Source organism: Oryzicola mucosus (assembly GCF_014534685.1).
Lineage (GTDB): Bacteria > Pseudomonadota > Alphaproteobacteria > Rhizobiales > Rhizobiaceae > Oryzicola > Oryzicola mucosus.
Window position 1 is genome coordinate 1 of record NZ_JACVVX010000003.1, and the last position, 57,671, is coordinate 57,671.

Sequence of the window (57,671 nt, forward strand, 5' to 3'; positions counted from 1 at the left end):
CGCGAACGTTCGACGCCCTATGCCATGCAATCGGCGATATCTGTGACCTCTTCGACCCAACACAATGCCGAAACTTTTTCAAGGCTGCCGGATATGAGGCCGATTAAGTGCGACACGCTTTAAAACGCCATTGTGAGCTGACGCGGCATGCCTGTTTCGATAGGCATGCCGCGTATTGATTCACGATGTACAAGCCGTGGGAGCCAAACTTGGTGGCTCGAGAAGGGCGTCACAGGTAATCAAGGTCGGAACTTGTTTCCTGCGCGGCAGTTGTCCCACTCCGCAGGGCTATCGGCCTCGCGACAATCTGGAGACCTCTCATGATGCTACCCAAGGGTACGACAATCGCCGTTGCCGACGGCGAAAAGCTCAATCTGTTCCGCAATACGGGCGACGAGGCAGGATTGAAGCTGATCGCAGTTCCATCCGACGCCGTCGACACAGATCCAGGCACAAGCACGGGCCGACAGGCGAGCGCTGCCAACCCCGATCACGGACAGGCCGAAGAAGACCAGTTTTCTGCCGGCATCGTTCGCGATCTCAATCAAAAGGCGCTCAGCGGAAAGATCGACAAACTGGTTATCGTCGCAGCACCCCGCGCGCTGGGCGAGATGCGTAAACATTATCACAAGGCGCTGTCTGCCGTTCTTCTCGGCGAGATTGCAAAGGACCTTACCGGCCACTCGATTTCGGATGTCGAGAAGGCGCTAGTGGCGGGTTAGCCCAGGTTGTTCGGCTGAATGGTTGCGATGACGAGCATGCCGATCAACATCGGTATGGATAAGATCTCAATGCAGATAATTCTCCGCCCTCCGAAGCCTCATGCGCAGTAGGTCCTCAATTCGTGAAATGGCTAGCCGCTTCCCTCCTGATTACACGCTTTTATCTCATGAAATCGCGTAAAGGTCGGCATATTGCTGCCGAAGTATGTTCTTCTGAACCTTGCCCATGGTGTTGCGCGGCAGGTCATCGGCGAAGATAATTCGCTTGGGCTGCTTGTAGCGCGCAAGACGGTCGTGAAGTGCGACAGCTATGGTTTTTTCGTCCACGGCGGCGTTTGGCTTGCGCACGACGACAGCCGTGACGCCCTCGCCAAAATCGGGATGAGGAATACCGATGACCGCACTTTCGACCACGCCTTCGAGCAGGTCTATCTCGGTTTCGACTTCCTTCGGATAGATGTTGTATCCACCTGAAATCACGAGGTCTTTGCTGCGACCCACGATGTGGAGATAGCCGTCACCATCGATCTTGCCGAGATCGCCGCTGATAAAGAACCCATCCGCGGTAAATTCCGCCGCCGTCTTCTCCGGCATGCGCCAGTAACCCTTGAAGACGTTCGGTCCTTTGATCTCGATCATGCCGGTTTCGTCCTGAGGGAGCACGGCTCCGCTGGCGGGATCGGTGACGCGTACCGTCACCCCCGGCAGCGGAAAGCCGACCGTTCCGGCAAATCGCTTTCCCGCATAAGGGTTGGATGTGTTCATGTTGGTCTCGGTCATGCCGTAGCGTTCGAGGATCGCATGACCGGTTCTTGCCTGGAACTCGGTATGCGTTTCCGCAAGCAGTGGAGCCGAACCGGAAATAAAGAGACGCATGTTGGCGGTCGTCTGCCTGTCGAGCCGCGTGCTCTGCAGCAGGCGAACGTAGAAGGTCGGCACGCCCATCAGCATCGTCGCCTTCGGCATCAGCGACAGAACGACCTCCGGGTCGAATTTCGACAAAAGGAACATTGACGCGCCGGCGAGCAAGGTGACGTTGGTGGCGACGAAGAGCCCGTGGGTGTGGAAAATCGGCAGAGCGTGAATCAACCGATCGTCGCCGGTGACGCGCCAATAGTCTTTCAGCGTCAACGCGTTCGAGAGCAGATTGCCGTGACTGAGCATCGCCCCTTTGGAGCGTCCCGTTGTTCCAGAGGTATAAAGGATTGCCGCTAGATCGTCTTCGGAGCGCTGAGCGTTGCTGAAGTCAGCCGGTTCGTCGCGTGCGAGATCGAGCAGCGAACCCGTACCGTCATCGTCGAGTGTCTCGACCATCGCACCATGAGGCTTTGCTACCGGCTCGACGCCGTCTCGCGCTGCCGGGGAAACCACTACGAGCTTGGGCTCGGCGTCGCCGATGAAATAGTCGAGTTCGGTCAGCGTATAGGCCGTGTTGAGCGGCAGATAAATGGCGCCGCTACGGACACAAGCGAGATAGAGGATCAGCGCCTCCGCACTTTTCTCGACCTGCACCGCAACCCGGTCGCCCGGGCGGACGCCAAGCGTTTCCAATGCACTCGCCATGCGCCCTGACAGGGCCAGCGCATCATCATACGTCCATGTGCGGCTTCCATTGACATGGAGGAATGGCGCGTCACCTGGCGCGGCGGCCCGTATCGCGTCGAAAAGATGGTTGCTCATTGTCTCCCTCCTCCCAATGCTGAGTTCTTTATCTGTGCGAAGGCTCTTGAACCCTGATTGCCGTTGCCGGCGCGGCGGCTTTCATCGGTTTCGTTGAGCAAGTTCTTGACGGAAGGAGAGGCGATTACCTCTCCGCGCTGCGCCATGGCCTCGTGGTTGGCGACGATATCGTCGAGCTTGTAGAGGTAATTGACCATCAAGCCGTGCGCCTGTTTCATCGCCTTGGGTGAGCGGTCACCCAGGAAGTTCAGTTTTTCCAATCGAGCGCCGTTTCCAAGATGGAAGCGAGCCACCGGGTCGACAGGCCGGTTTTCCGCCGTTCGTTCGGTCAGGAAATAGCGCGCCGCGAGTGGCATCAGCACACGCTCCACCTCGGTCCTGTTGCTCTCGCTTTTGACCCAGTTCGGGTCGTCAAGAAGCAATAGTGTTTCCTGCGCCGCGTCCGACAAAAGCGGGTTGACGGTCCCGGCGCGTGCTTGGGCAAGCCACCGGGCAAAACCTGGAACGGGCGAGAGGGTGACGAAATTTCTCAGACCCGTCAGGTCTTTGCGCAGGTCTTCGACCACCTGCTTGATCAGGAAGTTCCCGAACGAGATCCCGCGCAAGCCGTCCTGGCAGTTGGAAATCGAATAGAAGACGGCTGTGGTCGCCTCGTCGGCGGCGATTTGCTCTCTGCCCTCGTCGAGGACGTTCTTGATCGCTCCCGGCACGGATTGGGTAAGCGCTACCTCCACGAACACGAGCGGTTCGTCGGCCAATCGGGGATGGAAGAACGCGAAACAGCGACGGTCCGCCGGTGCCAGGCGACGGCGGAGTTCGTCCCAGCCCGCGATTTCATGCACGGCCTCGTACTGGATGATCTTCTCAAGGATATATGCCGGCGTCGTCCAATCTATCGGCCGGAGTGTGAGAAAGCCGCGGTTGAACCACGAACCGAAAAGATGGACGAAGTCGGCGTCGAGCGCTTCGTATTCGGCGGTCTTTGCTTTGGTGGCAAGCAGCCGTTGACGCATCTGGACAAGCTTGGCCGTCCCATTTGGCGCATAATTCAGCCTGCGCAGGAGTTCTTGTCGTCGTGGTTCAGCTGCCCGGTGAAGGGAAGTGACTGCGGCAGAACTCTTCTCCATCCTGTAGTGATCAATCGCAGCGTCGAGCTGCGTCTCGTCGGGTCCGAAATTCTCATAGAGCATGTGAAGGAATGACTGCGTATCGTCGCTGGAAAGCGCGCTCCAGCGCTCCAATATCTCGGCCGCGAGCGCCATGCCCGATGCCTCGCCGCGGCTTGACAGCAGCATTTCGCAAAGTGTCCGAAGGTCCACTTCGGTTGCGACCTGCGGGCTACGCGAGCCTGAAAAGAGTAGCTGGCGCCCGCGATCCGTTATGCTTTGCAGCATGTCGGTGAAGAAAGAGCTCTCAGCCACGCCATTCTCCTCCTTTCCAGTCCGATGGTTTGGTGAGGTCAGAAATGGCGGCTTCCCATCGGTATCATCAAAAATCCCACGATTTGTACGCGAGCACAATAATATTGTATACATAAGCTCGATTTTTGTAAGATGGAAGTGAGTTGTATGTCTGAGAATGCCGGTCGATGGCTCCGAGACGAGATAGAAAACGCCATTCTTTCTAACGAGCTCGGACCTGGTACCCGTCTTGATGAGACGGCGCTGGCCAATCGCTTCGGCGTGTCGCGCACGCCGGTTCGCGAGGCCTTGATGCAACTGGGCGCTATTGGACTGATAGAGATCCGTCCACGCCGTAGTGCGGTGGTGGTCGACCTGCCGCCGCGCCGGGTCTACGAGATGTTCGAGGTCATGGCGGAACTTGAGGGCATGGCCGGATCGCTAGCCGCTCGACGGCTGGACAGTGACTCTCGGGAAGCAATTGCGACGGCCCACGACCGTTGTGAACGATCGGCCGGCGCCGGTGACAGCGACGCCTACTACTATGACAACGAAGAGTTTCATAAAGCTATCTACGCGGCAAGCCGAAGCGACTACCTTGCCGAGCAGTGCGCCCAATTGCATCAACGCTTACGCCCTTATCGACGCTTGCAACTGCGCGTCCGCAACCGGTTGTCGACGTCCTTTTCGGAACATTGCGCCATTGTCGATGTCATCTTCGCCGGCGACGGGGAAGCGGCCCGCAAATTGCTGCAGGCGCATGTCGGCGTTCAGGGCGAGAGGTTCAGCGACCTCGTCGCAAGCATGGCGGCGCGATGATTTAATACGAACGCGACCGGTAGGGCGGTGGGGTTCGCACGACTATCCCGCAGCGCCCGAAACGAAGGCGTGAACGCGCGCCATGTCCAGCGGCCATTCCGTATCCACGTCCAAGACAGGCCCGATGCGCATGGGTTCGGCGCGGGTTGCGAGTTCCCGCAATTCGTCGGCATATTCGGCGCCGGGGTGGCCGGGGAGGCGGCGTTTGGCGCGCCTGCGGTAACGTGCGGCCACCGCATCCGGATCCGCGTGGCACCAGATTTCGATGACCTCTGCGATGCCGGATTCCGCAATCAAAACTTCGAGCATGTCTTTCGGCTGGAAGCCGAACCATGCGTCGACGATGAAAGTGCCGTTCGCCGGTGCCTCTTCGATCAGCGCAAAGATCGCCTTGTAGCTGGCGCGGCCGAGCACCCGGTTGAACGGGCGGTCGACGGTGCCGATTTCCGCGAGAAATGGATTCTTGACCGTGTCGAGCGCAAAAAGCGGCCAGCCGGTCTCGGCCGAAAGCCGTTTCGCGACCGTGCTCTTGCCGCTGGCGGGGACACCATTGACCATCACCAGCCGCTTGCCGGGACGCAAGGCGTCCAACGCGGCCAAACCGGCCCCGATCACGCCGGCGTCGTCGCCGAGCTCGGCGCCCGCCACGTCGCACCGATACCAGCCTGTCGATACGGGGATAAGCTTCAACGCTTCCGCGGCCTCACGGCCCAACCCGCCACCCAGAACGATGAGCTCTGGGTCGAAGGCTGCGACCAGGGAATCGAGTGCCTGTCGAAGCGGGCCCGCCCAGGCTTCCAGGACAGCGCGCGCCTGGACATCGCCTGCGACGCTTTTGTCGAGCAGGATGCGGGCGGTGGTGTCGTCGGGCCAGCCGGCCTCCTTGATGTGGCGCCGCAAGGCAGTGCCGGAGCTCATCGTTTCGACGCAGCCGCGCCGTCCGCACAGGCACTGCAAGCCGTTCGGATCGACCACGATATGGCCGAGTTGGCCGGCGCTCATGCGTCCGCGCAGCACAGCACCCTTGTCCAGAATCGCGCCGCCAATACCGGTGCCGATGGTCAGCATGACGACGTTTTTTACGCCGCGCGCCGCACCGCAGGCTACCTCGCCGAGCAGGGCCATGGTGGCATCGTTGTCTATGGTGACGGAGCGGGCGAAGCGGGTGGCGAGCGTGGAGGCGAGCGGAACCTTGGACAGGTCGACATACCCGCCCGACACCATTGTCTGCGCGGCGAAATCGACGCGGCCGGGAACGCCGATGCCTATGGCCGCGACATCGGGATGGTCGACCTCGGCGATGAGCGACATGAGCCGCTCCAGAACGTCCTGCGGATCGGACGAGCTGGAGGCGCGGGCACGGGCCAAAATGGCGCCGTCGCTCCCCACGCGCGCCGCGCGCAGGTTGGTGCCGCCGATATCCACGCTGACGGCCATGGGCTGCATGAAATCAGGCTGCCTGCTTACGCGACGAAAGGTGACGGGCAATCACCTCCTGGATTTCTCGCAGACGCGGAACAGCAATCGTCTCGAGCTTTTCGCGGGTGACCGCGCGGTCGAGCGAAATGCAGTCCTTCCACAGCGCGCGGCCGGCAATGACGCCCGATGCGCCATTGGCCATGGCCGTATCGACCTGGCCGAGAAACGTCTTGTGGTCAACGCCCGCCGACAAAACCGCCCAAGGCACCTCGCCCGACATGGCGGTGATCGCCGCGCAGGATTCCGGCGAGCCCGGATAGGGGATCTTGAGCAGTTTGGAGCCGTGGTCGAGGCAGAGGCGCGAGCCGCCCTGGATCAGTTCCGGCAATTTCGCGGCGTAGTCTTCCTTGCTTTCGCCTTCGAGCTGATAGGTCAGAAACTCGACCACCAGAAGCAGGTCTTCCTTGGCGAAATCGGCGATGACCTCGTCGAGAATTGCGAGGTTGGCAGTGTTCGCCGCCGGCGTGTCGGAGCGCAGGTAGATCATGATCTTGCCACCGGTGCCGCCGAGTTCGCGCACACGGCGTGCGGTGACGCCCTCAACCATCTTGGACAGCCGATAGCCCTCCGGCGAGGTGTCCCAGCCGGACGCGTCGAGGCCGATGAGAAGGGCCGTGCTGCGGTCGAGCACGCCGTCGTCGACGAGCTGCGGCACCGCGCAGATCGGGTCTACCAGTACGCAGGTGGCCTTGCTGGCCAGATATTTGGCAATGTCGGCCTTGGTCAGGCCAAGCACGTCGTTGCCGATCTTGGCCTGCTCGGCGGGATCGCTGGCGAGAAGCGTACGCATGCCGCCGCGCTGGTCGCAGGCGATGACCATCATCGCTCCGTTCTCGTCGCAAATCTGCTGGTAACCGCGCAATTCGGCTGTCGTCATCCGTGCCATGATGTTCGTTTCTCCCGATTGTGTTTTCTCCCGCGGGCAATTGCCAAGGCGGGGCCATTCCATGCTAACGTCGCGTCTTGCCGTTGACTGTAGCATATTGCAGAAAGGAATTTCAAGCTGCCGCTGCCGCCTTCTTCCGATCAAGGCGCGACCCGCGCCTTGTTGCATAGCGTCGCCAAGATGCACTACGAGGCCGAGATGAGCCAGGTCGACATCGCCAAGCGCATCGGCGTGTCGACGGCGACGATCTCGCGCCTGCTGCAACGGGCGAGGGCGGATGGCATTGTGCGGATCGAAATTCCCGATCTCGTCGCGCCGGATGCTTTGGGTGCAGAACTGGTTTCGCAGCTTGGGTTGAAACGCGCTGCGGTCGTCGAAGCGCCGGCCGCCAATGCGCTCGCAACGCTCGCCGCGCCGGTTGGGGAGTTCCTGTTGCAGGCCGGCCTTCATGCAGGATCGGTGCTGGCGATCGGCTGGGGCAGGGCGGTGCGCGCGGTGGTCGAGGCCGGACTGCCGTCGATACCCGGCATCCTGACGGTTCCGGCCACTGGCGGGATGCAGCAGCATGCGGCGCATTTCCAGGTCAACGAGTTCGTCCGCCGCGCCGCCGAGCAGATGGGCGGGACGCCGCATTTCGTGCACGCGCCCTATCTGCCGTCCGCCGCGACGCGCGATGCTTTCCTTTCCGATCCCACCATTGCCGACAGTGTGGCGCTGTGGGACCGGATCGACGCGGCGGTCGTCGGCGTTGGGCTGCCGCATGCCATGAACTCGCCAGAAGCGAGTGCTGCGACGCCAAGCGAGCAGGCGCTGGTCAGTGCGGTGGGCGATGTGATCCGCCACTATTTCGATGCCGAGGGAAAGCTGATCCATTGGGACGGTGAAAACCACATGATATGCGCATCGCCGGAGCAACTGCGGCGCGCGCCTCTCGTCATCGCCGTCGCAATCGGACCTGAAAAGGCAAAAGCGATTATCAACGCCGCGAGGGCAGGGTTCATCAGCGCTCTGGTGACCGACGCACGTACTGCGAAGGCAATCATCGAGGCTGTCTGAGCCATCCTGCATCGCCTGAGGACTGCCGCTTCCCGCGGCCAAATGTTTCTTCGCGTAAAATTTCATATTTCCGCGCATTAAACGATTGACAGCCTGCGTATCCTGCACGCTAATCAGCACAACGCCTCTGCGCTGTTGCGCGGTGGGAACCGCGATTGGAGGGCCGCGGGTCTGTGAGGAGAGCGTCACCCCGGACTTCAGCTGACGTCAGACACCAAGCAGCTCTGTTGTTATTTATTGCTTGCAATGCGTTGAAATGCGTTTCAGTAATAAATTGCACTTGACGTTATGCCTGCGATAAAACGATGATACGTCAACTGAGCGAACAAATTCGACGTTCAGCTGACGCGTAGTAGAAACGCTCATTCAGGGAGGAAACCATGGAGCGTCGTACTATTCTCAAGGCTGCCACTGCGACTGCGCTGGCCGCCGCTATCGGCTTCACCGGCATGACCGGAGCTTTTGCCCAAGACAAGAAATACACCGTCGCCCTCGTGCCGGGCCTCACCACAGACGCCTTCTACATCACGATGCGCAAGGGCGCGCAGGCCGCCGCCGATGCGCTTGGCGTAGAACTGGTGTTCCAGGGCGCGCCGGACTTCAACCCGGTGCTCCAGGTGCCGGTGCTCGACGCTGTCATCGCCCGCCAGCCATCGGCCATCCTGATTGCGCCGACAGACACCACCCAGCTGGTCGAGCCGCTGCGCAAGGCGCATGATGCCGGCATTCCGGTGATCACCGTCGATACGTTCATCGGCACCGGCAAGTACCAGACCGGCGACGGCAACGCGGACTTCCCGCTGTCCTACATCGCATCCGACAACGTGCTCGGCGGCCGCATGGCGGCGCGTGCACTTGCCAATGCCATTGGCGGCGAAGGCAAGGTCTACGTCTCCAACGTCAAGCCCGGCATCTCCACGACCGACCAGCGCGAAGAGGGCTTCAAGGCGGAAATGAAGGAAGCGTTCCCGAACGTCACCGTTCTGGAAACACAGTTCAACGACAATGATGCGAACAAGGCGGCCAGCCAGCTTCAGGCGGTTTTTGCCCGTAACTCCGACCTCAAGGGCGTGTTCGGCGCCAACCTGTTCTCCGCTCTCGGCGCCGGCAACGGCGTGCAGCAGGCCGGCCAGACCGGTAAGGTCAGGGTCGTCGCCTTCGACGCACCGACCTCGATCGTGGACAACATCAATGCCGGTCTCGTCGACGTGGCCATCGCCCAGCACCCCGCCGAAATCGGCTATTACGGCGTCGTGTCGGCCTATGCCCACCTGACCGGCCAGTCCATTCCGGTTTCAATCGGCACCGGCTTCACCGTGATCGACAAGGCCAATGTGGCTGATCCGGAAGTCGCCAAGTACATCTACTCGGACTAACCGACCAAGCGGCCTTTCGGTTCTGCCGAAAGGCCGCTTTGCCTTTTCCTTCTCCAAGCGCGGCGTCGATGATGCGCGCCTGCAAGGTAAAATCATGACGTCATCACAAGTCAACGCGCCGGCGGAAGGCGAGCATGTGAAGCCTCAGGCGGACCATGCCGATCGCGCCAAGACCGTCGTACAGCGCATCGCTGATCTGCGGGCATGGCTGTTCCTCGCCGTGCTGATCATCGGCTTCGAAAGCTGGTCCCGTCTGAGCTTCGGCGGAACCTTCATCTTCAACGGCTTCAACCTGCAGTCGATCGCGATCTTCGCAGTCGCGCCGTTGCTTCTTGCCACCGGCCAGACCTTCGTCATCATCTCTGGCGGCATCGACCTGTCGATGGGCTTCATCATGGGGCTCGCAGCGGTCGTCGCAGCGCATGCCATCAACACATTCACCCCTGGCCTGGGTCTGCCGCTGGCGGTTCTACTCGGCGCAATCGTTGCCGTCGCGGTCGCCTGCATTCCCGGGGTCATCAATGGCCTTCTTGTTTCACGGCTCAAGGTTCCACCCTTTATCGGTACGCTCGGCATGTTCGGCGTGGCGCGAGGCGTGGCCTTTCTGCTGGCCGGCGGCACGACAGTTCCGGTCAGCAATTCCTTCTTTGCCACCATCGGCAACGGCCGCATCTTCAACGTGCCCTATATTGTCATCATCACGGCGATCTTCGTGCTGGGCATGCACTATTTGCTGGGACAGACCCGCTTCGGCCAGCACAACTACGCCATCGGCGCCAATGTGAAGGCCGCGTCGCGCTGCGGCATCAACATCAAATCGCATCTGCTGCGCCTTTATATTCTCTCGGCAGCCTGCGCGGGCCTCGCCGGCGTGCTTTACGCTGCTCGTTTCAATGCGGGCGCGGCGCAAGCGGGCGAGCCGCTGCTGCTCGACTCGGTGGCTGCTGTCGTCATCGGCGGCGCCAGCCTGTTCGGTGGTTCGGGCACCATCATCGGAACGGTCGCGGGCGCGTTCGTTATCGCCGTGATCCAGTACGGCCTGGTTTTCGTCAACGTCGAGCCGTTCTGGCAGTTCATAAGCGTGGGCGTCGTCATCATCATCTCGGTGCTTATCGATCAGGCCCAGCGCCGGTTCAGCGGAGGTCGCCAGGATGAATAGCGGGACCCAGCCTCTTCTCGAGGTCAACAATCTGTCCAAGCATTTCGGCGCGGTGCGCGCACTGGACGATTTCTCGATGGTCATCCAGCCGGGCGAGGTGGTAGCCCTTGCCGGCGATAATGGAGCGGGCAAGACGACGCTGATCAAGACGATCTCCGGCGTGTTCCGCCCGTCATCGGGCGAGGTCAAGCTCAAGGGCGAGCCCGTCAGCTTCGCGACGCCGCAGGAGGCGCGCGACAAGGGCATCGAGACCATCTACCAGGATCTCGCGCTTGCCGACAATCTGTCGATCGGCGCCAACATCTTCCTGGGCCGCGAGCCAATGACCCGGAAACTCGGCTTCATTCCGGTTCTCGATCGAAAGAAGATGGCGGATGCGGCGCGCGACACCATGGCGCTGCTCGATTTCCACGTCTCGCGCATGGAAGCGCCGGTCAGCAACTTTTCCGGCGGGCAGCGCCAGGCCGTTGCCATCGGTCGGGCGGTCTACTGGAATGCGCAAATCCTGATCATGGACGAGCCGACGGCAGCCCTTGGCGTGCCCGAACAGCGCAAGGTGATCTCGCTGATCCATCAGCTCAAGAAGCAGGGCCGCGGCATCATCTTCATCTCGCACAATCTGCAGGATATCTTCGCCGTTTCAGATCGGATCATCGTCCTGCGCCGCGGCGTGATGGCCGGCGAACGCAAGATTTCCGAGACCACGCATGACGAGGTCGTCAAGCTCATGGTGGGCGGCTGAAACCTGATTTTCGCCGCTCAAGCGGACGAACGCAGCACCAGATCGGCGTTGACGAGTATGTGCTCGGCGCGCCGCTGGCCCTTGGCGCCCTCCGGAGCTTCAAGCCGGGAGAGCAGGAGTTTCATGGCGAGCCTTCCCATCTCGGTGACGTTCTGCTGGACGGTGGTAAGCGGCGGCCAGATATATTCGGACAGGGGTTGATTGTCGTGGCCGGCGACGCGCAAATCGCAATCGGGAGTAATGCCGACTTTCTTGCCCGCCTGCTGCAGGGCAGCGAGAAGGCCGAAGGCTACTCGGTCGTTGCCGCACAGGATGATCTTGGTGGGAAAGCCGCCCTCGCGCAGGAAGCGGCTGGCTTCATCGAATGCGAAGCGCTCGAAATCCCAGACGGTGGAACTCTGGATCGGCACCAGAATGGGCTCCAGCCCGCGCCGCAGCATCGTAGCGGTGTAGGCGTCGCGGCGCTCCTTGGCGTTGGAGTTCACCGCCGGCATGTCGAAATAGCAGGGCCGATCGCCGAACCGGGTGAGATAGTCGGTGATCAGCGCCATGGATTGGGCGTTGTTGGTACCGACAAAGGCTTCTTCCGCGTCGAACGGCGCGTCGATGAAGACGATGGGATTGCGCTTGGCGATCGCCTTGACCTTCTCGCGATGCGCGGTGTTGCCCCCCACAGGCACCATGATCACGCCGGCGGCGTTGAGCGAACTGAGCGTTTCCAACGCCTCGGCCTCCAATTCCGCGCGACCGTCGGACGAAAACACGAAAGGCAAATAGCCGGCCGACGTCGCCTCGACTTCGAGTTGCCGGCGCCAACCCATGTAGAACGGGTCCATAGAGTTCGGAAAGATCAGCCCGACGATCTTGGAACGGCGGCGATTGAGGTTGACGGCAAACAGGTTCGGCCTGAAACCGGTGTCCTTCAATCCGACCTCGATCTTTTCCCGCACACGCTGGCGCACCGAAGACGGATCCTGGAAGTATTTCGACACAGTCGGGCGCGACAAGCCGACGGCAGCCGCAAATTCCTCCATCGTGCGCACGCGTTTGCGCGTCATATCCTACCTTCCGTTCGGGCCTCCGGTACGCAATTGTCGCAGAGAGGCAATCGTCTCAATAGCTGTCATCGGCACAGGCCAATGTCAAATAATCTTTGCAGCGCGAAAAGAATAAAATTTACCTGCGATAATAAATATGGAGCGTCAAAAAAATGTCTGGTGTGATCGGCTCTCTCGGGGAACTTCTGGTAGAGTTCGTCTGCACCGAAAAGGACAGCCGCCACAAGCGCGCATCGACTTACAAAGGGCCTTATCCCAGCGGCGCGCCGGCTATCTTCATTGATCAGGCCGCGCGCATGGGGGCAAGCACGATTTTCGTCGGCGCCGTCGGAGACGATGCGTTCGGCACTGTTTTGCGCGACCGGCTCGTATCCGTTGGCGTGTCACAGGGCATGATCCGGACGGTGCCAGGAATTCCCACTGGTTCGGCCTTTGTTGCCTACAACAGCGATGGCAGCCGCGACTTCGTCTTCAACATGGCGCATTCCGCGGCCGCCCGTTTTGCCCCTGCGCCTGAGGCTATCGAAGGGTTGCTTAAGGCCGGGGTGAGCGTGTTCCACATTTCGGGCTCCAGTCTCGGCAATCCGGCGATGGCGGCGGCAGCGCTCGAAGTCTGCGTAGCGTTGCATGCCAAAGACGTTGCGATTTCCTTCGATCCCAACATCCGCGTCGAACTGATGGAGGATTCGACCTATATCGACACCGTCCGCCGCATCCTGGCGATGGCGAGCTACGCGCTGCCGAGCATCGAGGATACCGATCTGCTCTTCCCGGGCGAGCGCTTCGAGGACTATGCCCCACGCCTTCAAGCCGCCGGCGCCCGCTATGTGGTGCTGAAAAAGGGTGCAAAAGGCTGCCAGGGCATCGGCCCAGCCGGCGCTATGGAAATGCTCGATGCGCATGCGGTCGAGGTCGTCGACCCCACCGGCGCGGGCGACTGCTTCTGCGCGACTTTCGTGGCATTGATCACCTCGGGCCGCTTCGGTTTCCGCGAAGCTCTGGAGCGCGCCAATGCGGCTGGCGCGCTGGCGGTCGGCAAGGTCGGACCGATGGAAGGCAACAGCAGCCTCGACGAAGTCGAAGCCTTTTTGGAGACGCTGGTATGACAGAGCTGTTGCGCGAGATCGTTGCCGACAACCGCGCCGGCAAGCGGCGCGGGATTCCCTCCTATTGCACAGCACATCCCGAGACGCTGTCGGCGATTTTTGCAAGCTACCGCAATGACACCGACCCGATCCTGGTCGAGGCGACCTGCAATCAGGTCAACCAGTTCGGCGGATATACCGGCATGGATCCGAAAGCGTTTCGCGCTTTCGTCGAGGGGCTGGCGCAGCGCGAAGGCGTCGACCCCGCGCGGCTGATACTGGGCGGCGATCATCTCGGTCCCAATCCGTGGAAAGGCGAGCCTGCCGATGTCGCGATGGACAAGGCGCGCGCGATGGTGGCAGCCTATGTCGAGGCTGGTTTCACTAAGATTCATCTCGATGCATCGATGGCCTGTGCCGATGACGGCGTTTTGGGCGAAGACGCCATGGCGGAGCGCGCCGCCGCGCTTTGCGCCATTTCCGAGGCGGCCGGGGGCGAGGATCTCTGCTACGTCATCGGCACCGAGGTGCCCATTCCCGGCGGCGAAACGGAGGTGCTGGACACGCTCGCCGTCACCCGACCAGAAGCAGTGAAACGCACCTACGATCTGCACCGAGAGGCCTTTGCCGCGCACAATCTCGATGCTGCTTTCGGCCGCGTGATCGCGATGGTGGTGCAGCCGGGCGTGGATTTCGGCAACGATCAGGTTTTTGCCTTCGATCCGGAGCCGACCCGCGCGCTGAGCGCGACCGCGCTGGATTTCGATGACCTGGCCTTCGAGGCGCACTCCACCGATTATCAGTCCCTTGGTGGCTTGGCCGGGCTGGTGGCCGCACATTTCCCGATCCTCAAGGTCGGGCCTGAACTGACCTTCGCGTTTCGCCAAGCAGTGGTGGCCCTGGCGCATATCGAGGCCGAACTGCGGCCGGCCAAGCCGTCGCGGCTCGTCGAGACGATCCGCGCTGAGATGCAGGCTAATCCGCGCGATTGGCGTGCCTATATCGCAGCCGGGCCCCGAGAGGAGGCGATGATGCTGTATGGGCTGTCCGACCGCGTCCGCTATTACTGGCCGCGCGCGGCGCTTCAAGCGGCATTGAAAAGCCTCTACGCCAACATCGCTGAAGGCAGGCCGGAACCCGGCATCATCGCACAGTTCACCGGCGGTCTGGCGACCGGCGAGGGAGCGCCCGACACTTTACCCCGCCGTATCGTTGACGCCATGGTCGGGGCGGTGGTCGGCAAATATCGAGCCGCGGTCAGGTCTTGAGGTCGAGAACGAAACCACGTTTGCAAACTTAACAGATTAATTGGTGTGTTATGCCGAAGAAACAGGCTCATTTGTTGCGTGTAGGGGTACTGGGCTGCGGTCCCATTGCCCAGGCGGCGCATTTTGAAAGTTGCACCAAGGCGCGCAATGCCGAGCTCTATGCCATTTGCGATGTCGCCGACGATCTTCGCGAACGCATGGCGGCGACGCATGCGCCGCGCACCACCTACGCCGACTACGACGCCATGCTCGCAGACCCCGACCTGGACGCGGTTATCGTCGCCACCTCCGACGCCTTCCATGTACCTGCTGCGATCCGCGCGTTGGAAGCCGGCAAGCATGTGCTGTGCGAGAAGCCGCTGGGCACATCGGTCGAGGCGGTGGAGAGCCTGCGGCAGGCGGTGCGCAGGAGCGGCAAGGTGTTGCAAGTCGGCCATATGAAGCGCTTCGACGCCGGCCTGGAAGCCGCGCGCGATTTCATTCGCGACGGCATGGGCGACATGGTCGCGCTGAAGGCATGGTATTGCGATTCCACCCACCGTTATGCCGCCACGGACGCTGTGCAGCCTCTCATCGTCACGAGCAAGCAGGCGCGCAAGCCGTCGGGCGACCCCAAGGCCGATCTCGATCGCTATTATATGCTCGCCCATGGCAGCCATCTCGTGGATACGGCGCGCTTCTTCGCCGGCGACATCGTGGAAGTGGAAACGCGCTACAGCCATCGCGGCGGCATGCGCTGCTGGTTTGTCGACGTTGCCTTCGCCAACGGTGTCCTCGGACATCTCGACCTGACGGTCGCCGTCCGCATGGACTGGCACGAGGGTTTCCAGATTTATGGTGAGAACGGGTCGGTTCTCGGCAAGACCTATAACCCCTGGTACTACCGGTCCAGCGAGGTCGACATCTTCCACGAAGCCGAAGGCGGCTCACGCCGCGTGCTGGGCGCCGATGGGCATTTCTACCGCCGCCAGTTGGAAGGCTTCGCCGAGGTCATTCTGGACGGTGGGCCGATGCTGGGCGCCGACATTGAGGACGGCATCGCCTCGGTGCGGGCCATGGTAGCCATCGCCCAATCCGCCAAGACCGGGAAGCCTGTGCGGCTCGACGCGGTTTCGGGAGAGGTCTGATGCGGCTTGGCATTTTCGCAAAGACCTTTCCGGGCACCAACCCGAATGACGTTCTGGCGCAGGTGCGCGCAGCGGGTTTCGCCACCGCGCAATACAACATGGCATGTTCGGGCCTGCCGGCCATGCCAGACGTTATTTCGGCGGAGAAGGCTCAGGCTGTGGCCAGCGCAGCGCAGGCGGCAGGTATCGGTCTTTGTGCTGTCTCCGGCACCTACAACATGGCGCATCCCGATCCGTCCGTCCGGGCGGACGGCTTGCGCCGTCTCGAGGTCATCGCGGCGGCCGCAGGCGCCATGGGCACGACGCTGATTACGCTGTGCACCGGCACCCGCGACCCCGACGATCAATGGCGACACCACCCGGACAATGCGACAGCCGAAGCCTGGGCCGACATGCGGGCGGAGATGGAAAAGGCGGTGCGCATCGCGGAGCGGCATAGCGTTCGGCTCGGAATTGAGCCGGAGCTGGCGAATGTGGTGGATTCGGCCGCCAAGGCACGCCGGCTGATCGACGAACTGCGGAGCCCGGCCCTTGCCGTAGTGCTCGACCCCGCCAACCTTTTTGAGGTGACAACCCTGGAAGACCAACGCCGCGTGGTGTCGTACGCCGTCGACTTGCTGGCCGACCGTATCGTCATGGGCCATGCAAAGGATCGTGCTGCGAATGGCGATTTCGTTACGGCGGGAACCGGCGTGCTGGACTATGCGCATTATCTGGAATGCCTGCGCCGCGTGGGCTTCGACGGCGATCTGGTCACGCATGGGCTGTCAGCGGACGAGGCGCCCGACGTGGCGCGCTTCCTTTCGGAACTCTTGGCATGAAACCCGAACGGCTCCGTCGCCTCGAATTCCGGCGCGATGGCGGCGTTCTCGCTGCCTATGACAGCGGCGGCGACGGTATGCCTGTCGTCTTCCAGCACGGGCTTTGCGGAGACATCCGCCAAGTGGCGGAAGCGGTGCCCGATCTGCCCGCTCTGCGGCTGATAAGCCTGGAATGCCGGGGCCATGGTGCATCCGAGGCCGTGGCGCCCTATAGCATCGCGACCTTCACTGACGATATCGCAGCGCTGATCCAAGCGCTCGGTGTAGCACCTGCTATCGTCGGCGGCATCTCAATGGGAGCGGCAATTGCCACGCGTCTCGCCGTCACGCGCCCAGATCTGGTGCACGGTCTTGTGCTGGTCCGCCCGGCCTGGGTGGTCGGAAACGCTCCTCATAACATGGCGCCCAATGCGGAGGTCGGTGCGCTGCTGCGACGTCTGCCGGTGGGCGAGGCGATTGCAGCATTCCGGACGAGCCCCACTTACGCCCAATTGGTCGAAACGGCGCCTGACAATCTCGCCTCGCTAGACGGTTTTTTCGCGCGCAAGCCGATTGCCGTGACGGCGGAGCTTTTGACCGCGATATCGGCCGACGGTCCCGGTATATCCGAGGTCGATCTGGGCGCACTCGACACGCCGGCGCTGGTGCTCGGCAGTTGGTTCGACGCCATTCATCCGATGGCGCATGCCGAGCGGCTTTCCAGGCTCATCCCTGGAGCACGCTTCAACGAGATCACGCCGAAAGGCGTCGACAAGTCAGCTTATATCTCCGAAATCCACACAGCTTTCAGCGCTTTTCTGAAGGAATTGCACCATGCCTAGCCCCACCTGGCTTGCCGACCTGCCACGCCATCGTCTGCTTGCTGAATACTCGCTCTGGTCCGCCGATCTGATCCGGCTCGCCGACGATCTCGACCGCATCGCGGCCCATGCCGATATCCTGCATATCGACGTCGCCGACGGTCATTTTGCGCCGGCATTGCTGTTCTTCCCCGATCTGGTCGCCAAGGTGCGCGCGCATTCCGCCCTGCCGATCCATGTGCATCTGATGGCCGACGACAAGGTCGTTCTGTCTCAGGTCGACCAGTTCGCCGAAGCCGGCGCCGACCTGATCTCGATCCATGTCGAGAACCGCGGCGTGGCGGATGAGGGGCTTGCCCGCATCCGCGAACACGGCGTGTTGTCGGGCATGGTGTTGCGCGTCGAGACGCCGGTGGCCGAGGCAAAACCCTATCTAGGCCGCGTCGATGCGCTGACGCTGCTCGGCACCGCCATTGGCGTCAAGGGACAGGGGCTTGACCCGACGGCGACCGACCGCCTCGGCGAGGCTAAGGATCTCATCGCCGCGTCTGGACGCCGTATCCTGCTGGCTGCCGATGGCGGCATTCGCGACAACACGGTTCCGCTGCTCTACAAGGCCGGCGCGGAGACTGTGGTGATGGGCTCGCTGGCGTTCGGCGCGCCGGATCTGGCCGAACGCATGGCCTGGCTGCACGCGCTCTGACATGGCCGCGCCGCTCGCCATAGGCATCGATATCGGCGGCACGCGGGTGCGGGCGGCACTGGTCGACCGTAGCGGCGCCCTGCATGCCCGCCACGAGACATTGACGGCGGCGCAGGCGGGACCGCAAGCGGTCGTCACGCAAATCGCCGACCTTGTGGCCATTGTTACAAGCGGCGTTTCTCAGGAGCAGTTGGTCGGTGCCGGCGTCTGCTGCCCGGGCCCGCTCGATACCACACGTGGCTACGCGCTGGGCGTGCCGACGCTTGCCGAGTTCATCGACATCCCCATTGCCGAGATGATCGCCGAGGCGCTCGGCATGCCGCTCAGGCTGGAGAATGACGGAGTTGCCGCCGCCCATGGCGAGTGGCGCTTCGGAGCGGGACGCGGCCACGATAATCTCGTCTATGTCACCGTCAGCACGGGCGTCGGGGGCGGCGTCGTAACCGACGGTCGCTTGTTGCACGGTCGCAAGGGCATGGCGGGCCATGTCGGGCATATGGTGATCGCGCCTGACGGGGAGCGCTGCTCTTGCGGCGCGCGCGGCTGCTGGGAGGCCTATGCTTCGGGCACTGCTTTTGCTAGGCGGATCGCTGCCCGAAGCGGATATGCCGGTCCCGCGGCGGTTTTTGCCGCAGCCGGGGCGGGGGAGGCCGTCGCTCTCGATCTCGTCGCCCAGCAAGCCGATTATCTCGGTATCGGTATTTCCAGCCTGCTGCATCTCTACAGCCCCGACGTCGTCGTGCTGGGGGGCGGGGTTGCAAATGGCCTCGGCCTGATGGTGACTGCGATCCGCACACGCATCGAAGCCAATGCCATGCCAGCCTTCCGCGATGTACCCGTCGTGCCGGCAGGTCTAGGCGAAAATGCCGGTCTCGTGGGCGCAGCCGCGCTCATGTTCTAACCAAGTCAAAAGTTTACGCGAGATAATTTTTTTGTTGACGAGCCGAAGAGAAAATCCTTAGGCTGATAGTAGCGGGACATTCAGATCCTGCAGCGGAGGAGGACAGGTGGGGCAGGATTTGTCAGGAAAGGTCGCTGTTGTGACCGGCGCGAGCTCGGGCATCGGCCGCGCGGTGTCGCTGGCGCTTGCCGAGCGAGGCGTCAAGCTGGCCCTTGTCGGGCGCTCCGCTGAGAGGCTCGAGGCCGTTGCGCAGCACGCCGGCGGCGAGGTGCTGGTGCTTCCCGCCGACCTCGCCGACCCCAGTTCAGTGGCTGAAATCGTGGACGCCGTGACGCAGCGTTTTGGCCGTATCGATATCCTTGTTCCCAATGCCGGGCTCTACATTCCCGGCGACGTGGCGGAAGGGGACCCGGACGCATGGGACGAACTGATTTCCGTCAACGTCAGTTCCGTCTTCCGGCTGGTCCGGGCGGTGCTTCCCGGCATGATTGAGCGCCAGTCCGGCCATGTGCTGATCACATCGTCCGTGGCGGGGCATCAGGCGATCCAATGGGAACCGGTTTATTCGGCGTCCAAACATGCGATCCAGGCCTTCGTCCACGGTCTGCGCCGGCAGGTGATGAAACACAACATCCGCGTCGGCGCCATTGCGCCGGGCGTGGTGCTCAACGAACTCTGGGGCTATTCCGATCCTGCCGCCATCGCCGAGAAGGTCGAGGCGCGCGAGGGACTTCGCTCCGAGGATGTTGCCGACGCCATCCTGTTCATGCTGACGCGGCCTGCCAACGTCACCATCCGCGACCTCGTCATCCTGCCGCAGACCCAGGACATCTGAATCGTGGCCGCCTACGATTACATCATCGTCGGCGCAGGGCCGGCCGGATGCGTGCTCGCCAACCGACTGAGTGCGGACCCCGCCATCCGCGTCTGTCTGGTCGAGGCGGGACGTGACCGGAATGCGAAGAAAGCGCTGGTTCGCATTCCGCTCGCCATGGTCACCTTCATGGCGCCGGCGTTGGCCTTCCTCGGGGGGCCGAAATTCATGTCGTGGTTCGAGTCCGAGCCGGAGCCGGGCCTGCAGGGCCGCTCCATCGCCTTGCCGCGCGGCAAGGGCACCGGCGGCTCGACCAATGTCAACGGCCAGATCTTCATTCGCGGTCAACGCGAGGATTTCGACCACTGGCGCGACCTCGGCAATCCCGGTTGGGGCTATGACGATCTCCTGCCCTATTTCCGCAGGCTGGAGCGGTTTGAAATCCTGGCTGAAAAGGGGTCCTCAGCGTATATACGCTTTGGCAATGCACCTCTCGAACAGCAGATCGACCCTGCCTATCACGGCACCGAAGGTCCGCTGAACATTGCGCCGCTGCGCAGCGTCAATCCTATGGCGGAGGTTTTTCTCCAAGCTGCTCAGCAGGCGGGCTATCCGCTCAATCCAGACTTCAACGGCGCGCGGCAAAACGGTGTTGGGCTTTACACCTTCACGCAAAAAGGTGGCGAGCGTGTCACTGCTGAGGGCGCCTATCTCGACCCGATCCGGAACAGGCCCAACCTGACCATCCTGCCGGAAACCCAGGTCGAGCGTGTGCTGTTCGACGGCAAGCGGGCAACGGGCATTGCTTATCGGCGCGACGGTGAGGCCGGAACGCTCGAAGGACACGAGATCATCCTGTCGGCGGGCGCGTTTGCCTCGCCGCACCTGCTGATGCTGTCGGGTATAGGAAACAGCCGTGACCTGGCGCGCCATGGCATCGCGGTGGTGGCCGATCTGCCCGGTGTCGGCGAAAACCTGCAGGATCACCTCGATGTTACCATCGAATACCGCGCCAGATCGACGGCGCCCTATGGCATCTCCTGGCGGGCTTTGCCGCGCAATGTGGGCCATGTGCTGAACTGGATTTTCCGCAAGCGTGGGTTGTTCGCCTCGACCACCGGCGAAGGCGGCGGCTTCGTGTCCACCGACCCAGCTTCAGACCGTCCGGACATCCAACTGTTCTTCTGCACCGGCCGCGCCAACACCCAGGCCGCGTCCGGCTTCACTGGCCACGGTTTTCTGATGCATGCCTGCGAACTCAGGCCCGGCAGCATCGGCCGGGTCACGCTCAAAAGCGCCAACCCAGAGGAAAAACCGTCGATCATTTACAACTTTTTCCGTGGCGACAGCACTATGGCACCGCTGCGCGAGGGTATCCGCATCGCCCGCCGGATCGTGGCGCAGGCACCGTTCGCGCCGCATCTTGACGTCGAGGTCGATCCCGGACCGGATGTCGACAGCGACGGTGCGCTCGATGCCTTCATCCGCGAGAGGGTCGGAACGCTGTTTCATCCGGTTGGCACATGCGCCATGGGGCAGGGCGAGCGCGCTGTGGTCGACCCGACAAATATGCGCGTCCATGGTGTCGAGGGCTTGCGCGTCGTCGACGCTTCGATCATGCCCAGCATCGTCTCGGCCAATACGGTGGCGGCGACGTATTGCCTTGCCGAAAAAGCCGCAGACCTGATCCGCCAGTCCGACGGTCGGTCATAGGAGAAGAGAATGTCCGATTTCACAGCCAAGGTGGCGCTGGTCACGGGCACGACGGGGATCGCACGCTCGGCCGCCTTGCGTCTCGCGAAAGGCGGGGCACAGGTAATGGCGCTGGGCATCGACCTGAAGGGCAACGCAGCACTTGCTGACGCCGCCCCGTCCATCGTTGTGCGCGAAGCCGATGTCACCTTGCCGGAAACAGTCGCCGCCGCGGTGGCCTATCTGAACGACCACTTCGGCGGGCTCGATATCATCGTCAATTCGGCGGCGGTGCATCCCTATGGCGACGCTGTGACCACAGATCCCGCGACATTCGCCCATTGTCTCGCCGTCAATGTCGGCTCGATCTATCTCACTGCCCATTATGGCGTGCCGCTGATGCGCAAGCGCGGCGGGGGCGCCATCGTCAACCTGTCCAGCGTTCAGGGCCATGCCTGCCAGGCCGGCGTAGCCGCCTATGTCGCTTCCAAGGGCGCAATCCATGCGCTGACGCGGGCCATGGCGCTGGACTTCGCCGGCGACCGCATCCGTGTCAATTCGGTCAGTCCCGGCTCCGTCCGCACGCCGATCCTCGAGCTTGCCGCCCGCACGTTCGACGGGCCGGATGCCGATGTCGACGCCGTATTCGAACGCTTCGGCGCGGCCCATCCCATAGGCCGCATCGGCGAGCCCGAAGAGGTAGCGGAACTGATCGCGTTCCTCGCCTCCGACAAGGCCGGCTTCATTACCGGTTCCGACTATCGCATCGATGGTGGGCTGACCGCCGGCCTCGGCGTACGCTGATCTGAGAAAGGAAACACCCGATGTTGCAGAGCTGGCGCTGGTTCGGACCCGAAGACCCGGTCACCCTCGATCATGTGCGCCAGGCGGGTGCGTCCGGCATCGTCACCGCACTTCACCATATCTATGACGGCCGCGCCTGGACGCCGGAAGATATCGCCGAACGCAAGGCGATGATCGAAAAGGCTGGACTGGTCTGGTCGGTCTGTGAATCCATTCCGGTCCACACCTCGATCAAGCTGCGCAGCGGGCCATATCGGCAGTATATCGATAGCTGGAAAACCAGTCTTGCCAATCTCGGGCGCGGCGGGGTGCCGATGGTCTGCTACAACTTCATGCCGGTGGTGGACTGGACACGTACCGATTTGCTCTACCGGATGCCGACGACCGGCTACGCGCTTCGTTTCGACATGGTGGAGTTCGTCGCCTACGACGCCTTCGTGCTCGAGCGGAAGGGCGCGGAAGAAAACTACGACGCCGATCTGCTCGACAAGGCGCACTCTCGTCTCGCCGGGCTTTCCGAAAGCGATATCGCGACGCTTGAGAAAAACATCATCGCCGGGTTGCCCGGCGGCGAGGACAGCTACGACCGCGAGGGTATCCGGCGCCGCATAGCAATGTTCGACGAGGTCGGTCCCGAGCAGATGCGGGCCAATCTGGTGGAGTTCATCCGCGAGATCACGCCAGTGGCGGAGGATGTTGGCGTGCGGCTCGGTATCCATCCCGACGATCCGCCCTTCTCCCTGTTCGGTCTGCCGCGCGTTGTCTCCACCGCTGAGGATTTTCGCGCCATTCTGGCTGCGTCCAACTCGCTCGCCAATGGTATGACCTTTTGTGCCGGCTCGCTCGGTTCGCGCCTCGATAACGACGTGTCGGCTATGGCGAAGGAGTTTGCCGAGCGCATCAACTTCGTCCATTTGCGCAATGTCAGCGTCGAGCCCGACCGGTCGTTCAACGAGAGCGAACATCTGGGCGGGGATGTCGATATGGTCAACCTGATCGTGACTTTGAGGCGCGAAGAACTGCGCCGCTCGGCGGGGGGACGCGCAGACGCCGTTATCCCGATGCGCCCCGACCATGGCCACCTTCTTGCCGACGACATCGGCAAGAAGACCAACCCCGGATATTCGCTGATCGGACGGCTGAAAGGCTTGGCCGAATTGCGGGGTATCATCACTGCGGTCGATTCCCTGCCGGAGTTTCTTGGTGACGGCCGGCAGACAGGTGGCTAGATCATGATCTCGCCGCCAGTTACGGGGATAATAGCGCCGGTCATGTAACTCCCTGCCTCCGAGGCGAGCAGCACATAGGCGCCTGCCAGTTCGGCAGGCTGTCCTGCGCGCCCTATCAAAGTTTGCTTTCCGAACGAAGTGGTTTTCTCGGGCGGCATCGTTGACGGAATAAGCGGCGTCCAGATCGGGCCGGGAGCCACGGCGTTGACGCGAATTCCCTTGTCCGCAACCATTTCGGCCAGACCGGCGGTGAAGTTCGAGACAGCACCCTTTGTCGAAGCATAGGCCAGTAGGTGGGACGATGGCTGTCTGGACTGGATCGACGTGGTGTTAATGATGGATGCGCCGGCTTTCATGACCGGAATTGCCGCTTTTGACAGGTAGAACGGCGCGTAGATGTTCGTTCGGAACGTCTCATCCCATTCTTCTGCCGTTATGTCGCCAATGGATGCATAAGTTCGCTGGAAAGCTGCATTGTTGACGAGAATATCGAGGCCGCCCAACTGTTTAACGGCCGCATCGACCAAGGCTTGGCAATGGCTTTCGGACTTGATGTCGCCGGGCATCACAACGACGCGACGGCCTGCTTCCTCCACCCACTTCGCCGTTTCCTTGGCGTCTTCATCCTCGTTGAGATATGAAAGCAGGATGTCGGCGCCTTCACGCGCGTAGGCAATTGCCACCGCCCGTCCAATGCCGGAGTCCGCTCCGGTGATCAGGGCGACCTTGCCTTCAAGTTTCCCGCTGCCCTTGTAGCTCTTCTCGCCGTGATCGGGCACCGGCTCCATCAGCCTGGTCAAGCCAGGTGGGCTCTGTTCTTGTTCCGGCTGGGGTGGCTTGGGGTGTTTCGTTTCCGACATATACTTCTCCTCAAACATGTGGATGAGAAACGAGCCGGATTCTGCTTGGTTCCGACCTGCCGCACCTGCGGAATGATGCACTCCCGGGGTAGGGTCGGATTCACCCCAGATCACTCCAAAAAACAAGACATCTCGCTGCCTCGCCAAAGAGGAAAGATTTCCTCGGGAAAAGAAACCGCTTGCACGTGAAAGGATTTCTTGCATTCATATCTTGCATACAAGATTGATTGATTGGGAACCGTGTGGCCGTTGCATCCAGCATAAGCACCCGCATCATCAACGCGGTGCTCAGTCAAAAGCTGAAACCCGGCGCGCGTCTGGGCGAGCAGGAACTGGCAACACTCTTCCAATGCAGCCGAACCATCGTACGCGAAGCCATGGTCGATCTCGCAGCTAGGGGCATCGTGATCGTCAGCCCTCGGCGTGGTTGGTATCTGCCAGAAGTGAACGTAGAGATGGCGCGCGAACTTTACGACGCGCGTGAGATTATCGAGACGGGCCTGTTGAGGGCGTTTGCCCGTCGCAAAGAAACGCTCGATGCAGGGACCCTGGCTCGGCTGCGGGTTCACCTGGCGGAACAGAAGGCGGCGATCGAGAGCGAGGATGTCGAGCGCCGCAGCTATCTTCTAGGCGATTTTCATGTCTGCCTCGCGCAGTGCCTGGGCAACCAGGTGCTTGCCAGCAAACTACGCGATCTGACGGTGCTGACGACATTGTTCACAATGCGCCATCAGACGCCCGGCGATGCGCGCCTCTCTTATGAGGAGCATGTGGCCGTTGTGGATGCGCTCGCCTCCGGCAACGCTTCCGCCGCTGAGCATTGCATGTGCCAGCATTTGGGGACCTGGGAGGCCAAGGTTCACCTCGTCCGCGAGCACGATCCGTTGGAAAAGCTGCGCCAGGCGCTGACCTCGCCAAAGGATTTGCCCGCGCGGGTCTCTCGCCCGGCGGTCGAAGCCAAGGCCGACGAGGGGAACATCTGATGGAAAACCAGAGGGTGTCGGGGCGTGCCGCCCGTCTTTGCCTGACGTTTCGGGATCTTGAGTCGGGTGTTGGCGACCGCTGCGACGCTGGCCGGCCCATGGCAGATGCAGTGGCGGCGCCTCTGCAGGGGACGTTCCGGCCATGTTGACCTTCGCGCTGCGGCGCGCTGTCCTGGGCATTCTCGTCCTGATCACCGTCTCCGTGTTGGTGTTCGTGTCGTTTCGCTTTGTGCCCGGCGATATCGTCAACCAGCAGCTTTCCGAGGCCGGCGCAGTGACGCCCGAACTGCTCGCTCAAAAGCGCGCGCAACTCGGTTTGGATAAGCCGCTGCTGGTGCAGTTCACCGAATGGGCTTCCGGTGTCATAACAGGCGATCTCGGCAAGTCGCTGTGGACGGGAAGGCCGGTCGCCAACCAGATCGCCACGGCACTGGTGCCGACGATGCAGCTTTCGATCGTCGCGATCATCGTCGGCGCCGTGCTTGGCATTGGGGCCGGGGTGGCGGCAGCACTTTGGCGCGGAACACCCGGCGACATGATCCTGCGCATCGTCTCGACGGTGTTCCTGGCCATTCCACAGCTTTGGCTGGGCCTGCTGACGCTGACCGGTCTGGCCATGATCGGTTATTATATCCCGCTGCCCTATCGCAGTTTTTCGGTTAATCCGGCGATCAATTTCCAACAGGTCATTTTCCCGGCCGTGGCGCTATCGCTGGGCGTAGCCGCTGCGCTGTCGCGGTTGACCCGCTCCGCGATGCTCGAAGTGACGGGCGCTGATTTCATCCGCGCCGCGCGAGCGAGGGGCGTTCCTTCCTCCCGGCTCTATATCGGCCACGGGCTGAAGAATGCACTGATCCCGGTAATTACTTTGCTCGGCACGCAGTTCGGCAATCTCCTGTCGGGAACGGTGATCATCGAGCAGATTTTCAACATTCCCGGCCTCGGCAACATGCTGTTCGAGGCGGTGGCGAACCGCGACTATCCGGTCGTGCAGGCAGCGGTGCTCACCTATGGCGTCATCACGATCGTCGTGAACCTTCTGGTCGATCTCTCCTACGGTATCGTCGATCCCCGCATCCGGGAGGCGCGGTCATGAGCCTGGCACCTGCGACACCGGACGCAACACACGAAGCGCAACGGCCGCGCCGCGGCAGCCGGATCATAGCGATCATGCGCGGTCTCCTGCGCGACGAGGTCGGCTGCCTCGCTCTGGTAATCCTTACGATCGTGCTGGTCATGGCACTGTTCGCCCCGCTGATCACGCAATACGATCCGCTGTTTCAGGACCGCCGCGCGGTGCTCAAAGCGCCGTCGCTGGCGCATTGGTTCGGCACAGACGATATCGGCCGCGACGTGTTTTCCCGCGTGCTTTACGGCACCCGCATCTCGCTGTTCGTGGGTTTGACCGTGGTTGTGATCACCATGGTCGTGGGCGGCATGATCGGCATGATCTCGGGCTATTTCGGCGGACTGGTCGATATGGTCATCCAGCGGATCGTGGAAGCGCTGGATACACTGCCGTCTTTGGTGCTGTCGCTGTTCATTGCAGCGATGCTCGGGCCGTCGGTGCGGAACGTCATCATCGCAGTGTCGCTCGCCCAGATCCCGCGCTTCGTCCGCATCATCCGCTCGGAGATGATGAAGATACGCGGTCAGGACTTCATCCTGGCATCGAAAGTGATCGGTTCTTCGCCGCTGCGCATCATGCTGACCCATGGCTTGCCCAACCTGATGCCCACGATGCTGGTGATCGGGTCCCTCGCATTCGGCATCGCCATCATGACGGAAGCCGCGCTCAGCTTCCTCGGGGTGGGTACCCCGCCGCCAAATCCGTCTTTGGGCACGATGCTCTCGCACGGCACTCGTTTTATCGGCATGGCGCCGTGGCTGATCATCTTTCCCGGCCTGATGCTGACCATCAGTGTCTTGGCCCTCAACCTGATAGGCGACGCGCTGCGCGACGTGCTCGATCCACGACAACGCTGATGTCTAGTTTTTCGATACGCATGAAGACCACCGCAACAGAATCCACGAAGGACTGAAACATGTTTGAAGGATTATCGACTTACGGACGGGCACTGACCGTTCTTGCCGCCAGCGCCATGCTGACCCCGGCAGCGCATGCGCAGGAGACACCAAAATACGGCGGCAAGGTCACGATCAACGTTCACGCCGATGCGCCGAACTTCGATCCGCTGGCAAGCACGGAATATGCCGTCCACTCGCGGCTGGGCCTGGCGATGAACCGGCTGGTGGATTGGGCTACCGGCCCGGATATCGACTATGGCGAGTTCGTGCCGAAGCCGGCGCTTGCCGAAAGCTGGGACATTTCCGCAGACAGCCTGACCTACACGTTCAAGCTTCGTAAGGGTGTCGTCTGGCAGGACGTGGCTCCCGTCTCCGGCCGCGCGTTCACCGCGGCGGATGTGCTGGCCACCTATGCGGCAATCCGCGAAAGCGGCGTGCAGAAAGGCCTGCTGGCGACTGTCGACACCATCACTGCGCCCGACGATCATACGGTCGTGATCAAGCTGAAGCGCCCGAACGTGATTCTCCTCCAGAACCTTGCGCACCAGAACATGTGGATACTGCCCAAAGAGGCCTTTGACGGCGGCTATGACCGCAACAGCGTCGTCATCGGCACCGGTCCGTGGCTCCTGACCGACAATCAGGCGGGCGTCGCGACCCACTACAAGAAAAATCCCACCTATTTCGGCAAGAGCGCGGATGGCAAGCAGTTGCCCTACCTCGATGAAGTCGAAATCCTGCCGCTCAAGGACCTCAATGCCCGCATCATGGCGTTCCGCTCTGGTCAGATCGACATCTGGTTCGGACCGCTCAACCTGACGCAGATGGCCGCGATCAAGCAGCAGGTTCCCGATCTGCAGGAAATCAAGACCATCGCGAACACGCAGACGGAACTCTACCTGAACCCTTCGTTCAAGCCGTTTTCCGATCTGCGCGTGCGCCAGGCGCTGAATTTGGCGATAGACCGGCTGGCGCTGGGCGACGTGGTCCGCGGTGGCGGCGGCATCGGCGGCGTTGTCGGCCCGGCCCTGTCCAAGCAGACCTTGCCGGAAGAAGAGCGCATCGCCCTTTATGGCACGCCCGATCATGAGAAGGCCAAAGCCTTGCTGGCCGAAGCCGGCTTCGCCGACGGGTTCTCCTTTGAGCTGACCGTCTTGAACTACGGCGAAGAGTTCGTCCGCGAAGCCGAATGGATCCAGCAGGATCTGGCCGAGATCGGCGTCAAGGCAGAACTCAAGATGGTCGACCTGGCTGCCGGTCAGGCTCTTGCCAAGGAAGGCACCTACCAGGGTTTATTCCTCGTCATGAGCCCGTTCTCGGAAGCCGACGAATATTTCACCACCCACTTCCTCAAGGGTGGAAATCGCAACTACATGGGCGTGGACGATGCTGAGTTGACGGCCATGATTCAGGAACAGCAGGGCATCTCCGATCCTGCCGCCCGGCAACAGAAGATCTGGGAAATCCAGCGCTATACCGCCAAGAACGTGCAGAACCCGTTGCCGATCTGGTCGTCGCTGCTTCTCCATCCGGCGCATGCGCGCGTTCACGGCTGGCGCCCGATGTTGCCGCAGGGCTTCCCAAGCCTGCCAGAGGTGTGGGTCAGCGAATGACACCTGGCTCTGCCACGCCAATGACAGCGATGTCCGCTCCGTCCTACGGTCAAGGCTCTGCCGAGCCACCGGTGCTTGCCGTCCAAGCACTGGCCGTGCGGTACGGAGAGATGGAGGTCTGCTCGGACGTCTCCTTATCGGTACGGCGCGGCGAAGCGCTTGCACTGATCGGGGAATCGGGGTCGGGCAAGTCGGTGACGGTTCTTGCCGTCACCGGGCTGCTGGGCCGTGGCGGGGCAATTTCCCGCGGCAGCGTCGTTCTGGACGGTGAGGAAATCTCCCGCCTCCCCGAGACGGAACGCCGCCGCCGAGGGCTTTTCGGCCGGCGTATCGGGGTGATCTTCCAGAACCCGTCGCGGGCGCTCGACCCGGTGTTTACCATTGGGCAACAGCTCAACGAGGCGCTGTCGCTCACAGGCCTCAAGGGCGGCACCGCATTACGATCCAAGGGCGCGGAATGGCTGCGCCATGTCGGCCTGCCCGATCCCGAGGAAGCACTAGACCGCTATCCCCACCAACTGTCCGGCGGGCAGAGGCAGCGTGCGATGATTGCCATTGCGCTTGCTTCCGAGCCGGAACTGCTGATCGCCGACGAGCCGACGACCGCGCTCGACGTGACGATCCAGGCGCAGGTGCTGAACCTGATCCGCCGACTGCAGAGCGAGCTCAATCTGGCGCTGATCATCGTTACCCACGATTTCGGCGTGGTGGCCGCCATGGCTGACCGGGTCTCTGTGATGTATGCGGGCGAGGTGGTCGAGACCGGAAGCGTCACAGAGATCATCCGCGACCCGCGTCATCCCTATACGCGGGCGCTGCTGGGAAGTTTGCCGACCGGCCAACCCGGCGCACGCATCGAGGCGCTGCCTGGATCGGTGCCTTCGGCAGGGACCATGCCAACCGGCTGCCGCTTCCATCCGCGTTGCCCTGCCGCGGTGGCCGAATGCGCCAGTGAGGAACCGCGTCTCGAAGCTGCGTCCTACGGCCGTATCCTGCGCTGCCTGAGAGCCGAGGAGCTTGCGGCCTATGACGCCTGAGATCGCAATGCCCGATGGCGCCTTGTTTTCGCTGCGCGATGTGTCGGTGCGCTACCCGATCCGCCGGGGCTTCTTCCAACGCGTCGTCGGCCATGTCGGGGCGGTGGAACAGGTCAGTTTCGACCTGATGCGTGGTGAAACGCTGGCTCTGGTCGGCGAATCCGGTTGCGGAAAGTCGACCCTCGGACGTGCCATGCTGCGCCTTGAGGATGTGTCCGAAGGCACCATCACGGCAGACGGCGGCATGTCCCGGCGCGAAATCGCGCGACGCGTGCAGGTGGTGTTTCAGGATCCGCTGGGCTCGCTCGACCCTCGCTGGCGGATCGGAGACCTGATCGGCGAGGGCCTCGACGTTCATGGCATTGTGCGCGGAGCCGCGCGTGACGCCCGGGTGCGCGAATTGTTGTCCCAGGTCGAGCTGCCCACGAGCGCCTTTTACAAATTTCCGCATCAGCTGTCCGGCGGACAGCAACAGCGGGTGGCGATTGCGCGGGCACTTGCCATGCGGCCGGAACTGATTGTGCTGGACGAGGCGACTTCAGCCCTCGACGTGTCGGTCCAGGCGCAGATCCTCAACCTGCTCAAGGATTTGCAGGCCGAATACAATCTGACCTACCTGTTCATCTCGCACGACCTGACGGTGGTCGGCCAGTTCGCCGACCGTGTCGCGGTCATGTATGTCGGCCGCATCATGGAAACGGGCAGCACCACTGAAGTGCTTGCTTCGCCCCGACACCCTTATACGCGCGCGTTGCTGGCCTCGTCGTTGAAGGTCGATCCGGATGCCCGCATCGAAACCATTCCGCTTTTGACGGGCGATGTGCCGAGCCCGAGAAATCCACCCTCCGGCTGCCGCTTCCGCACCCGGTGCCCCCTCGCGCAGCCCGACTGCGCCAGTCTCACCCACCGCATGGTCATGACAGGTAGCCGCGAGACGGCAGCCTGCCGCGCCAATAACGACCACTGACCCATTTTACGCAGAGAGTGCCATGACTGCCACCACCATCGACCCGAACTGGACCTCGCATACCGTCGACCTCGACGGCGTGAAAATTCGCTACCTCGACAATGGCGGCACTGGTCCGGTGGTTATCTGCCTGCATGGCACCTCGATGACTGCGCACGCCTGGGGTCATCTCGCCGCCAGCCTCAAGGACGAAGCCCGGGTCATCGCCGTCGATATGCGCGGTCACGGCGCGTCCGACCGTCCCAACACCACCTACACGATTGCCGAATTGGCGGGAGACATCGCTAAGCTGGCCGAGACGCTGGAACTGACCGCTATCACGCTCATCGGCAGTTCGGTCGGGAATCAGGTCGCGGTGTCTTTCGCGGCTGCCAATCCCGGCCGTGTCGCCGGCTTGATCCTCTCCGACCCCAGCTTCTTCGTCTCCGATACCGAGATCGTCAAATATCTGCGCTCCCATCATACACGCCAGCGCAACTATCCGGCCCGCGCGGAAGCGGAAGCCTATGCGATGGCCCTGCCGCAGCGCTCGGGGCTTAGCCCGGAATTGCACCGGCTCGCCATGCAGGGCGACTTCCGCGAAGAGGCCGATGGCAGTTGGAGCTGGGCCTACGACCTCGGCGCGATCACCAAGGTGTTTCTCAATCTGTCGATGGACCAGTCCGCCGACATCAAGGCGATCACGGCACAGGTGTTCATCCTCAATGCCGACCGGTCCAACGTGCTCTCCGGCAATCAGGCGCAGGATTTGGTGCGCGCCTTCCCCAATGCCCGACTTGAGGTGATTCAGAACAGCAACCACACCATCTGGGGCGATCAGCCCGACCTTCTGGCCGAAAAGACCCGCGCATTCCTGAACGCGCTGCCGCTGACGTGATGCATCCCGTTTTGGACACGACCATGGACAGATATCAGAGCCTGCGGGACAGCTATCGCCTGGACCCGCCGGAAACCTTCAACTTCGGCACCGATGTCGTCGATGCCTGGGCGGCTAATGCTGCTCGCAACGCTGCCGCCCCCGCTCTCATCTGGTGCAATGCCGCCGGGCTGGAGCGCAGCTATAGCTTTGCCGAAATCGCTGGATTGACCGACCGACTGGCTGCCGCATTGTCCCGGCGTGGCGTAGGCAGAGGCGACAGAGTGCTGATCATGCTGCCGCGCATCCCGGCCTGGCAACTGGCCATGGTCGCTGTGCTGAAGCTCGGCGCGATCGCAATACCCTGCGTCACCATGCTGACCGCCAAGGATATCGACTATCGGCTGAGCAATTCCGGCGCACGTGCAGTCATCACCACCTCAGCAGAAATCGCCAAGTTCGCCTCGTCTCGGCCCGATGTTTTGCGGATATCGGTCGATCCGTTGTCGCTCCCCGGCGATAGCAGTGACGAAACATCGGCACCGGAAGCCTGGCAGCCGCTGGGGGCTTTGCTTGCCGAAGACGCGACCGGTTTTGAGCCGGCCATTGTTCAAGCGGAAAACCCGGCGCTCATTTTCTATACCTCCGGCTCGACCGGCCTGCCCAAGGGCGTCACCCATGCGGCGCGCGCGCTTTTTGCCTGGCGGGGCTCGGCCGAGCACTGGCTCGATCTTGGGCCTGACGATGTGATGTTCTGCACCGCCGATACCGGCTGGTCGAAGGCCGGAACGTCGATCCTGTTCGGACCGTGGAGCCGTGGTTCGACGGTGCTGTTCTATGACGGCCCCTTCGACGCCGACTATCGGCTCGAACTGATCGCGCGCTATGGTGTGACGGTCTATTGCGCGGCTGCGACCGAGCTTCGCCGGCTTGTAGCCCTCAATCTCGGCGCAAATCCTGTGCCGTCGTTGCGGCTGACGGTCTCGGCGGGCGAAAGCCTGAATCCTCCAGTTCTGGAAAGCTGGAAGGCCATGACCGGCCGTCCGGTTCTTGAGGCCTACGGGCTCACCGAAACGCTGATGCTGGTCGCCAATTATCGCGATACGGAGGTTCGTCCGGGGGCGATGGGGCGCGCCTTGCCGGGCGTGACGCTGGATCTGATCACGACCGAAGGTGTTCTAGCCGTTCCCGGCGAGACAGGGCAGATCGCCTTGCGCCTGCCGAGCCCGCATCTGATGCTGGGCTATTGGCAGGATCCGGAGCGCACGGCATCGACGATGACGACGGTGGGCGGGCAGGCCTATTTCCTGACCGGGGACAATGCGCGGGCTGATGAAGACGGCTATCTCTACTACGAGGGCAGGGCCGACGACGTCATCAACTCGGCGGGCTACCGCATCGGGCCGCAGGAAGTCGAGAACGCGCTGGTGGAGCATCCGCTTGTTCGCGAGGCGGCGGCGGTGCCCACACCGGACAGCGAGCGCGGCGAGGTGGTGAAGGCCTTCGTCGTTCTCCATGACGGCCACCAGGGCACGGACAGTCTGGCAAAAGAGCTGCAGGATTTCGTCAAGCGCCTGACAGCACCTTATAAATATCCCCGCCGCATCGAGTTCGTGACAGAGCTGCCCAAGAACCCGGTTGGCAAGATCCAGCGCCGCCTTCTGCGTCAGCAGGAGTTCGACGTGTTTCGGGCCCTGACCCAAACCAAAGCATGAAGGAGACTGCCATGGCCGAGCAAAAGGACGAACAGTTTCACGACGTGGTGATATCGCGCTCCGTCAAGGTGGTGGCGCGTGACGGGGTGAAGCTGTCGGTGGACATTTACCGGCCGGCAAAGGACGGCGAGCCGCTGCCCGGCCCGTTCCCGGCCGTGATGACGCGCTCGCCCTACGATACGCGCTCAGGCAAGGGGCCTTCGGGGCAGGCCGGCAATGGCGAGTATTTCGCCAAGCGCGGCTATCTCTATGCGGTGCAGGATTCGCGCGGTCGGTATGAATCGGAGGGCGATTTCGTCCTGCTCGATCAAGACGGCGAAGACGGCTACGACGTCATCGAATGGCTGGCCACAAGGCCGTATTGCAACGGCATGATCGGCACGCAAGGTTCATCGCTGCGTGCCTGGAACCAGAATGCCACGGCCCTCCTTCGGCCGCCGCATCTCAAGGCGATGTGGATCAACCAGGGCGGCTCCAACGGTCTTAAGACGGCGTTGCGGCATCACGGCGCGCTGGAACTGCGCTGGCTCGCCTGGGCCGTCACCAATGGCATTCATGCCCAGGAAGCTCACGCCGATCCCGCGATCCAGACTGCCATGGTGCGCAATGCAGAGAAGATGTACGACTGGTTCCGCCGCCTGCCATGGAGCGAGGGCAACAGCCCGCTGTCGCCCTTGCCGAAGTGGGAGAAATGGGCGCTCGACCTCTACCGCAATGCCGATGACGGTCCATTTTGGCAGAACCCGAGCCGCAACTTCGAGCCGTATCGCGACCAGTCGGCGGACGTTCCGACAGTCTATGCCGGCGCGTGGTACGACAGTTATGCGCGGTCCTCGATCGAGAACTATCTGGCGATGGAGCCCCGCGCCTCCCACCAATATCTGCTGATGGGCGGCGGGGTGCATGGTGGACCGAACTTCGACAACCGCATGATCGGCCAGGTCGACCTCGGCGAGGGAGCCCCGATCAAGGGCAATTTGTCGAAAGACCGCAAATATATGATGCTGCGCTTTTTCGACCGTTTCTTGAAGGGCGACGAGACCGCTTGGGTCGACCAGCCGAAGATCCGCTATTTCCGCATGGGCGGGGATGGCAGCCGCAACGCCGCCGGCCAGCTGGTCCATGGCGGGCACTGGACTGTCGACACGCAATGGCCGCCGTCCGGTGTCGAGGAACAGGACTGGTTCCTGCATGGCGATCTTTCGCTGTCTTCAGCCGAACCGGCTGCTGCCGCGGCAAGCCGCTTCCTCTACGATCCCGAGGATCCCATGCCGACCGTTGCCGGCAACGTCTCGTCGATGACGCAGAACCTTCCGCCGTTCCCGCGCATGATGCGCACCGGCGATCCGATCAGCCTGCGCCAGAGCATCGTGCTGCAGGGCGCTGCGGATCAGGTGACCCATGCCGGCATGTTCGCCGAGCCGCCTTATGGCGACCTCGCTGAACGCGAAGACGTGCTGGTGTTCACCACGGCGCCGTTCGAGACTGAAACGGAGGTGACGGGCAGCCCCGAAGTCGAAATCTTCCTGTCTTCGGATGCGCCAGATACCGACATCTACTGCATGCTGCAGGATATCTATCCTTCATCGGAGACATGGCCGGAAGGCTATCGCATGAACCTGTGCGACAGCTTGTTTCGTGTGCGTTACCGTGAGAGTTATGCCGCGCCCGTGATGATGCAGGAGGGCGAAGTGGTCCGCATCCGCTTCACGCTTTATCCGACCTCGAATGCCTTCCAGCCGGGGCATCGGTTGCGGCTACTTATATCGTCTTCGTCGTTCCCGCGCTTCGATCCAAACCCGAACACGGGCGAGCCGATCGGCCGCCACACCCACACGCGCAAGGCCGTGAACCTGATCCACCACGACCCACAGCACCGTTCGCGCCTGATCCTTCCGATCAAGCGAGAGGGCTGAGCCGTGGCCGACGCAGCCGGTCTGCTTGCCACCGAACTGGAGCGGCTTGCGCCGGACTTCATCCGTCTTGCCGATGCGATCTGGGAAACGCCTGAACTCTGCTTCGAGGAACATCGCTCCGTGGTGGCGCAAATCGCGGTGATGGAGGCGCAGGGTTTCCATATAAGCCGTGGGCTTGGTGGGCTGGATACCGCCTTTTCGTCCGATGCCGGCGAGGAGGGGCCGATTATCGCCTTTCTTGGTGAGTTCGACGCCCTGCCGGGCTTGAGCCAAGAGGCCAGCGTTGCTCAGCCTCGCGCGTTGGAGCCGGGCGGCAATGGGCATGGCTGTGGGCACAATTTGCTGGGCGCGGCCTCGATGCTGGCAGCGACCGCATTGGCCCGCGTGCTGGAAAAGGCGGGCTTCAAAGCGCGGGTGCGATATTACGGCTGTCCGGCGGAAGAGGGCGGCTGGGGTAAGGGCTATATGGTTCGGGACGGAGCGTTCGACGATGCCGCCGTGGCCATCGGTTGGCATCCCGGCGCTTTCAATGGAGTACGCGCGCGCTCGACACTCGCCGTCTCCAACCGCTCCTATCGCTTCAAAGGCCGGGCAGCGCATGCAGCCATGGCGCCGCATATGGGTCGCAGCGCACTGGACGCACTCGAACTGATGAACATCGGTACCAACTTCCTGCGAGAGCACATGCCGTCCGATGCGCGCATTCACTATGCGATCACCGATGCGGGTGGGTCCGCGCCCGCCGTCGTGCAGGCTCAGGCGGAAGCGCTCTACATGATCCGCGCACCGGAACTGGACGAGATGCACGATCTGGTTGCACGCGTCGACGATGTCGCCAGGGGTGCTGCCCTGATGACTGGCACCGAGGTCGACATCCTGCCCAAGGGCGGTGCGTCGAATATTCTGCCCAACGCCGTGCTGTGCGAGGTAATGCATCGCGTGATGATGAGGCTCGGGCCATTGGACATAAGCGATAAGGAGCGCAGTTTCGCCGAAGCTATCCGGGCGACGCTGCATCAGTCTCAAGCGTCCGATTGTAAGGCATTGCTCGAAGCCGATGCGCTGCTGCCTGTCGGGGACGGCAGGCTTCCCGTGCATCTTGGCCTGCGCCTCTATGACGGCCGGATGGCTCAGGGCACCGGATCGACCGATGTCGGTGATGTCAGCTGGATCGTGCCGACGGTAGAATGCGGGACGGCGACATGGGCTGCCGGTACACCGAGCCACACTTGGCAGGCGGTTGCGCAAGGCAAATCGCAGCTTGCACATCGTTCAATGGTACGAGCCGCCGCCGCGATGGCCGGAACCGCACTGGAACTGATAAGCACGCCGGGCCTGCTGGACGAGGCGCGTCGTGATCACGCATTGCGGCGGGGCGGGCGGGATTATCGTTCTCCGCTGGTGTAGCTTCGCCAGATCAGGGAAAGGCGATCAGGAACAGGAAGGCGAAGAAGACCACGAGGTGTACCAGTCCGGTCAGGACTGTCGTACGCCCCGTCGAAAAGCTTACGGTGCTGATCGAAAGCGCCAGGAGCAGTAGAACGGTATCGCCTGCGCCGAGGCCGAGCGTCAGGTCGTTGCCCAGTATAAGGCTTGCCGCGCCTACCACCGGAATGGTCAGACCGATTGTGGCGCAGGCCGAGCCCAGCGCGATGTTCAGGCTGCGCTGCAACTCGTTGCCGCGCGCGGCCTTGATCGCCGACATAGCCTCCGGCAACAAGACGAGGGTGGCGATGAAAGCGCCGACGATGGCGTCCGTCTGGATGATTTCGTATTCATGCAGGGCCTCTTCGATGCCTGCCGCCACCATCTCCGTCAGCAACACGATGCCGACAAGGCCCAGCAAAAGCAGCAAGATACTCAAGACCATCGAGCCATGATGCGCCTCGCCCTCGGAGTGCCTTGCATGCGGATGGTCCTCGATGAAGTCGTCGCGATGGCGTGTCATCTGTGCGAACACGAAGCTCGCGTAAAGCAAGAGAGAGATCGTGCCGACAAAGGTCAACTGCAGTGGCGTAAAGTTACCATACGCCGTACTATCGAGCGTGAAATTGGGGAGCACCAAGGTCAGCACCGCCAGCGCGATCAATACGCCCAGAAACGCGTTGGTGCCTTGCCGCTTGATATCCTGGTGACGATGTCTCCAGCCGCCCAATGTCAGGCAAATGCCAACAATTCCGCAAGACACAATCATCACGGTTGAGAACACGGACTCACGTGCCAGCGTGGGGTTGTTGTTTTCGCCATGCATCATCACCGACACGATGACGGAAGCCTCGATTGCCGTCACAGCCAAGGTCAGGACCAGCGTGCCATAGGGTTCGCCAACGCGATGGGCAATGGTCTCGGCATGGGCGACCACGGCAAAGACCGTGGTGAAGACCAAGGCGACCACGGCTACCGACAAGATGATTTCGACGGGCAAGCTGAAGCTGTGCAGCCGCAAGCCGGCCAGGCGCAATCCCACGGCCAGCACGAAAGCGGTTGCCGGCAGGGCTAACTTCGCCCGAGTGTTCCACTGGACCGCTCTACTCGTCATGCTCACCAAGATTTCTCCGTAGCGAAAGGGATAGAGGCTGTGGCTGCCGCAAAGGAGCGGGCAACTAGTAGAGTCTGAAATTGCTCATGGAGCCGTTGGTGAAGGTGCATTCCACATTGACGATGTGGGAATATTGCCATTGTCCGCCGGGGCCTACCTTGAACACCATCGGAACCCGCTTGCTGTTGCCGGATTCGTAAACCGTCTGGTTCACGCGCTCCAGAATGGGGCCGGGGGCCTCGGCGCGGGCGCGTCTCTCACATTCATCCTTGGCCTGGAAGTCGGAAATCTGGACGACACGCGGTGTGGAGCGATAGGGGTCCTGTCTGTCGTCGTCGCGATCCAGTCTGGCGCGGCAGGCAAAATAGGATTCGGTTCCAGGTGCTGCTCCCCAAGCGCGGCAGTGCGCGTCATCTGAGCCTCTACCCCAGGACTCGGATCCGATGACCCTTTCTTCCGTGACATGCACGCCGTCGGATTGGCACGCAGCGACAGAAAGCGTCGCGATGGCGAGGCCGAGAGCACCGAGATATCGCATCGATCTGTCCGGACAAGAAGTGAAACCTAGACTTCACTAGTCGATGAGGCTGTCTTTGCAAATCGGCCACGCCGGTTTCGGGCATGAATATTTGCAAGCTGTAGTCGGTCCCGTCAGGTCACAGCCCCGAGATAGAAGTCGGAAGTTCACCCCTGCTTTGCCCAAGCATTCTCCGAAACCAGTGCCAAGGGGTCAGTAGGCCGGATGCCGCGGTCGACCGGCTTGCTGGCAATATCGAGAAGACGGGAGGCAAGGTTGTCGAGATAGCCCTTGCGGCCTTCGTCGCCGATACGCGGCGTGCCGTAGGCGATGAACGGTTCCTCGACCGTGTAGCCCATATATTGCAGCGTCAGCCGTTGGGTCTGCCATAGGACGCGGTCGACTTCGCCATAGACGCCTTCGGGACCGAAGCGCGCCGTGGTCCCACCTGTCGTTACCGAGAGAAGCGCGCGGCGTCCCTTGAACAGGCCGGTGTCGAAGCGCGCGCCGTCAACATAGCCGAAACCATAGGCCAGAACCCGCTCGAACCAGCCCTTGAGGATGGCCGGCGGACCGCCCCACCACAGCGGGAACTGCAGAACCAGAAGGTCCGCGGCCAAGACCCGCTCCTGCTCGCGCCTGATCTCGTCGGAGAACGACCCTTTGCTGGCGGCCAGAGCCTGTTCGCTCTGGTAGTGAAACCGGTCGGGGTCTGCGACGGTGGAGAAGTCATGACGACCCGCCACCGGGTTGAAGTCATCTGCATAAAGATCCGAAATCACGACCTCGTGCCCATCGGCGCGCAGGGCTTCCGCGCTATGGTTTGCAAGGGCTGCGTTGAAAGAGGTCGGCTCGGGATGGGCGTAGACGATCAGTACGTTCAAAGGAAAACCTCGCGGCGGGATCAGAACTCGACCCTGTCACCGCCCTTGAGTTGCAGGATGTCGCGGGCTTCCGCGGGGGTGGCGACTTCTAGGCCCAGGCCCTCAATGATGCCGCGCACGCGCGTCACCTGCTCGGCGTTGGATGTTGCGAGCTTGCCCGGCCCGTTCCAGATCGAATCTTCCAGCCCGACGCGGACATTTCCGCCCATGGCAGCTGCCTGCGTGGCAATCGGCATTTGGTGGCGGCCGGCACCCAGCACCGACCAACGGTAGGAGTCGCCGAAGAGACGGTCCGCCGTTCGCTTCATGTGCATGACGTCTTCGGGATGCGTGCCGATGCCGCCGAGAATGCCGAACACACTCTGGACGAAGAACGGCGGCTTGACCAAACCGCGCTCAACAAAATGCGCCAGCGTGTAGAGGTGCCCGATATCGTAGCACTCGATCTCAAAGCGCGTACCGTTCTCTGCGCAAGTGGTCAGGATTTTTTCGATGTCGGCAAAGGTGTTCTTGAAGATACGATCGCGCGAACCTTCGAGATAATCTCGTTCCCACGCGTGCTTAAGGTTTTTGAAACGGTCCAGCATCGGAAACAGGCCGAAATTCATCGACCCCATATTGAGCGAGGCGACCTCCGGCTTGAACGTGGCGACCGGCTTCAACCGCTCCTCGATCGTCATGGTCGCAGCGCCGCCGGTGGTGATGTTCACCACGCAATCCGACCGCTGCTTGATCACCCTGAGAAACGGCGCGAAGCGCTCGACCGACTGGTCAGGCAGCCCGTTTTCGGGGTTCCGGGCATGAAGATGGACGATCGCAGCACCTGCTTCCGCCGCGCCGATGGCGGCTTCGGCGATGTCCTCGGCTGTCACTGGCAGATGCGGGGACATGGAGGGCGTGTGGATCGAACCCGTAATTGCACAGGTAATGATGACTTTCCGGGCTGCCATAACGGCTACTCCTATTCGAGGTCAGGCTGCGAGATCGAGCAGGCGGGCCGCATTGGCGGAGGTGATCTTGCGGATATCCTCCTCCGAAACCTGCAGGTCGAGCAGATTAGACACGATCATGCGGAACCCGTCGACGGGCTTCGGCGCCTGCGTCAGTCCGAGATCGGAGCCAAGAATGGTGCGGTCGGCACCGGCGACTTCCATCAGATGCACCAGGTCGCTCGGCTCGTGCTGCTTGGCGCGGCTTGGCACGAACATGCAGATCGAGTGTTCCATATAAGCGCCGAGGCCAACGAGCGAGCGGATGTCGTCGTCCGAGCAGCCAATGATGTAGGTCGGGTGGTTGACCATCATTTTCTTGACGCCGCGTTTTTTGGCTTCTTCGAACAGGACGAACAATTCGCTGACATGAAGATGGCCCCCGGCCAGAATGATGTCGGCTTCCGCGATAAGGTCGCAGATCTGCTTGGCCTCGTCGATCAGTTCGCCGTTGGCGTCGAGCACCGTCAGCGGGATGGGCGGCAGCATCGGCTTCGCGGTTTTCGGAAAGCTCTTGGCCGCATAGGCCTGGATATGGTTGCTTGCCGCAAAAGTCGGCATCCAGACGATTTTGCCGCCGAGCTTGATCGCGTGATCGACAGCGTGCGGATTGATGCCGCCCGAGGCGTTGTTGAGCGCCACGCCCGAGAACAACTCGACCTTCGAGTCCGGATAGATGTCCTTCAGAACAGCGCAGTGCGGCATGCCGACATAGTAGTGGTCCTTGTAAAGCAGCGCTTTGAAACCGGCGTCCTCAGCTTCCTGGAACGCTTGCGTATGGCCGAGAATGCGCGGCATGGCGGCTGGGCCGGAATGACAGTGGAGATCGACCGCGCCGACGAGAAGCCTGGCGACTTCGGCAGCGCGGGCAGGGTCCATCGGCTCCAGCGGGACGATGGTCGGATAGGTGGTGTTGGCGTCAGCCATTGAGGCGATCCTTTTCCTGGTGTTCGAGAGCGGATTAGCTGCGGCCGACTGCCGCGACATCCGCAAAGGCGCGCATTGCTGCTTGCCGCATGAAGGTCTGGTCGGACGAGACGATAAAGGCGCTGGCGCCCATCTCCCGGAAGCGCGCGGCTTCCTCCGCCGTGCCGACCATGACGGCTACCGGCTTGCCGGCATTCCTGGCGGCCGCGATGATGCGGGTACAGGCATTTTTGATTTCAGGAGCGTCGGTGCTTGCCGCGCCCATGGCCACCGTCAGGTCGCCTCGGCCGATGAAGACGCCGTCGAGCCCTTCCGTGGCCACGATGGCATCGATTTCATCGAGCGCTTCGGGATCCTCGATCATGCCGATCAGGGTGACGTTTTCATCCCCCGCCGCAACATGGTCCCAAAGGCCGACAGCACCGTAACCACCGGCGCGGGTAGTGTTGGAAAAGCCACGCTTTCCGCCGCGATAGCGGCAGGCGGCGGCAATTTCCTGGGCTTTCTTGGCCGAATAGACATGCGGGACCAGTACGCCGGCGGCACCGTCGTCCAGCACCGACAGGATTTTTGACGGTGTGGGTTCTGCGACGCGAACGATGCCCGCCGTCCCCGATGCGCGCGCTGCCAGCAACGCGGCATCGATGGTAACCCGGTCCCAGGGTGCGTGTTCCTCGTCGATGACGACGAAGTCGAAGCCGACAGCGCCGATGATCTCGATCACATGGGTGACGGGCGTCTTGACGAATGTGCCCACCAGATGGTCGCCGCTTCTGAAACGCTGGCGAAATCCGGTCTTGTCTTCTGTCTTTGTCATAATGTGCATCCTTTGAAAGTTCGGCCGGTGCTTTTACGGGGCGGGCATCATCAGATGCGGCAGCCAAAGCGTCACCGCCGGAACCAGGGCGATCAGCGCCAGCAAAGCCAGGCAGATCAGGAACATCGGCAAGACCTCTCTGGAGACCGCTCCGAGCGACTGGCCGGATATGGCGCAAACCACGAACAGGCAGACGCCTACCGGCGGGGTCACCATGCCGATGACGACGTTGAGAGTGACCATCACGCCGAACTGGACGAGGTCCATGTCGATCATGTCTGCGACCTTGAGCAGGATCGGCATGGTGACGATCATCACCGAGATCGGCTCGAGGAACTTGCCAAGGATCAGCAGCATGATGTTGATCATCAAAAGCACGACCAGCTTGTTGTCGCTGATGCTCAGGAGCGTATCGGCAAATTTGGTCGGGACCTGTTCGATGGTCAGGGCGAAGGCGACGATGCTGGCCATGGCCAGGATGAACAACAGGCCGGATGTGGCGATGGCGGTGGTGTAGAGCGCCTGCCAAAGCTTCGCCATGGACAGTTCGCGGTGCATGGCGCCGACGAGGAATGCGTAGCCGACGGCCACCGCCGCGGACTCGGTCACGGTGAAGATGCCGAACTTCACGCCGCCGACGATGATGACAGGCAGCATAAGTGCTGGGATGGCCGCGACGAGCGCTTTGCCACGCTCGTTCCACGGCACGCGCGGCATGCGCGGGTAATCGTTGCGCGCAGCCTTCAACCAGGCATAGCCCAGCAGGCCCAGCGCCAGAAGGATGCCGGGTATGACGCCGGCGATGAACATTTGCGCGATGGATGCGCCGGACAACACGCCGAAAATGATCATGGTGATGCTGGGCGGAATGAGCGGGTCGATCACCGCGCTCATGGCGACGAGTGCTGCGCCATAGGCGGCTGGAATGCCCTGCTTGGCCATGGCGGGGATCATGAAGCTGCCAATGGCCGAAGCCTGGGCGATAGCACTTCCCGAAATGCCTGCGAACAGCGTGCTGGCAAGCACGGTGACCAGCGACAGGCCGCCGCGGAAATGACCGACCAGCGCATTGGCGAAGCCGATCATGCGTCCGCTCAGGCCGCCCAAATTCATGAGGCTGCCGGCCAAGAGGAACAGCGGTATCGTCAACAGCACGAACTGGTCGACGCCGGCAAGCATGCGCTGCGGCAGTGCCATGACCAGCGCACCGTTGCCCGTGAGGTAGAGATAGATCAGGCCGCCCGTGCCGAGCGCCAGCGAGATTGGTATCCCGAGGATGAGAAAGAAGAGAAAGATACCGAGAAAGCCGATCATAGCGGCAGAATCTCCTCTTGCGGAGCCGGTTGATCGTGCGTGTCCTGGCCCGTCGCGACGCGATAGGCGTCCAGCGCAAACCTGACGACGAAATGGATGAGGAGTACCGAACAGCCGACCGGAACGGCGACATAGACCCAGAACACCGGCAGACCGGCGGGAGCGCCGGTCAGCGATGTCCAGATGAAATCGACCGCCGGAATGCTCTGACCGGTGAAGCGGACGGCATTGTTCCAACCGGATACGATGATGAAATAGAGAAAGACGCAGACTGGCGCTGACACGATGAAGCGAATCAGCAGCTTGACGTAGGGGTTTACCCGCTTTCCGAGCATATCGAGCGCCACCAACTCGCCCTGATGGTAGGCAAAGCCGATGAGCAGAAAAGTCTGCCAGATCAGGATGTAGCGGCAGAGTTCCTCTGCCCATATCAGCGACGCGTTGAACAGATAACGCGCTGCGACCTGCACGATCATAATTACCACGATCACCAGCATCGAGCTGCCGGCGATGAATTTGATCGCATTGGCATAGAAATGGAACAGGGGATTGCGGCTTGGCCCAGCCGCAGTGGCGGTCGCCTCCATCGGCGTCTCCTCCATGATGCTTGAAATGCTTGCCCGCCGTGCCTCCTTGCAGAGCGGGCAAGCTTGCGACGCGGATCAGGCTGGAGTCTGGGCGACCTTGACGAATTCGGCGATCAGCGGCGACTTTTCGCTCCACTGGCTGACGATCGGCGCCACCTTTTCACGCATTGAGGTCAAGTCCTCGAGGCCGTGGATTTCCACGCCCTTGGCCTTGAGGTCTTCACGGCCGGTGAGGTCCTGGTTCTTGGTGTAGTCCATCGTAGGCTGAATGCAGTTCTTGCCAGCCTGCTTCATCGCCTGCTGGATTTCGGCGGGCACGCCGTCGAAGAACGCTTTGTTGGCGCAGATGATCGTGTGCCAGGGGTAATGCCCCGTCAGCGTCAGCTTCTTGCCGACTTCCCACAGGTTTTCGCCGACGATCGACGAGACGTTGATTTCCACCGCGTCGAGGACGCCGGTCTCCATCGCGCCATAGACTTCGCCATAAGGCAGGCCAACCGGTGAGGTGCCGACCGTTTCCCAAATCTCTTTGTGCAGGGGCACCGGAACGATGCGGGTTTTCAGGCCGGCGAAGTCGGCGACCGTGCGGACGTCGCGTTTGGTCGACAGGAAATGCCGCTGGCCGATGTCGACCGTTGTAAGGCCGACGATGCCGGCAGGCTCAAGATCGTCAAGCAGCTTCTGCCCGACTTCACTCGTCGCCATCTTGGTCATGTGGTCGTAGTCCCGGATCAGGAATGGCAACTGATAGGCATTGAGTGAGTCACGGCCGGTCACCAATGGGAACAGAACGCCGCTGGCAAGCGCAAGCTGGATGGTGCCGGAAATAGCCGACTCCAGGTTCTGCTTGTCGTCGCCGAGCTGCCTGTTGGAGAAGATCTGGACGTCCGTTGCGCCAGGCAAAAGTGCCTCAAGCGCCTTCTTGAACTCCACAGCCGCAATGTGGCCGGGGTGAACCTCGGCTGTGGCATGTGCAAGGATCATTTTGATGGGGGCGGCACGCGCGATGCTCGGCATTGCGAGTGTGGCTGCCACTGCGCCAGACATGGCAAGAACTTGGCGGCGGGTATGCATTAACGACTCCTCCGTTTCGTAGTGCAGAACGCTGTTCCTATGAATAGCGCATGGCGATTTATTTTTGTCAAGCGCTCGGCTGATCCTCCTGCAATACATTTCTTGCAGGAGGAGCGCTTGACATCCCAATACCGATTGATGTTCAACAACGGTGATGTCGTTCTGTAGAAAGGAACGATTACAACATTTTTGTCATGCGCGGAGGACAAGCATGTACGACAAGAGCGATCCGAGAGCCACGCTGGCAGCAGCCTCGAAATCCACGGCGAGTACATTCGCAGGGGCGGACTTCGGCCTGTTTTACGAAATGCAGCCTCAGCTTTCTAAGTCGGGTGAAAGAACTTGGCTCACGCGCGGACAGAATTTTCTCGTCGCCTATACTGACGCGGAAGCCGGCGCGGTTCTCGAGCGCGTGGGGCAGGTCGATGAGTATGTCCTTCTCGTTCCCGATCGGGAGACACCGGTAACGGTCAGCGCCAACGGCCAGACGGAGACTGTCGAGGGATACACTCTCGTGATCGTCCCCCCGGGAGATAGCAGCATCAACGTCGAGCAAGGCGGCCGTGTCGTGCGCATTTTCTCCACCGCCTCCGCCGACCTTTGTGCGCTATGCTCGAACGTCGAATCCTACGCTGAGGCGCATCCGAACATTCCACCGTTCCAGGCCTGGCCCGAACCCGTTGGCGGCTACAAAATCCGTGCCTATAGCCTCGACGTGCCGCCGGAACCTGGGCGCTTTGGTCGCATTTTCCGCTGCACCACTCTGATGGTGAACTTCCTTGATCCCCAGATGGGACCGCGCGACACCACCAAGCTTTCGCCACATCACCATGATGATTTCGAGCAGGGCTCGCTGTCGCTCGACGGCTCCTTCACCCATCATCTCCGCTGGCCGTGGACGACAGATCTGAGCGTCTGGCGCGAGGACGAGCATGCGCTGTGCGGCTCGCCGTCGCTCACAGTCATTCCGCCGCCCGCTATCCACACGTCGCGCGGCATGGATGCTGGGCTCAACCAGTTGGTCGATATTTTCTCGCCGCCGCGCATGGATTTCTCAAAGCAGCCGAATTGGGTGCTAAATGCAGCGGATTACCCTATACCGAATCAAAACTAGTCTTTGGCTTCGCGATACGGTCAACACACAGGGCATCGCAAGCTTTGAACAGTGGGTAAACGATCTGTGGACGATAAGTCGAAAGGGACCAGTATCCAGGCGGTCGAGTTCGCGCTGAATATTTTGGAATATATTGCGCAGCATCAGGCCTCCGTCGGCATTTCGGAACTATCGCGCGTGTTCGGCACGACGAAGAGCCGTATCCATCGACATATTCAGACACTGGTTAGCGCTGGTTATCTGGTTCGAAACGAAGACACTGAGCGCTACAATGTCAGCGCCCGGCTGATGGCGCTGGGGCAGGCGGTCAGCGAGAGTTTCGAATTGGCCTCCGCCGCCCGCCATACCGCGCGCGAACTGCGCGACAGCCTCGGTCATGCCGTGGCGATAAGCCAGCCCGAGCGCGAAGGCATGCGCATTCTCTTGCTGATGCCGAGCCGTTCCAACATCGAAATTGCGGTCAAGCCGGGTTCCATCCTGCAGTACCATTCCAGCGCGCAAGGGAAGGTCACCCTGGCCTTCGGCGACCAGATGCTTTTGCCGCAACTGACCTCGGCGGGTCTTGAAATGAGTACTCCCTACACAATCACCGACCCAGAACAGATGCGCGATGAAATCGAGATCACCCGCAAACGCCGCTGGGCCGTGGCGCCGAATGAAGCGATGGTCGGGCTGAACGCGCTTGCCGCGCCTATCTTCGACGCGCTGGGCGGTTATGTCGGCGCGATCGCCCTGACTGACTCGGTACAATTTATCGCCAGCACACCGTCGAATGAGCAGGTCCGCCAACTGCTGTCGGCTGCGGAAAAAATATCCGCGAATCTTGGCTATCGGGCCCAGCAGAGCCGGTCCGCCGCGGTGTGAATCAGCCCACCATCATCTTGGCCAAAGGTAGTTTTGATTGAATTGAGGCATAGATCTTTACTGGTAATCATTACATATTTTCTCGAAATTTTTTGAACCTACGTCATTTTTAATAGGTTCTAAGAAAGAAAAACAGGAACGACCGGTTGTTTTGGCAGTTGTCGCTGAGAACATCCCCTAACATGATGGAACCGGTCATATGTTTTTACGTGTCGATAAGCTGCAGATAGAGCTGCCAGCTCCTTTGAGAGCAGACCCCAATGCCGGCGCGGCCCTCCAGGAACTGCTGGGCGGAAAATACGGCGAAATGTCCACGCTCAACAACTATTTGTTTCAGAGCTTCAACTTTCGCAGCAAGTCGAAGCTGAAGCCGTTTTACAGCCTGGTTGCTGCCATCACAGCTGAAGAACTCGGCCATGTCGAACTGGTCAGCAACGGTGTTGCGATGCTGAACAACGGTCCAGACCTCGTCGGAGCTGACGAAGAGGACGGTGGCGACATTTCCGGAGCACCCTATGAGGCGATGAAGGACATTCGGCTTGCCGGCGCCTTCTCATCCAATGCCGGCGGCGCCATGCCTATGAACAGCAATGGCGCGTCTTGGAACATGGATTTCGTGACCACGACGGGCAACGTCATCGTCGATCTCCTCCACAATTTCCACCTCGAATGCGGTGCGCGGCTGCACAAGCTGCGTGTCTACGAGACCTTGACGGATCCGACCGGTCGGGAGGTTTGCGGTTATCTCTTGGTGCGCGGTTCGGTTCACGCCCATGCCTACGCTCTGGCGATCAAGAACCTGACGGGCGTGGAGATCGAGAAGATGCTGCCTACGCCGAACATTCCGCTTGGAAACATTCCCGAGTGTCAGAAATATCTCGACGAGGGCTCGCATCGTCGGCTCTACACCTTCAGCCCCGATGACTACAAAGACATCGCCGGAATCTGGGGACAGGGCGAGATGGCTCTGCCGGATGATCCGGCCGGCGAACTCGAGGTGATTGAAGGTATGCCTGACGGCGGCAAGATTCAGCAGCTGACCGGTGTTCCCTCGGCATTCACGCCGGATTACGCGCCTGAAGAGATGATGGAAATCGCTGCGAAACTGTATAAAGCATCTCGCTGACAGCGGTCGGCGTAAGTGATAAGTGGGTCAGGCAATCGCCTGGCCCTTTTTTCTGCCTCCCTAAGCTATTTCCGCGGCCTCGGCGTGACCATCTGTGATACGGCTCACCCCTACTTTATTCCATCGGCGTCAAATAAGGACGTGAACACGCTCCTGACATTGTTCGCGTCCAGTCGTCTGCAACAACAGCCTACCGGCACCAAGAGGAAATTTCAGATTGACGACCGCTACCCCCGCTTTCAAAGCACAGTCTGGCAATGCGGAGAAAGCATGGCTGAAAATCCTCGCCAGGTATCGCCAGCCGCGGAAAGGCCGTAGCCTCTTCGAACTGGCTGTGACCGCTATACCGTTCGTGGTGTTCTGGATATCGGCCTGGGCCGCTGTGCACTATGGATACTGGATCGGCCTGCTTCTGGTCATCCCGGCTGCCGGCTTTCTTCTTCGCCTGTTCATCATCCAGCACGATTGCGGGCATGGCTCGTTTTTCGGACACCGCCGGTTCGATGACTGGACGGGCCGAGCGATCGGCATTCTGACGCTCACCCCCTATGACTACTGGCGGCGCGCCCATGCCGAGCATCATGCCTCTGCCGGTAATCTCGACGAGCGGGGCGTCGGCGACATCACCACATTGACCATCCTCGAATACCGAGCGCTGTCGCGTTTGGGGCGGATGGGATATCGACTTTATCGGCATCCTCTCGTCATGTTCGGCATCGGTCCGGCATGGCTGTTCCTGTTCAAACAGCGGCTTCCGTTCGGCATGATGCGATCGGGCGCGCTGCCGTGGGTTTCGACAATGGCGACAAATGCCGCTGTCGCACTGGTTGCCGGCCTGCTCATCTGGTCGATCGGACTGCTGCCGTTTCTTACAGTTCACCTTCCGATCCTGCTTTTGGCTGGCGCGGCTGGCGTCTGGCTGTTTTATGTCCAGCATCAGTTTGAGGAAACGCATTGGTCAAAGCCACCGGAATGGCAGTTCGCTCACGCGGCCGTCCATGGTGCCTCACATTACGATCTTCCACCGGTTCTTCGCTGGATAACGGGCAACATCGGCATCCATCACGTCCATCACCTTGCCAGCAAGGTGCCATTTTACCGGCTTCCGGAGGTTCTCAACGACTATCCGGAACTGGGCGAGATGGGGCGCATCACGATTATGGAGAGCCTGCGCTGCGTGAAGCTCGTCCTCTGGGACGAGACCGACCAGAAACTCGTGTCTTTTAAGGAAGCGCGAGGGCTCGCCGCGTAAGGTCGAACCAAGGCTGCGAACGAGGGCGTATTGTCTGCTCAGCGTCGAGGAATAGCTGCCGTAGCACGATGTCAGAAAGAAAACCGCCACCACGCCAGCGCAACGATAATAATCACAGCGATCACGGCGGCGACCGCGATCTTAAGTTCCATCCGCTTACGAGGGTGTCTGTCGGTCATCCGATTAGCATTCGCTTTTAGATTGTCGACGCCGTTCTGGCGGTCGTTCTCATTTGTTGCTGCGTTGCAGCATAAAATCACATAGGCATGACATAATCCATCCGCAAACCCGCGGACGCTCAAACCATTGTGAAGTCGGCTGTGATGCAGAGCAAGCTGAGGATCACCAGTTCTGTCGCTTGACGACATCTCCTAAAATGGAATAAATATTTCACAATATGTCGCGCGTGGTTCGTTTATTCCGCATTTCCCGACGGAACCGTAGCGTGATGATAATAGCAACACAATCTCGGAGTCGACAGGGACCTGCCGCTCCATTGGAGGATAGTTAGAATGACGGTTCGTTTCGGGTTGCTGGGCGCGGGACGCATCGGCAAGGTTCATGCGCGCGCGGTGGGTTCCAACCAAAAGGCAACGCTGGTGGCCGTGGCCGACGCCATGGAAGATGCCGCCAACGCGCTGGCCTCGTCCTATGGCGCTGAGGTCCGCACCATTGAGGCGATCGAGCGAGCATCCGATATCGATGCTGTGGTTATATGCACCCCTACCGACACCCATGCCGACTTGATCGAGCGCTTTGCACGCGCGGGCAAGGCGATTTTCTGCGAAAAGCCGGTCGATCTCGATGTCAAGCGGGCCGAGCAATGCCTTGAGGTGGTGAAGGACACCGGCGCGGTGCTGATGGTCGGCTTCAACCGTCGTTTCGATCCGCACTTCGCCGCCGTCCGCAAGGCAATCGACGACGGTGCCGTCGGCACGGTCGAGATGGTCAGCATCACCTCGCGCGACCCCGGCCCTCCACCAGTCGAGTACATTGCGCGCTCGGGCGGCATTTTCCGCGACATGACGATCCATGATTTCGACATGGCGCGCTTTCTGCTCGGCGAAGAGCCGGTCAAGGTGAGCGCTCATGCCTCGGTGTTGGTCGACAAGGCTATCGGCGCGGCCGGCGACTATGACAGCGTGACGGTTATCCTCGAAACTGCCTCGGGCAAGCAATGCGTCATCTCGAATTCGCGTCGGGCCACCTATGGCTATGATCAGCGCATCGAGGTTCTGGGCTCGGAAGGTATGGTCCAAGCCGAAAATCAGCGAGCGGTCTCCATCGAAATCGCCAATGCTCAAGGCTACACTCGTCCGCCTCTGCACGACTTCTTCATGACGCGCTACGTCGACGCGTTCGCAGCCGAACTCACCGCCTTCATCGAGGCTCGCGCGGCGGGTACGGTGCCATCGCCGAGCGGCGAGGACGGTCTTGCCGCTCTGAAGCTCGCCGATGCGGCGCTGCGTTCGGTCAAGGAAGGAAAAACCATTGTGATGGGCTGACGCCATTGGCGATCAGCGGGGTGGATAGAAGTCGGCTGAATTTCGATGGTTCGAATGGCGGTATCTTCATGAACAGCGACAATGGCGCAGCGATGGATCAAATCCACCCCCAGGATTTCGATCAGCTTCGAGCGCTTATTCTGGAGCGCCGGGAAACGTTGCCAAAGCGCATCGCACAAGTCGCCGCCTATGCGCTCGACAACCCCGATGCCGTCGCCTTCGGCACCGCCGCCAGCATCGCGGCCGAAGCCGGCGTGCAGCCTTCCACGCTTATCCGCTTTGCCCAGCAGCTTGGGTTCGATGGGTTTACCAGCCTGCAGGCGGTGTTTCGGGAACGAATCCGCGAGCGCAACGGCTCTTATGACGAGCGCCTTCGCGCCGTGCGGGCGCGCACCGAACAGGGTGCCGGCAACCGCGCGGTGCTCGAGGGATTTGTGGCCGCGGCCCAGACGTCGCTGAACGACATGCTGCGCGGTGTCGATGAGGCTCAGCTTGAAAAGGCGGTCTCCCTGCTCGCCGCCGCCGAGACGATCCATATCGTCGCACAGCGCCGCTCGTATGCGGTTGCCACCAGCATCGCCTATGCGTTGGGTAAGCTGAAGGTGCGCAGCCAGATCATCGAATCCGCCGCCGGCCTTCAGGCCGAGATGTTGGGTTTCGCGACCGAGCGGGATGTGGTGCTCGCGATCAGTTTCGCGCCCTACGCGCCGACGACGATGGAGTATTTGCGAATGGCAAGGGACCGTGGCGTGCCGGTTGTCGCGATCACCGACAGTGCGTTCTCCCCGCTTGCGCGAAACGCCCTGATTTGGTTCGAGGTGACCGAATCGGATTTTTCCGGGTTCCGGTCCCTGGCTGCAACCATGACATTGAGCATGGCATTGAGCGTGATGGTGGCGGAACGCCGAGGCGAATAATCTCAGATCATATGTAGGCTCCTGAGACGTCTTCAGCAGAAAAAACGCCGTTGTTTCTGCGGGTTCCCTCATGCATCGCAATAAAAACGTCGCGAGCTCATAAAATATAGTGACCTCCGGAAACCCGATGTGACCGCTCTTCCCGAAACATATCGCTATGTAGTGCGTTGCAGCATGGTGACGGTCCGGGCTCGATGCCCCTGTTTTGGGTGCGATTGACTGGTTCCGCCGCGCAGCAGGCAGCCATTGTGCTGTATCGGCAGGAGCATAGACCGAATGAAGCGCTTTGATATTATAGACGGCATGCGGGGATACTTCCTCGTCTTCATGCTGCTGAATCACCTCATTTTCGTAGGCAGCTTCTGGCTGGTCGAAATCAATCACCGGCAATTTGCCTTCGTCGAGGACGCGCAGGGCTTCGTTTTCCTGTCCGGCCTGCTGATCGGCTTGGTCTATGCCAAGAAGATGATGAAGGGCGGCTGGTCGGAGGGACGCGACAAGATCATGGGTCGCGCTTTCGAACTTTACCGCTATGCAATGGGGCTGGTGATCGCTGCTTTGCTGGTGCGGATGGTGCTTCCGGGCGGCTATCAAGCCTGGTGGAACTGGCTTGGCGATACGAGCTTCACCGATCCCAAGCGCCTCGTTGCTATCGCGACCTTCGTCTTCCAGCCCACATTCATGGACATACTGCCGCAATATATCGTCTACATGCTGTTTTCGCCGATCCTTGTGTGGCTCTGCATCAAGGGAAAGTGGCCGCAGGTTCTGATAGGCTCGTTCCTGATCTGGATGGCTGGGCAGCTCGGGCTGCATCGGATTTTCACCGAGCCGCTCAACCATATAGCGATGGGCAAGGACGAACAGGGCATTCGCGTCAGCTTCAACCTCCTGGGCTGGCAGCTGGTGTTCTTCTCGGCGCTGGTGATGGGTGTCTTGACGGCGACGAAGGCTATCGAGTGGAAGAAGGTGTTTTCACCTGAGCGCACCATTCTGGTAAAAGCGGCGCTGGCTATCTGCTTGTTCTTCGTTCCGCTGCGGTTCCTCACGGCGAATGGCCTTCTGCCGGATGTCGTGATGGATCGGTTCGCCAGCATGGAGATTCGTGCCGATTTCGGGCCTGTCTATGTGATCAACTTCGCCGCGGCCGCCTATGGCATCGCATGGTTGTTGATTGCCGGCGACAAGCACCATAACGCTGCCGTGCGCCGGATCGCGGAGGGTATAACCTGGGTGTTCACACTGCGCTTCCTGCAACTTCTCGGCCGCCATTCACTCCAGGTCTATGTCTGGCATGTGGCTATCGTTTATCTCGTCTACTACATCGACGCTCGCACGCCGGAACTGTCGCAGCTGACCAAGACCCTGATTGCAGTGGTCTCGATTGCGGCCCTCGCTCTGCCGGCACTATGGCGAGAGCGCGATAAGTGGATAGGCCAGCCCGCCGTGGCGCAAAACGCCCGATAAGCGGCAGCACTGCACTAAACCGGAAGTGGGCGGCTTTTATCGAAGCCGCCCTTTTTCTGCGTCTGGCTCTGGAGTTGGTAACCAGAATGACAGTCAAACGACAAACGACGTCATGACAAAGGTCGGGCTTGCTCCGAACTCATCCATCAGTTCCACGCGGTCGGGGCCGCCGTATTCCGCCAGAATGCCCGTCTCCACCAGAACCGAATCCAACCCCGCGTCTTTCGCACCGCGAATGTCGTGCTCGATGCTATCGCCGATGCACACCACCCGCGCTGGCGGGGGATTTTCGCATAGCTTGAGTGCGAAATCATAGATCGCGCGGTGCGGCTTACCGAACCAGCGAACACTGCCGCCCAGTGTCTCGTAAAGCTTGGCGATGGCGCCGGCGCCCGGCGCGGTGGCACCGTTGGCGAGCTTGTGGATGTCCGGATTGGTGCAGATGCAGGGGAGACGGCGGATCGCGGCGGGCCGAAGCATCTCGCGGTAGGTTTCCATCGGCACTGTTTCGGCCTCGCTACCGGAAATGATGATGAGATCGGCATCTTCGGCGGAGGTCACGCTTTCCATGCCGAGCCTATCGGCAAGGTTGCGGTCGCCGCCGCTGGAGATGGTCAGGCATTTCGCTCGCGCAGGCAGTTGTGCGTCAGGTCGCGACAAAACGGCGTAGGCCGCGTCTCCTGAGGTGACGAACCGGTCGAAACTGTCGCTGGGAAAGCCGAGCTTGACGAAGCGTTCGGCGTTGTAATCGCCGCTGCGGCCTGAGTTCGACAAAATGACCACGGTTTTGCCGGCCTTTTTCAGCGCGACAAGCGCTTCCGCCGCGCCGGGATAGGCGCCGGCATCGTCGCGCAGCACGCCGAACTGGTCGACAAGAAACACGTCATAGCGCGCGATCAAGTCGTCGAGTATGGTGTGCGGCGGATAGCTCATGTGCGCTCCAGCGAGGCGAGGACCATCGACGCGGTTCCGACGGCAGCCTCGACCGAGCGGGATGGCAGGAAGTCGGCGCCAAGCGCGCGTTGCCGCATTGCCGTCCACACCGGGTTGCGCGAGCCGCCGCCCACGGTGCGCACCGAACGCAGCTTTGGGCCGCCAAGCGCGGTCAGCCTGTCATAGCCGCGCTTTTCGATGTTGGTTATGCCTTCCAGAATAGCCTGAAAAAACAGCGCATCGTCCTCTGGCCGGGGTTCCAGCCGTGGCGGATGGTCGGGGTCGTTGATCGGGAACCGTTCGCCACGCTTCAGCAAGGGATAATAGTCGAGGCCGGTCGGACGGCCAGGATCGAGCCGTGCGGTCAATTCTTCCAGGCGCTCGTCGCCGATCAGCTTGCGGATCACCGCGCCGCCGGTGTTGGAGGCACCGCCGACCAGCCAGAAATTCAGCACACGATGAGCGTAGATACCGTATTCGGCGGCGTTTATAGGCGTGTCGGAGGCGAGTTTGAGCACCAGTGTCGAGCCGAGCGCGGTCACCGCATCGCCGGTCTGTGAAGCGCCTGTAGCCAGGAACGAGGCACAGCCATCGGTGGTGCCGGCATGGATGCGGCAATCTTCCGACAATCCGAACGCGGCGCCGGCCTTGCCCACGGTCCCCACCGGGGCACCGGCGCGCGCCACCCGTGGCAAGCGGGCTGTGTCCAGCCCCGACGCCTCGATCCAGTCGGGCCAGGCTTCCGAAACAAGGTCGTAGCCGGATTTGAGCGCGTTGTTCTCGTCCGAGACTGCTTCCCCCAGGCCGAGTTGCATAGCGATCCAGTCGGCCTGGTGCAGCACACGCGAGCCAGGGGATATGTTGGCAAGATAGATCGCGCGGGCCAGGCCCGAATTCGCTCCGCGTGCCGGACTGTCGGTGGGCACGACGGCTGCGATGCGTTCGATTACGGAATTGTCCGGGCAGGGATCGTTGTACATCAGAACGCCGCCGAGCGGCTTGCCGGCTTCGTCGATGGACAGCACCGTGCCGGAAGTTCCATCGACGGCGAGGCCACGCACCGAGGACAACGACGTTTGCCGTGAAAGGTCGGTCAGGCATTTCTGAACTCGCAGCCACCAGGCCGCGGGCGACCGTGTCTCATCTGCGGTTTCGAATGGCGCCGTGGCGAAGGCTATTGGTGTACCGTCTGCCGAGACAGCCGCTGCCCGGGCGCCCGAAGTGCCGACATCAATGCCTACGGCAATTGCTTCGGCCATGTCCCTCACCGTCCTGCAACCTTGCGGTCGAGCGCCTGGCGATATTGTTCCGCCTCCCAATGGGTCAGTTCGTGCTCTTGCGCGGCGTCGAGATAAGCGACCGTCTCGCCTTCGGGAATACGGGCGACGACCTCGGCAAGACAGCGCGCCATGGCCTCGCCGCCTGGCGTTAGCGCAGTCGAGAGCAGTACGCCCTTGCCGGGTACGAACACCATCTTGGGCATGGGCTCGCCGCTGCGCTGGAACGATGCGGTGAGATCGGCGAGGGCCTGACCATCTTCGAGAAGGCCGATTTTGGTGCCGAGGAAGATGACATGGTCGGGATAGAGCGAACCGCCGAGTGCGAAACGAAGAGACACCGGATCGAGAGCCGGCGCATGGCTGGCAAGGTCGGCAGCGGGCTGGAAGTCTGTGCCTTCGGCCAGCGCCGACAGAACAGCGAGATCGGGCGCCGCGGCTTTGCGTGGTGTAATCTCCAGCGCTGTAGTCACGCGGGCGACGCGCTCCGCCACTTGTTCCACCGTCTCGCCGCAGACGATGATGCCGTGATTGTGCAGAATCAGGATGTCGGGCGCATCGGCGGCGACCTGCTCGATTTCCAGCGCCAGCGGCACGCCAGGCCGGCGATAGGGAACGATCTTCCAGGTCAGGTCGGGAACCTCCGCCAGACGCTCGGCGATGATGACGTCGCGGTTTTCCAGCACGGCGTGTGCGATGGTGTTGACGCAATGATAGTGCGCCACCACGGCGCTAGGCAGAACGGCGTGAAAGCTTGTCTCTATTGACGGTCTCAGCCCGCTGCCGTTGAGGGCATCCACCACGAAGTCGGTGGCCTTCTCAGCGCGAGGGTCGCCTGCGCGCAGCGCGTCGACAAGCGGTGCGACGGAGACCGGCACCATGATGTCCTTGTCCTCTGCCTGGGAAAGCCAGGTTCCGGAAGCCTTCACCCACATCGTGCTGTCCTGCTTGAGGGACGTGTTGCCGCCCGCGCCTTGCGTCTTGAGGATGTCGCGGCCGATTTCGCGCGACAAGCCAAGGAATTCACCGAAGCCGGAAGGCCGGGACGTGATGGGCGCTGACATATGATGTTCCCTCCTCGCAAGTGCGACCTGCAAATGCTGCACTGCATGATCGAACTTTCGCGCCCATGGTAAGAACATGATCAAAAATCGTCAATGATGAAGTTTTTCAATCTTGGAGACTTGCGATTGGCAGGCTGGTGTGATTATTCTTCATCATCAATGCGGAGGAGCATTGTCTAGGAGGAGGCTTCGTGAGCGACCTGGACCGGCACAGGATCATTACCGATCTGTTGCGTGAGCGGCCATTTGCCTCGGTTCGCGACCTCCAGGAGCATCTCGGCGTTTCCGCCGCCACCATTCGCCGCGACATTGACAAGCTTCACGACACCGGCCGCGTCCGGAAGGTGTACGGCGGGATCTCGGCCCATGACGGCCAGGTCACGGATCGGCTTTCGGCGCGGCCATACGACGAGAACCGCGACATCGCCGTCGAGGCAAAGCGCGCCATAGCCCTGAAGGCGTCGGCGCTGATCCGTGATGGCGATTCGGTCATCGTCCATGCCGGCTCCACCTGCTATCAACTCGGCATCGAGATCGCGCGCCGCAATGTGCGGCTCTATACAAATTCCATGCCATTGGCCGCTTATCTGGGCGAGCACGGCACCTGTCATGTGACGGTGGCAGGCGGGGAATTGTATCGCGAGCCGGGCATCATCCACGATCCGAATTCCGGCGGTCCAAACTTCTTCGCCTCACGATTCTTCGTCGGCACGCAGGGCATCAGCAGCGACGGGCTGCTCGAATCCCATCCGCTGCTGATCAAGGCCATCACGGAACTCGCCTCCTGCTCGGATGAGATCGTGCTTCTGGCCGACAGTCGCAAGCTTTCGATTCACCCGCGCAATGTGGTGCTGCCACTGTCGCGCATCGGCACCATCGTCATCGATGACGGCTTGTCGGACGCGGGC

The 57,671-nt window shown here is 61.5% G+C and carries 54 protein-coding genes (1 of these 54 running past the window's edge); 35 read left to right on the top strand and 19 right to left on the bottom strand.

Annotation, left to right across the window (positions count from 1 at the left end):
* Positions 1-320 precede the first annotated feature (320 nt).
* Positions 321-722, top strand: coding sequence for a host attachment family protein (locus ICI42_RS10305; RefSeq protein WP_188164500.1), 402 nt, complete (start codon positions 321-323; stop codon positions 720-722).
* Between the two features lie 165 nt (positions 723-887).
* Here ICI42_RS10305 and ICI42_RS10310 read toward each other — a convergent pair whose 3' ends face one another.
* Entirely contained in the window at positions 888-2,402 is a 1,515-nt protein-coding gene (locus tag ICI42_RS10310; RefSeq protein ID WP_188164501.1) for a malonate--CoA ligase, read from the bottom strand.
* Positions 2,399-3,823, bottom strand: coding sequence for a malonyl-CoA decarboxylase (locus ICI42_RS10315; RefSeq protein ID WP_188165034.1), 1,425 nt, complete (start codon positions 3,821-3,823; stop codon positions 2,399-2,401). Before ICI42_RS10315 ends, ICI42_RS10310 begins: the two co-directional genes overlap by 4 nt.
* A 147-nt stretch (positions 3,824-3,970) precedes the next feature.
* Between ICI42_RS10315 and ICI42_RS10320 the strand changes: the two genes are divergently transcribed.
* Positions 3,971-4,621: a GntR family transcriptional regulator gene (locus ICI42_RS10320; RefSeq protein WP_188164502.1), complete on the top strand. Its 651-nt coding sequence runs from the start codon at positions 3,971-3,973 to the stop codon at positions 4,619-4,621.
* 42 nt (positions 4,622-4,663) lie between these two features.
* Here the strand turns inward: ICI42_RS10320 and ICI42_RS10325 are convergent, their stop codons facing one another.
* Together ICI42_RS10325 and ICI42_RS10330 are read right to left on the bottom strand one after the other, a co-directional pair.
* A complete protein-coding gene (locus ICI42_RS10325) occupies positions 4,664-6,067 on the bottom strand; it encodes an ROK family protein (RefSeq protein ID WP_188164503.1) in 1,404 nt (467 codons plus the stop codon).
* Between the two features lie 4 nt (positions 6,068-6,071).
* Positions 6,072-6,986 (bottom strand): tagatose-bisphosphate aldolase, encoded by a 915-nt coding sequence (locus tag ICI42_RS10330; protein WP_188164504.1) that lies wholly within the window; start codon positions 6,984-6,986, stop codon positions 6,072-6,074.
* Positions 6,987-7,145: 159 nt separating this feature from the next.
* Here ICI42_RS10330 and ICI42_RS10335 point away from each other — a divergent pair, with 159 nt between their 5' ends.
* The 4 genes from ICI42_RS10335 to ICI42_RS10350 all read left to right on the top strand — a co-directional run bounded on the left by ICI42_RS10335 (position 7,146) and on the right by ICI42_RS10350 (position 11,319).
* Complete coding sequence (locus ICI42_RS10335; protein WP_188164505.1) at positions 7,146-8,042, top strand: sugar-binding transcriptional regulator; 897 nt, start codon at positions 7,146-7,148, stop codon at positions 8,040-8,042.
* Positions 8,043-8,422: 380 nt separating this feature from the next.
* A complete protein-coding gene (locus tag ICI42_RS10340) occupies positions 8,423-9,418 on the top strand; it encodes an ABC transporter substrate-binding protein (RefSeq protein WP_188164506.1) in 996 nt (331 codons plus the stop codon).
* A 94-nt stretch (positions 9,419-9,512) separates the two neighbouring features.
* Positions 9,513-10,577 (top strand): ABC transporter permease subunit, encoded by a 1,065-nt coding sequence (locus tag ICI42_RS10345; RefSeq protein WP_188164507.1) that lies wholly within the window; start codon positions 9,513-9,515, stop codon positions 10,575-10,577.
* Positions 10,570-11,319 carry an ATP-binding cassette domain-containing protein gene (locus ICI42_RS10350; RefSeq protein WP_188164508.1) on the top strand — a complete coding sequence of 250 codons (750 nt, stop codon included), beginning with the start codon at positions 10,570-10,572 and terminating at the stop codon, positions 11,317-11,319. The genes ICI42_RS10345 and ICI42_RS10350 overlap by 8 nt, the downstream gene beginning before the upstream one ends.
* Before the next feature lie 17 nt (positions 11,320-11,336).
* Here ICI42_RS10350 and ICI42_RS10355 read toward each other — a convergent pair whose 3' ends face one another.
* Positions 11,337-12,353: a LacI family DNA-binding transcriptional regulator gene (locus ICI42_RS10355; RefSeq protein WP_188165035.1), complete on the bottom strand. Its 1,017-nt coding sequence runs from the start codon at positions 12,351-12,353 to the stop codon at positions 11,337-11,339.
* A 176-nt stretch (positions 12,354-12,529) separates the two neighbouring features.
* On the opposite strand from ICI42_RS10355, the gene ICI42_RS10360 reads away from it, so the two are divergent.
* From ICI42_RS10360 to uxuA, 11 genes are all read left to right on the top strand, one after another.
* Entirely contained in the window at positions 12,530-13,483 is a 954-nt protein-coding gene (locus ICI42_RS10360) for a sugar kinase (RefSeq protein ID WP_188164509.1), read from the top strand.
* Positions 13,480-14,730: a class II D-tagatose-bisphosphate aldolase non-catalytic subunit gene (locus ICI42_RS10365; RefSeq protein WP_188164510.1), complete on the top strand. Its 1,251-nt coding sequence runs from the start codon at positions 13,480-13,482 to the stop codon at positions 14,728-14,730. The genes ICI42_RS10360 and ICI42_RS10365 overlap by 4 nt, the downstream gene beginning before the upstream one ends.
* 50 nt (positions 14,731-14,780) lie before the next feature.
* Positions 14,781-15,857, top strand: a complete 1,077-nt coding sequence (locus ICI42_RS10370) for a Gfo/Idh/MocA family protein (protein WP_188164511.1) — start codon at positions 14,781-14,783, stop codon at positions 15,855-15,857.
* Positions 15,857-16,678 carry a sugar phosphate isomerase/epimerase family protein gene (locus ICI42_RS10375; protein ID WP_188164512.1) on the top strand — a complete coding sequence of 274 codons (822 nt, stop codon included), beginning with the start codon at positions 15,857-15,859 and terminating at the stop codon, positions 16,676-16,678. Before ICI42_RS10370 ends, ICI42_RS10375 begins: the two co-directional genes overlap by 1 nt.
* The gene (locus ICI42_RS10380) at positions 16,675-17,499 is read left to right on the top strand and encodes an alpha/beta fold hydrolase (protein ID WP_188164513.1); all 825 of its coding nucleotides are present in this window, start codon (positions 16,675-16,677) and stop codon (positions 17,497-17,499) included. The genes ICI42_RS10375 and ICI42_RS10380 overlap by 4 nt, the downstream gene beginning before the upstream one ends.
* Positions 17,492-18,181, top strand: a complete 690-nt coding sequence (locus tag ICI42_RS10385) for a ribulose-phosphate 3-epimerase (protein WP_188164514.1) — start codon at positions 17,492-17,494, stop codon at positions 18,179-18,181. The genes ICI42_RS10380 and ICI42_RS10385 overlap by 8 nt, the downstream gene beginning before the upstream one ends.
* 1 nt (position 18,182) lies before the next feature.
* On the top strand, positions 18,183-19,082 hold the full coding sequence (locus tag ICI42_RS10390; protein ID WP_188164515.1) for an ROK family protein: 900 nt from the start codon (positions 18,183-18,185) through the stop codon (positions 19,080-19,082).
* Between the two features lie 106 nt (positions 19,083-19,188).
* Complete coding sequence (locus ICI42_RS10395) at positions 19,189-19,917, top strand: SDR family oxidoreductase (protein WP_188164516.1); 729 nt, start codon at positions 19,189-19,191, stop codon at positions 19,915-19,917.
* 3 nt (positions 19,918-19,920) lie between these two features.
* On the top strand, positions 19,921-21,609 hold the full coding sequence (locus tag ICI42_RS24115; protein WP_188164517.1) for a GMC family oxidoreductase: 1,689 nt from the start codon (positions 19,921-19,923) through the stop codon (positions 21,607-21,609).
* Positions 21,610-21,618: 9 nt separating this feature from the next.
* Entirely contained in the window at positions 21,619-22,392 is a 774-nt protein-coding gene (locus ICI42_RS10405; RefSeq protein ID WP_188164518.1) for an SDR family NAD(P)-dependent oxidoreductase, read from the top strand.
* 20 nt (positions 22,393-22,412) lie between these two features.
* The gene (gene uxuA / locus ICI42_RS10410) at positions 22,413-23,621 is read left to right on the top strand and encodes a mannonate dehydratase (protein WP_188164519.1); all 1,209 of its coding nucleotides are present in this window, start codon (positions 22,413-22,415) and stop codon (positions 23,619-23,621) included.
* Here uxuA and ICI42_RS10415 read toward each other — a convergent pair.
* Entirely contained in the window at positions 23,618-24,481 is an 864-nt protein-coding gene (locus tag ICI42_RS10415; protein ID WP_188164520.1) for an SDR family oxidoreductase, read from the bottom strand. The genes uxuA and ICI42_RS10415 overlap by 4 nt on opposite strands.
* A 242-nt stretch (positions 24,482-24,723) precedes the next feature.
* Here ICI42_RS10415 and ICI42_RS10420 point away from each other — a divergent pair, with 242 nt between their 5' ends.
* From ICI42_RS10420 to ICI42_RS10465, 10 genes are all read left to right on the top strand, one after another.
* A complete protein-coding gene (locus ICI42_RS10420; protein ID WP_188164521.1) occupies positions 24,724-25,464 on the top strand; it encodes a GntR family transcriptional regulator in 741 nt (246 codons plus the stop codon).
* A gap of 142 nt (positions 25,465-25,606) precedes the next feature.
* Positions 25,607-26,560 (top strand): ABC transporter permease, encoded by a 954-nt coding sequence (locus tag ICI42_RS10425; RefSeq protein WP_188164522.1) that lies wholly within the window; start codon positions 25,607-25,609, stop codon positions 26,558-26,560.
* A complete protein-coding gene (locus ICI42_RS10430; protein WP_188164523.1) occupies positions 26,557-27,450 on the top strand; it encodes an ABC transporter permease in 894 nt (297 codons plus the stop codon). The genes ICI42_RS10425 and ICI42_RS10430 overlap by 4 nt, the downstream gene beginning before the upstream one ends.
* A 59-nt stretch (positions 27,451-27,509) precedes the next feature.
* Positions 27,510-29,105 carry an ABC transporter substrate-binding protein gene (locus ICI42_RS10435; protein WP_188164524.1) on the top strand — a complete coding sequence of 532 codons (1,596 nt, stop codon included), beginning with the start codon at positions 27,510-27,512 and terminating at the stop codon, positions 29,103-29,105.
* Positions 29,102-30,142: an ABC transporter ATP-binding protein gene (locus ICI42_RS10440; RefSeq protein WP_210317139.1), complete on the top strand. Its 1,041-nt coding sequence runs from the start codon at positions 29,102-29,104 to the stop codon at positions 30,140-30,142. Before ICI42_RS10435 ends, ICI42_RS10440 begins: the two co-directional genes overlap by 4 nt.
* Positions 30,132-31,109 carry an ABC transporter ATP-binding protein gene (locus tag ICI42_RS10445; RefSeq protein WP_230980273.1) on the top strand — a complete coding sequence of 326 codons (978 nt, stop codon included), beginning with the start codon at positions 30,132-30,134 and terminating at the stop codon, positions 31,107-31,109. The genes ICI42_RS10440 and ICI42_RS10445 overlap by 11 nt, the downstream gene beginning before the upstream one ends.
* 22 nt (positions 31,110-31,131) lie before the next feature.
* Entirely contained in the window at positions 31,132-31,986 is an 855-nt protein-coding gene (locus ICI42_RS10450; protein WP_188164525.1) for an alpha/beta fold hydrolase, read from the top strand.
* Between the two features lie 23 nt (positions 31,987-32,009).
* Positions 32,010-33,680 carry an acyl-CoA synthetase gene (locus tag ICI42_RS10455; protein ID WP_188164526.1) on the top strand — a complete coding sequence of 557 codons (1,671 nt, stop codon included), beginning with the start codon at positions 32,010-32,012 and terminating at the stop codon, positions 33,678-33,680.
* Between the two features lie 11 nt (positions 33,681-33,691).
* On the top strand, positions 33,692-35,596 hold the full coding sequence (locus ICI42_RS10460) for a CocE/NonD family hydrolase (protein WP_188164527.1): 1,905 nt from the start codon (positions 33,692-33,694) through the stop codon (positions 35,594-35,596).
* A gap of 3 nt (positions 35,597-35,599) precedes the next feature.
* Positions 35,600-37,003: an amidohydrolase gene (locus ICI42_RS10465; RefSeq protein WP_330999147.1), complete on the top strand. Its 1,404-nt coding sequence runs from the start codon at positions 35,600-35,602 to the stop codon at positions 37,001-37,003.
* 10 nt (positions 37,004-37,013) lie between these two features.
* Here ICI42_RS10465 and ICI42_RS10470 read toward each other — a convergent pair whose 3' ends face one another.
* The 9 genes from ICI42_RS10470 to ICI42_RS10510 all read right to left on the bottom strand — a co-directional run bounded on the left by ICI42_RS10470 (position 37,014) and on the right by ICI42_RS10510 (position 45,244).
* Positions 37,014-38,135, bottom strand: a complete 1,122-nt coding sequence (locus tag ICI42_RS10470; protein WP_188164528.1) for a calcium:proton antiporter — start codon at positions 38,133-38,135, stop codon at positions 37,014-37,016.
* Between the two features lie 64 nt (positions 38,136-38,199).
* Complete coding sequence (locus tag ICI42_RS10475) at positions 38,200-38,673, bottom strand: hypothetical protein (protein WP_188164529.1); 474 nt, start codon at positions 38,671-38,673, stop codon at positions 38,200-38,202.
* A gap of 146 nt (positions 38,674-38,819) precedes the next feature.
* Complete coding sequence (locus tag ICI42_RS10480; RefSeq protein WP_188164530.1) at positions 38,820-39,536, bottom strand: NAD(P)H-dependent oxidoreductase; 717 nt, start codon at positions 39,534-39,536, stop codon at positions 38,820-38,822.
* Between the two features lie 20 nt (positions 39,537-39,556).
* Positions 39,557-40,486, bottom strand: a complete 930-nt coding sequence (locus tag ICI42_RS10485) for a BKACE family enzyme (protein ID WP_188164531.1) — start codon at positions 40,484-40,486, stop codon at positions 39,557-39,559.
* A gap of 21 nt (positions 40,487-40,507) precedes the next feature.
* On the bottom strand, positions 40,508-41,452 hold the full coding sequence (locus ICI42_RS10490) for a DUF6282 family protein (RefSeq protein WP_230980274.1): 945 nt from the start codon (positions 41,450-41,452) through the stop codon (positions 40,508-40,510).
* Between the two features lie 34 nt (positions 41,453-41,486).
* Positions 41,487-42,269 (bottom strand): HpcH/HpaI aldolase family protein, encoded by a 783-nt coding sequence (locus tag ICI42_RS10495; protein ID WP_210317141.1) that lies wholly within the window; start codon positions 42,267-42,269, stop codon positions 41,487-41,489.
* A 33-nt stretch (positions 42,270-42,302) separates the two neighbouring features.
* Positions 42,303-43,583 (bottom strand): TRAP transporter large permease, encoded by a 1,281-nt coding sequence (locus tag ICI42_RS10500; protein WP_188164533.1) that lies wholly within the window; start codon positions 43,581-43,583, stop codon positions 42,303-42,305.
* Positions 43,580-44,170, bottom strand: coding sequence for a TRAP transporter small permease (locus ICI42_RS10505; protein WP_188164534.1), 591 nt, complete (start codon positions 44,168-44,170; stop codon positions 43,580-43,582). Before ICI42_RS10505 ends, ICI42_RS10500 begins: the two co-directional genes overlap by 4 nt.
* Before the next feature lie 75 nt (positions 44,171-44,245).
* Positions 44,246-45,244, bottom strand: coding sequence for a TRAP transporter substrate-binding protein (locus ICI42_RS10510; protein ID WP_188164535.1), 999 nt, complete (start codon positions 45,242-45,244; stop codon positions 44,246-44,248).
* Positions 45,245-45,455: 211 nt separating this feature from the next.
* On the opposite strand from ICI42_RS10510, the gene ICI42_RS10515 reads away from it, so the two are divergent.
* From ICI42_RS10515 to ICI42_RS10530, 4 genes are all read left to right on the top strand, one after another.
* Positions 45,456-46,358, top strand: coding sequence for a cupin domain-containing protein (locus tag ICI42_RS10515; RefSeq protein WP_188164536.1), 903 nt, complete (start codon positions 45,456-45,458; stop codon positions 46,356-46,358).
* Between the two features lie 66 nt (positions 46,359-46,424).
* On the top strand, positions 46,425-47,222 hold the full coding sequence (locus tag ICI42_RS10520) for an IclR family transcriptional regulator (RefSeq protein WP_188164537.1): 798 nt from the start codon (positions 46,425-46,427) through the stop codon (positions 47,220-47,222).
* Positions 47,223-47,421: 199 nt separating this feature from the next.
* Positions 47,422-48,348 carry a manganese catalase family protein gene (locus tag ICI42_RS10525; protein WP_188164538.1) on the top strand — a complete coding sequence of 309 codons (927 nt, stop codon included), beginning with the start codon at positions 47,422-47,424 and terminating at the stop codon, positions 48,346-48,348.
* Between the two features lie 217 nt (positions 48,349-48,565).
* Entirely contained in the window at positions 48,566-49,600 is a 1,035-nt protein-coding gene (locus ICI42_RS10530) for a fatty acid desaturase (RefSeq protein WP_188164539.1), read from the top strand.
* 71 nt (positions 49,601-49,671) lie between these two features.
* Here the strand turns inward: ICI42_RS10530 and ICI42_RS10535 are convergent, their stop codons facing one another.
* Positions 49,672-49,968 (bottom strand): hypothetical protein, encoded by a 297-nt coding sequence (locus ICI42_RS10535; protein ID WP_188164540.1) that lies wholly within the window; start codon positions 49,966-49,968, stop codon positions 49,672-49,674.
* 144 nt (positions 49,969-50,112) lie between these two features.
* On the opposite strand from ICI42_RS10535, the gene iolG reads away from it, so the two are divergent.
* The 3 genes from iolG (at position 50,113) to ICI42_RS10550 (ending at position 53,489) form a co-directional block, all read left to right on the top strand.
* Positions 50,113-51,105: an inositol 2-dehydrogenase gene (gene iolG, locus ICI42_RS10540; RefSeq protein WP_188164541.1), complete on the top strand. Its 993-nt coding sequence runs from the start codon at positions 50,113-50,115 to the stop codon at positions 51,103-51,105.
* A 92-nt stretch (positions 51,106-51,197) separates the two neighbouring features.
* On the top strand, positions 51,198-52,022 hold the full coding sequence (locus ICI42_RS10545; protein ID WP_188165040.1) for a MurR/RpiR family transcriptional regulator: 825 nt from the start codon (positions 51,198-51,200) through the stop codon (positions 52,020-52,022).
* Positions 52,023-52,298: 276 nt separating this feature from the next.
* Positions 52,299-53,489 (top strand): OpgC family protein, encoded by a 1,191-nt coding sequence (locus ICI42_RS10550; RefSeq protein WP_188164542.1) that lies wholly within the window; start codon positions 52,299-52,301, stop codon positions 53,487-53,489.
* Positions 53,490-53,582: 93 nt separating this feature from the next.
* On the opposite strand, the gene ICI42_RS10555 is transcribed toward ICI42_RS10550, so the two are convergent.
* The 3 genes from ICI42_RS10555 to ICI42_RS10565 are packed head-to-tail and all read right to left on the bottom strand — an operon-like array spanning position 53,583 to position 56,763.
* Positions 53,583-54,422 (bottom strand): TIGR01459 family HAD-type hydrolase, encoded by an 840-nt coding sequence (locus ICI42_RS10555; protein WP_188164543.1) that lies wholly within the window; start codon positions 54,420-54,422, stop codon positions 53,583-53,585.
* The gene (locus ICI42_RS10560) at positions 54,419-55,681 is read right to left on the bottom strand and encodes an FGGY-family carbohydrate kinase (protein WP_188164544.1); all 1,263 of its coding nucleotides are present in this window, start codon (positions 55,679-55,681) and stop codon (positions 54,419-54,421) included. The genes ICI42_RS10555 and ICI42_RS10560 overlap by 4 nt, the downstream gene beginning before the upstream one ends.
* Before the next feature lie 5 nt (positions 55,682-55,686).
* Positions 55,687-56,763: a class II aldolase/adducin family protein gene (locus tag ICI42_RS10565; RefSeq protein ID WP_188164545.1), complete on the bottom strand. Its 1,077-nt coding sequence runs from the start codon at positions 56,761-56,763 to the stop codon at positions 55,687-55,689.
* A gap of 191 nt (positions 56,764-56,954) precedes the next feature.
* Between ICI42_RS10565 and ICI42_RS10570 the strand changes: the two genes are divergently transcribed.
* Positions 56,955-57,671, top strand: the 5' portion of a protein-coding gene (locus ICI42_RS10570; RefSeq protein ID WP_188164546.1) for a DeoR/GlpR family DNA-binding transcription regulator. 63 nt of this gene lie beyond the right edge of the window; 717 of the gene's 780 nt are visible here — the first part of the coding sequence; it begins with the start codon at positions 56,955-56,957; its stop codon lies off the right edge, out of view.

Coding starts and splice junctions, on each gene's coding strand:
- ICI42_RS10305 (WP_188164500.1), top strand. CDS start 321: ATGATGCTACCCAAGGGTACGACAATCGCCGTTGCCGACGGCGAAAAG.
- ICI42_RS10310 (WP_188164501.1), bottom strand. CDS start 2,402: ATGAGCAACCATCTTTTCGACGCGATACGGGCCGCCGCGCCAGGTGAC.
- ICI42_RS10320 (WP_188164502.1), top strand. CDS start 3,971: ATGTCTGAGAATGCCGGTCGATGGCTCCGAGACGAGATAGAAAACGCC.
- ICI42_RS10325 (WP_188164503.1), bottom strand. CDS start 6,067: ATGCAGCCCATGGCCGTCAGCGTGGATATCGGCGGCACCAACCTGCGC.
- ICI42_RS10330 (WP_188164504.1), bottom strand. CDS start 6,986: ATGGCACGGATGACGACAGCCGAATTGCGCGGTTACCAGCAGATTTGC.
- ICI42_RS10340 (WP_188164506.1), top strand. CDS start 8,423: ATGGAGCGTCGTACTATTCTCAAGGCTGCCACTGCGACTGCGCTGGCC.
- ICI42_RS10345 (WP_188164507.1), top strand. CDS start 9,513: ATGACGTCATCACAAGTCAACGCGCCGGCGGAAGGCGAGCATGTGAAG.
- ICI42_RS10350 (WP_188164508.1), top strand. CDS start 10,570: ATGAATAGCGGGACCCAGCCTCTTCTCGAGGTCAACAATCTGTCCAAG.
- ICI42_RS10355 (WP_188165035.1), bottom strand. CDS start 12,353: ATGGAGGAATTTGCGGCTGCCGTCGGCTTGTCGCGCCCGACTGTGTCG.
- ICI42_RS10360 (WP_188164509.1), top strand. CDS start 12,530: ATGTCTGGTGTGATCGGCTCTCTCGGGGAACTTCTGGTAGAGTTCGTC.
- ICI42_RS10365 (WP_188164510.1), top strand. CDS start 13,480: ATGACAGAGCTGTTGCGCGAGATCGTTGCCGACAACCGCGCCGGCAAG.
- ICI42_RS10370 (WP_188164511.1), top strand. CDS start 14,781: ATGCCGAAGAAACAGGCTCATTTGTTGCGTGTAGGGGTACTGGGCTGC.
- ICI42_RS10375 (WP_188164512.1), top strand. CDS start 15,857: ATGCGGCTTGGCATTTTCGCAAAGACCTTTCCGGGCACCAACCCGAAT.
- ICI42_RS10380 (WP_188164513.1), top strand. CDS start 16,675: ATGAAACCCGAACGGCTCCGTCGCCTCGAATTCCGGCGCGATGGCGGC.
- ICI42_RS10385 (WP_188164514.1), top strand. CDS start 17,492: ATGCCTAGCCCCACCTGGCTTGCCGACCTGCCACGCCATCGTCTGCTT.
- ICI42_RS10390 (WP_188164515.1), top strand. CDS start 18,183: ATGGCCGCGCCGCTCGCCATAGGCATCGATATCGGCGGCACGCGGGTG.
- ICI42_RS10405 (WP_188164518.1), top strand. CDS start 21,619: ATGTCCGATTTCACAGCCAAGGTGGCGCTGGTCACGGGCACGACGGGG.
- uxuA (WP_188164519.1), top strand. CDS start 22,413: ATGTTGCAGAGCTGGCGCTGGTTCGGACCCGAAGACCCGGTCACCCTC.
- ICI42_RS10415 (WP_188164520.1), bottom strand. CDS start 24,481: ATGTCGGAAACGAAACACCCCAAGCCACCCCAGCCGGAACAAGAACAG.
- ICI42_RS10425 (WP_188164522.1), top strand. CDS start 25,607: ATGTTGACCTTCGCGCTGCGGCGCGCTGTCCTGGGCATTCTCGTCCTG.
- ICI42_RS10430 (WP_188164523.1), top strand. CDS start 26,557: ATGAGCCTGGCACCTGCGACACCGGACGCAACACACGAAGCGCAACGG.
- ICI42_RS10435 (WP_188164524.1), top strand. CDS start 27,510: ATGTTTGAAGGATTATCGACTTACGGACGGGCACTGACCGTTCTTGCC.
- ICI42_RS10440 (WP_210317139.1), top strand. CDS start 29,102: ATGACACCTGGCTCTGCCACGCCAATGACAGCGATGTCCGCTCCGTCC.
- ICI42_RS10445 (WP_230980273.1), top strand. CDS start 30,132: ATGACGCCTGAGATCGCAATGCCCGATGGCGCCTTGTTTTCGCTGCGC.
- ICI42_RS10450 (WP_188164525.1), top strand. CDS start 31,132: ATGACTGCCACCACCATCGACCCGAACTGGACCTCGCATACCGTCGAC.
- ICI42_RS10455 (WP_188164526.1), top strand. CDS start 32,010: ATGGACAGATATCAGAGCCTGCGGGACAGCTATCGCCTGGACCCGCCG.
- ICI42_RS10460 (WP_188164527.1), top strand. CDS start 33,692: ATGGCCGAGCAAAAGGACGAACAGTTTCACGACGTGGTGATATCGCGC.
- ICI42_RS10470 (WP_188164528.1), bottom strand. CDS start 38,135: ATGACGAGTAGAGCGGTCCAGTGGAACACTCGGGCGAAGTTAGCCCTG.
- ICI42_RS10475 (WP_188164529.1), bottom strand. CDS start 38,673: ATGCGATATCTCGGTGCTCTCGGCCTCGCCATCGCGACGCTTTCTGTC.
- ICI42_RS10485 (WP_188164531.1), bottom strand. CDS start 40,486: ATGGCAGCCCGGAAAGTCATCATTACCTGTGCAATTACGGGTTCGATC.
- ICI42_RS10490 (WP_230980274.1), bottom strand. CDS start 41,452: ATGGCTGACGCCAACACCACCTATCCGACCATCGTCCCGCTGGAGCCG.
- ICI42_RS10495 (WP_210317141.1), bottom strand. CDS start 42,269: ATGACAAAGACAGAAGACAAGACCGGATTTCGCCAGCGTTTCAGAAGC.
- ICI42_RS10500 (WP_188164533.1), bottom strand. CDS start 43,583: ATGATCGGCTTTCTCGGTATCTTTCTCTTCTTTCTCATCCTCGGGATA.
- ICI42_RS10505 (WP_188164534.1), bottom strand. CDS start 44,170: ATGGAGGCGACCGCCACTGCGGCTGGGCCAAGCCGCAATCCCCTGTTC.
- ICI42_RS10510 (WP_188164535.1), bottom strand. CDS start 45,244: ATGCATACCCGCCGCCAAGTTCTTGCCATGTCTGGCGCAGTGGCAGCC.
- ICI42_RS10515 (WP_188164536.1), top strand. CDS start 45,456: ATGTACGACAAGAGCGATCCGAGAGCCACGCTGGCAGCAGCCTCGAAA.
- ICI42_RS10525 (WP_188164538.1), top strand. CDS start 47,422: ATGTTTTTACGTGTCGATAAGCTGCAGATAGAGCTGCCAGCTCCTTTG.
- ICI42_RS10535 (WP_188164540.1), bottom strand. CDS start 49,968: ATGTCGTCAAGCGACAGAACTGGTGATCCTCAGCTTGCTCTGCATCAC.
- iolG (WP_188164541.1), top strand. CDS start 50,113: ATGACGGTTCGTTTCGGGTTGCTGGGCGCGGGACGCATCGGCAAGGTT.
- ICI42_RS10545 (WP_188165040.1), top strand. CDS start 51,198: ATGGATCAAATCCACCCCCAGGATTTCGATCAGCTTCGAGCGCTTATT.
- ICI42_RS10550 (WP_188164542.1), top strand. CDS start 52,299: ATGAAGCGCTTTGATATTATAGACGGCATGCGGGGATACTTCCTCGTC.
- ICI42_RS10555 (WP_188164543.1), bottom strand. CDS start 54,422: ATGAGCTATCCGCCGCACACCATACTCGACGACTTGATCGCGCGCTAT.
- ICI42_RS10560 (WP_188164544.1), bottom strand. CDS start 55,681: ATGGCCGAAGCAATTGCCGTAGGCATTGATGTCGGCACTTCGGGCGCC.
- ICI42_RS10565 (WP_188164545.1), bottom strand. CDS start 56,763: ATGTCAGCGCCCATCACGTCCCGGCCTTCCGGCTTCGGTGAATTCCTT.